Genomic DNA, 56213 nt, shown 5'->3' on the forward strand with positions numbered 1-56213 from the left:
ACGGTCTTTGGAGCCATGAACCAAGTATTTGCCTTTTTGGGGGTCCCTGAGCGTTCGGTAGTGTTCTCTGAGAATTCGGCAAGTGCGGTCGTGATCAGAGATGAGACGTTGATCGACTTATCGGCCCAGATCGCCCAAGTGCTGAATGCCGATCCAAATTTCCCGTTGTTTGTACAACAGTTTGGGCTTCCGCCCCAGGCCGCCCCGTTGGTGGCCAATCTTTTCGGAGCTGCGTACGGACAAGTGAGACAGGCCACGGTAGAAGACCTTTTGGTATTGCCCAGTCGTAATGTAATCGGTAGTATTAACCAAGATTCCTTCGCATTTCTACAATCACAAGGGTTATCGCCAGAACTGGCCGCCCAGTTTTCAGCAGAGGGGATTACGTACGCTTTGGATGATCAGTGGGTATTGATTCCTTCTGAGCAAACGGCCATTGCTGATGCTACGGTTGCTTTTAATACTACAATTGCGGCAGCAGCAGAACAATTTGATTTGGCTTTCTTTGATGCCAATACTTTTCTAAACACGGTAGCCACCACCGGAGTGCCCATTCAATCTGGAGATAACCCAGCTACGGTAACTGCCGATTTTGTTACTGGCGGCGCTTTTTCATTAGATGGGGTGCATCCATCCCCTAGGGGCTATGCAGTGGCAGCCAATCAGATGATCGGCATTATCAATGCCAAATATGGTTCAAATCTACCAGAGGTCAATCCTGTTGATTTTACGGGTCTGTATCTAAATTGATTGTGGGCAAGACTACTTTTTGACATTAAATTTTAACAATTTTATATATAAACAAGGGCATCTAAATGGATGCCCTTTTTATGACGAAAAATTTTTCAGTATAATGATGTAAAAGCATATCTTTGCAGCCGGAAAAAATAAGCTTTCCCTTTCTTATAGTAGAATACAAAACAAAGAAAAATAATGGCAAAGATTACAGGAAAAGTTGCCCAGATCATCGGACCGGTCATTGATGTTGAATTTGAATCCGGAACCGAAATCCCAAAGATTTACGATTCATTGGAAATCAATAGGGAAGATGGTACCACTTTGGTGCTTGAGGTACAATCGCATATCGGCGAGAATACCGTAAGAACCGTTTCGATGGATTCAACAGATGGTCTGAGCAGGGGCATTGATGTCGTTGCCACGGGCAATGCGATTCAAATGCCTATCGGGGAAGATGTATATGGGAGACTTTTTAATGTAGTTGGCGATGCCATTGACGGAATGGAAAACCTGCCCAAAACAGGTGATAATGGTCTTCCAATCCACCGTGAGGCTCCAAAATTTGAGGACTTATCGACCTCTACAGAGGTGCTTTATACGGGGATCAAGGTAATCGACCTTATCGAACCGTACGCCAAAGGGGGAAAGATTGGTTTGTTCGGTGGAGCCGGGGTAGGCAAAACAGTATTGATCCAAGAGTTGATCAACAACATTGCAAAAGGCCACGGTGGTCTATCGGTTTTTGCCGGTGTAGGTGAACGTACCCGTGAAGGCAATGACCTGCTTCGTGAGATGCTTGAGTCAGGGATCATCAAATATGGCGATGATTTTCTGCATTCAATGGAAGAAGGCGGTTGGGATTTGTCGAAAGTAGACAAAAAGGCCATGAAAGAGTCAAAGGCGACCTTCGTGTTCGGTCAGATGAACGAACCCCCGGGGGCACGGGCCCGTGTGGCTCTGTCTGGGTTGACAATTGCTGAATATTTCCGTGATGGTGCTGGTGATGGCCAAGGAAAAGACGTACTTTTCTTTATCGATAATATCTTCCGATTTACACAAGCGGGTTCTGAGGTGTCGGCCCTTTTGGGAAGAATGCCCTCAGCAGTGGGCTACCAACCGACTTTGGCCACAGAGATGGGTACGATGCAAGAGCGTATTACCTCTACGAAAAGAGGTTCGATTACATCGGTACAGGCGGTTTATGTGCCTGCAGATGACTTGACCGACCCTGCACCTGCGACCACGTTTGCCCACTTGGATGCCACTACGGTACTTTCGCGTAAAATTGCGGAGTTGGGCATTTATCCCGCGGTAGATCCATTAGATTCTACCTCTAGAATACTTACCCCTGAGATTTTGGGCAAAGACCATTATGCATGCGCGCAGCGTGTGAAAGAGTTGTTGCAACGCTATAAAGAACTACAAGACATTATTGCCATATTGGGTATGGAAGAATTATCTGAAGAAGATAAGTTGGCAGTCGGACGCGCACGTAGGGTTCAACGTTTCTTATCACAACCTTTCCATGTGGCAGAACAATTTACGGGTATTCCCGGGGTGTTGGTCGATATCAAAGATACCATCAAAGGCTTCAATATGATTATGGATGGTGAGTTGGATCATCTCCCAGAATCTGCCTTTAACCTGAAGGGAACCATCGAAGAGGCTATTGAAGCTGGTGAGAAAATGCTTGCGGAAGCGTAAATAAGTTTAGGGTTAAGAATGTAGAGTTCAGAGTTTATTGGAACTCGTCGCTTATCACTCATAACTCATAACTCATAACTTAAAAAGGATGTATTTAGAAATCGTATCCCCAGAAGCTACATTGTTTGCAGGTGAGGTCACCTCTGTATCAGTGCCCGGCGTCAATGGTGAGTTTCAAATGCTTGAGAACCACGCTCCAATTGTATCCCTTTTACAAGAAGGAAAAGTAAAGGTGAAGGGCAACATCATTATCGAAGAAGAGTTTCAGCACAAATTTACCAAGGGAGCAGACAGTGAAACGATTCTAGAGATTACCAGTGGTACTGTCGAAATGAAAGATAATAAGGTCATTGTATTGGCAGACTGAGGTAAACGCTATTTTAAGAAATTAAGGCCCAACTCGAAAGAGTTGGGCTTTTTTGTTCCTACCTGAATTCATAGATTTTTTTTGCGTATGGGATTTCTTGGATAAGAAATGGAATATTCAAGAATATCTTGCCCTTACTAACCCATCAAATCACAAAGTATGAAACTAGCGGCGAAAGAACAGATAGACTTAGAAGAGCTTAAAGGGAACCTTGAAAGAGCGTTCACAGACTATAAGGTAAGCTATCCACTATTCAGCAAAAAAATGCTGAGGGTCAGCAAAGGACTTTCTTGGGTAGGGGTGTTTCAAAAGAAGGATGTGGTCAAGATTTCAGGTGGACCCAATATTGGAAATGTCTGGCTGATTTTGGCCATCGCTATCGGCGCCGTTTTAGGAGTCATCGGTGCCCTATTGGTTGTGGGGATAGTTTGGTTCGCCAAAAAGAAGGAATTCACCAGAATGGAACAAGAAGTAGGCCATTATATCAAAGAAAAGTATGCATTGCAAGATAGTGCCGTCGCAAAGGCGTAAGCACAGTAATAACCGTAGATAAATCTTTAAAAACAAACATTATGAAAACTACAAGATCGACTATTTGTTTGATGACAGCATTTGTTTTCTGTCTCGGAACCTATGCCCAAACCTGCATGGGTTTTGGTAGCGTAATTAAGCAAAAATGGCAACAAAGCTACAATGTAAGCCATGCTATTGGGGGTATTGCCCTAACACTTATACCAGTTGTAGGCCAAGAACCACAAGCTACCAATGCCATTTCACAGGCCTCGGCCCAGTTTCACGATTTCGTGTTCAACCAAAATAGACAGTCGTGGGCTACCGTTGGTGCTAGAGAACTGCCCGTGCTGAAGACCAAGACCAAGCAAAATGGAACCTTGAGAAAAGCCGGTGTTGGTGGGGTACGTGTCTTTACAACCTCCGGAATGTTCTGGGATAGGGTAGAAATCGAAATCGAAAAGAAAGACGGCAGGGCACAAACAGACATTATTGTATGTACCTGGGATATGGCTTCAGGGGCCAAAAACAATTACGCAGAAAAAACCTTTCCGAATGGTCCGGGCAAAGGAAAACGAAAATTCAACATTCTAAACGTTCACGGTAAGTCAATTTCGATCAAACTCAGAAATAGATCGGCCGTCAATACCTTTAAATACAGTATTACCTCACAGGGCTTTCTGAATCACGAAAAACAACGGCAGAGGGGTCTGGCGAATCAATAAATGTCAAAGTCGCAAAAGGCTTGGCAACATTGCTAAATAGGATGTCACAGATGAAAAATTTACTTACAGTTATATTGGCTTTGGTGTCTTTTTATCCCATAATGGCACAGCCCAAAGTGTACAGCATTGAACCCGTGCCCAACGATAAGGTGGCCTATAGCGGTAATCTCTCTGAAGGGATGTTCTTAGACGACCTTTCTTGGGCCTGGAGCAGTGCAAATGCCTGCTTCCCTGAGACCCAAAAGCAAAAGTTTACCGGAAAACATCTTTTTTTCACGGGCATCATCCCGAAATATAGCGAGCTGACAGTGACGGTGATACCAAAAGATACCGAGGCAAATTTTAGTTTATATGCCTACGAAATTGGATCTGATAGTTCAGATTTGGCTCCAGATCTGCCCAGTTGTATTCGATGTGAGGCAGACCACAAACGGGAACGGAATTTTAAGGGAAGTGCCCCACAAGACCATACCCGTTTGGTAAAGGATCTGGTGGCCATCAATACCCCGTATAGGGTGGTCATTGGGGTTACCGGGGCCGATGGCTTGGGCGAGGGTGAGTTTACCTTGGTGGTCGAGACCAAATCCCGATAGATGAAAAATCGTTAAATAGTAAAAGAACAAGTGATGAAAAAAGCAGTTTTATACCCTATTGTATGCCTTTTGGTTGCTTGCGCCTCTGAAACCCAAAAAACCGGGCTAGAGATGATTGCCGACCACTATGGGGCCAAAACTTCATTTGCGAAGGGGTTCAACACCAATGCAGGGGTAACACGCACCAATTTTACCGTAAAAGTGTCTGATAGTAAAATGATCGATACCCTAAGGTCTGATTTGACCTCATCAAACATTGCCCTTATGCTTTATGAAAGTTTCGATGAAGATGAACGCGTGGCATTTGATGATATTTTTGTCGAGATTAGAAGAGATACCGTTTCTAAAGCTGATAAGTCAAGCTATGACCCTGAGAGGCTGAAAGTTGGTTTGGACCAAGCAGCGATTTTCACCAATTTTTCCGATAATTTCTTAGGTCAAAAATTTGGGGCAATTTCCGATAACATGGCGCCTGAATATCAAAATGCTGAGCTCGCTTCGAACCTATCCAATTATTGGAAGGGCCTTATTGCACAACATGGAAGGATATTAGGTTACAAAAGAATAGGATTTGGGGTGTATACAACCCCAAAAAATGAAAAATTGTTCTACTATTCAGGAATATTGAATTTTAGGGATGGATCCCAAAGGGGGTATAGTGTACAAACATCCCAAAACATTGATGACAATCATCTTATGGGGTTCAAATTTGATGAGTATTAGTCAGCTGTGGCCGACCCGCAATTTTAAATAATTAATTGGTGAGCAGTTATTTATGTGTTAAATTGAATGGTTTTCCCGGCAGACCAAATCTTCAATTTACTAACAATCAAGTAGTAATGGTAGGCAAAAGGTTCATCAATTGTAAGCATGCGACAATTCTATCTGTCTTTTTTTCAGTGCTTTTTTCGTTTGCCGTAGCTACTTTACAGGCCCAAGACAATTACGCCCAGCAGATTGGGCAGCTGCAACAGCAGATAGCACAATCACCGAATGATACATCGAAGGTTATACTCTACAATGAACTGAGCCTAATACATATGCTGCTCAACAATGAAGAAGAATTGCTCAGCACGGCAGAAAAGGGCTTGGCATTGGCGAGAAAGTTGGATTTTCCGAAAGGAGTCATAAAATTGAATTTACATAAGGCCATTGCCTTAGATATTATGGGCCAAGCAGATATTGCCCTGCCGTTGTACAACGAAGGCTTAAAAATGGCCATAGACCAACAGCAAAAAGACCAGGAAGCCATATACTATATCAATATTGGGGCATGTTATTACTTCATCGGTAATATGGATTTGGCCCTGAAGAATTATCTTTCGGCCTATGACATGAAAAAACATTTAGCGAATGAAGAGCTTGGTAGATTGCTCAATAACATTGCTATTATTTACCGTAACCAAGAAAATTATGTCAGGGCCGAAGAAATATACCTCAAATCGTACGCGCTCAAGCAAGAGGTTCAAGACAGTCTGGGCATGGCCACCAGTCTAATGAACCTAGGGTTGATGTATAATACAATGGAAGGAAAACAAGCCCTGGCAATTTCGAACCTAAAAGAAAGCCAAAGGTTGTGCAGGCTTTTGGGAGCTGAATATCATGTGGCCACTTGTGACGTAGCACTGGGGAAGATTTATTATGAGCTTGACAGTCTTGCCTTGGCTAAACAAAGATTGGAAAGAGCTTGGAACTTTTTTGAGGAAACCCCCAGTATAGACTATAAAATCTCGACTTTGGGGCTATTGGGAAATGTGGCCAGAAAAGAAAAAGATTACGAAAAAGCAGAAACGTATATTGAAGAAGGCCTGAACCAACTGATTGCATCTGATCAAAGAAAAGACCATGTAGAGTTTTTATACAGACTGAGCACTGTAAAAAATGAATTGGGAAAAAGCACAGAGGCCTATACTTTGCTGAGAGAAGCTTATGCCATAAATGATACCTTGAACGATAACATTCGCATACAGGCCATGGAAGAGATGCAGGCCAAGTTTGATGTTGAAGAAAAAGAGAATGAGTTGGAGATAAGTGAATTAAAGTTGGATAGGCGAACGAGGCAACGCAATATTTTTCTATTTGGCGCAGGGGGTCTTGCCCTGTTTGCCATGACCGTTTTCTTTTTTCTTCGACATCGAATCAGGGCCAATAAAAAAATTGCCGCCCAGAATGCGATGTTGCAAGAACAAAGAATTACCGAGTTGCAACAAAAAAATAAGCTCTTGACCCTAAATAGCATGATTGAAGGTCAAGAAGCCGAACGAATGCGTATTGCCAAAGACCTTCATGATAGTCTGGGGGGGCTGCTGAGTACGGTCAAGGCCCATTTTACCACCATTCAGAAAGAAATAAAGCAAGTAGAAAAAATCGATCTTACCGAGAAGACCAATGAACTGATCGATGAAGCATGTGCTGAAGTACGGCGTATATCGCACAATATGATTCCCCATGCCCTGACCCTTTCGGGCTTGCCCGTAGCATTGGAAGATAGGGCAGACGCTTTAAGAGCAGAGGGGTATCAGGTTGAATTGAATATTAAAGATTTTCCAAATGATATGCCAAAAACCAAACAGGCCATGTTGTTCCGGTTGGTTCAAGAGGTCATCGCGAACATTAGAAAACACGCGAAGGCCAAGAATATTCTAATACAAATTTTGGGAGACAAAAATGGGTTGAGCCTTATCATGGAAGATGATGGGGCAGGATTTGATTATGAAAAAGCGATACTTGCCGACGGGGTAGGCCTGAAGAGCATCAATAGCCGGGTTGAATTTTTGAACGGAACCATTGACTGGGATACGGCCTTTGGTGAAGGCACAACAATAACCATAAATATTCCTAGGGCATGATCAAAGTATTCATTGTAGACGACCACAAAATGGTCATACAAGGATTTAAGTTGTTGTTGCAAGACGAAACGAAAATCGAGATTGTAGGCCATGAATTTGATGCCGAAACCGCCCTTCAAAAGGTGTCAAAGCTACAGCCAGAGGTCATCTTACTGGATATCAACATGCCCGGTATGAACGGGATCGATGCTTGCAAAGAGTTCATAAAGTTGTTGCCCGAGGTAAAGATCATAGCCATAACCATGCACAAAGAGAGCAGTCTCATTAAAATGATGCTAGGTAATGGGGCCATGGGCTATGTATTAAAAAATGCTGGCAAAGATGAGTTGGTAGAGGCCATAGAGACCGTATACAAGGGTAAAATGTATTTGGATGACATTTCGAACGAAATTGTCATCAATACCCTATCCAATTCAAATAGCAAAAGCGAATACGATAGCTTATTTCCGAAACTTTCACGCAGGGAAAAAGAAGTGCTCAAACTTATTTTAGACGAATATACTACCCAAGAAATTGCCGATAAGTTGTTCATTGGTTTTGGTACTGTCGAAACCCACCGCCGTAATATGCTTATAAAAACAGGTACCCGAAATACCGCTGGGCTGGTTCGGGTGGCCTTAGAATATGAGCTGCACAAAAAATGATGCCGACCGATCATCCTCTTTTTGTTGTTTTGTCGAAATGAAAGATAAAAAGGTCATTGTATTGGCCGATTAGCATATTTTAAACTGAGAAAAAGCCCGCTCGGTAGAGCGGGTTTTTTTATTCCCACACTATTAAGTGCCACTCTTTTTCTTTCGATATATATCTTTTTAGAAGTGTAAAACCAATGGTATAATGGGCATTCAATGACCTGACATTTTTGGCATCGACCTCGGTGATGATTTTGTTGAAGGTCGGGCTCAAGAATTGCTTCATTTTTTGGTACAATTCCCTAAAAATCCCTTTCCCACGATACTCTTTGGCAATGCAGATTTGCCCCATTACAATATAATCACTTTCGCAGAAATTAGATTTGCTGATTTCATTGAACATCGGCTTCAGCACATTGATCTCATTACCAAATTTTGGATGCATCGACAAGGCATAGCCGACCACCCTATCACCGTCAACCGCAATGGTATGCGGGCTGACATCATTCATTTTTCTCAATAACCCAAAAGTATGTTCGACGGTCAAAAAACCTTCTTTTGACTTTTCTTCTTGAGTTAAATTTTCAGATAGGTTTTGTTGTTGTAAATCCAAAATCTGCAATAGTTCACTATCAAGAGAGGCTTGCTTAAAACGAACCATGTACGTGCTTTTCAATAAAGATAGTACATTTGAACCATGCCAAAGCTCCCCAAAAAATCGCTGCTAAAACTTGAGAGAAGACGAGAAGCAAATGCTTTGCGCACGCTTTCTTTGCACAGTGATGCGATTGATTTTTCGTCCAATGATTATTTGGGTTTTGCAAGGAATAAGAAAATCGAAAAGGCCGCACAAAGAATCATGGCGGGCCAAGACATTCTTAATGGGGCAACGGGGTCAAGACTGCTGACGGGCCATCATGCTTTACTCGAGCAGCTAGAAACATTTTTGGCCACTTACCATAATGCTGAAGACGCATTGGTCTTTAATTCGGGCTACGATGCCAATTTGGGTTTTTTCTCATCAGTACCGCAAAGGGGCGACCTAATTTTCTATGATGAATTGGCACATGCCAGCATTCGCGATGGTATTGCATTAGGCTTGGCCAAAAGCTACAAATTCAAGCACAATGACATAGAAGATCTGGCCCTTCATATCGGGCGAAGTCGTGATAAGGGCGGTAATCAAGATCAAGAAATATTTGTAGTGACCGAATCGGTCTTTTCCATGGACGGTGATTCTCCTGACCTAAAGGCGTTTGCAGCATACTGTGCCGAAGAAGGGCTACATCTAGTGGTCGATGAGGCCCATGCTACGGGCGTTTTGGGCAACGGCAAGGGACTGGCTTCAGAATTGGGTATCGAAGAACAGGTATTTGCACGACTGGTCACTTTTGGAAAGGCCCTGGGCTGTCATGGGGCCGCTATTTTAGGAAGCCCCTCTTTAAAGATATATCTGCTGAACTTTGCCCGTAGTCTCATTTACTCTACCGCCCTGCCCCCCCATACTGTTGCAACAGCGCTTTCATCGTATAAACATCTGGCTTCTGAGGAAGGAAAAAAAACGGTGGAGTCATTGCATGACCGAATTCATTTCTTCTTGCAGAAGAAAAGGGAATATGATCTTCAAGACGTATTTTTGCCCAGTGGTTCGGCCATTCATGTGGCCGTACTGAAAGGAAACAAAAGGGTAAAGCAATGTGCCGAACAGTTAAAGGAAAACGGCATTGATGTTCGCCCCATTTTGGCACCTACGGTGCCCGAAGGCCATGAACGTTTGCGGATATGCCTGCACGTTTTCAATACGAAAGAACAAATAACAAAAGTATTGCAGTTGATTACAAAATTTTACCATGGGTAAAGATTGGGTGGTTTTGGGAAGTTTTGAGTTTCTCGCCGATGTACAGGTCATCAAGGGCAGACTTGAATCGGAAGGCATAAAAACACGCTTAAAAGACCAGAATACGGTAAGTGTTGAACCCTTTGCCAGTACAGCTCTCGGGGGTATTAAGCTCTTGGTACATAGAAACGATGAAGAACAGGCAAGAACCATTTATGATGAGATACGAAATTATGCCATCGACAATGATGGAAATTTGATTACCTGCCCAATTTGTGGTGCGCAAAAAAGCGAGGTCTATTACGCCAGAAACACATTGCTTTATAAATTGTTCCCCTTTTTTGAGCCCAAAAAATACAAATGCAACAACTGTAACTTTCTTTTTAAGGCAAAAAAATGAAAATTTTTGTAACGGGAATATCCACCGAAGTAGGAAAAACCATTGCATCGGCGATATTGGTCGAGGCACTGCAAGCCGATTATTGGAAACCTGTTCAGGCAGGCGACCTGCACTATTCTGACAGCGATAAGGTCAAAGAAATGATTTCCAATCCGAAATCGGTCATCCATCCCAACAGCTATGCCCTGAACACGCCCATGAGTCCGCATGCGGCAGCAGAAATCGACGGAATCAAAATCGATTTGAGTGACATTTTAGAGCCCAAGACCGAAAACCATTTGGTCATCGAGGGCGCTGGGGGGTTGTTGGTGCCCTTGAACGACAAAGACACCATCTTTGATTTGGTGAAACCAGAGTACAAGGTCGTGGTGGTCTCACGGCACTACCTGGGCAGTATCAACCATTCGTTGCTCACGATCAACGCGCTGCGGCAAAAAGGATTTGAGGTCGGAATTATCTTTAGCGGAAATGAACATCCTACTACCGAAAGCATAATCCTTAAAAAAACCAACGCCGTCTTTTTAGGTCGTATCGAGGAAGAAAAAACTTTTGACAAAAAAACGATTAAAAAATATGCCGAGTTGTTCGCCCAAGAATTGCTGTCATTCTAAGCGTTCATAAATGAGTCCTTTATCGATGGTTTCAAGCAACCTATAATGGCGACATAAATAGAGGTTGATATAGAAATTTAGTTCAATGAACTGTTTATCAAAAACACGTTTTTTGTTTCTTGCGACTATGATGGAGGGCCGTATTTCTTCCATGATATAGCGCAACTCCCCAGCACTTGATTTTCGGGGGCTCTGCATATAGGGGAAAAGAGTTTCCCGAGTGATATTGCTAGGGTGGGTGGCCACTTTTGTTGGCGGGGTTACGCCCAATACCCAATATCCGATATGGTATTCGGCAAAAAAGATATTGTCTGTTTCCAGTCCTTCATCGACAATGTACTTCGGAATGTCGATTCCCTCACCATTGAAAAAAGAGCCTTTGTGTATTTTGTTCTGTATGATATTCGCATATTCCAAATAAGATTCCATAGGAACAAGCAGTGATATAATGAAAATGGCCGGTACGTGGTTAAATCTTTTGGCCCAAGTGATTTTTGAAAGGGCCATCCCAATCAAAATCAATAAAAATGGATACAATTGAATCAAATAATGGCCGTTCACTTTTCCCGTTTGCACAAAAGAAAAGGCAATGCCAAAAATGATGAGCATGAGCATCGCCACTTCTCTTTTTTTGATGTCGAGCAGTTGTTTTTTGTAGCCCCAGGCGCACAAAGCCATTAGCAGTATCAAAAAGGTAAATGCCTTGAGCACAGAGTCGATCTTTGTACTTGAATAGGCCATGGGTGCCCTAAAAACCGATTGCCACCAAAGCGTTGGTTCACCTGATAAAACATAGAGTAGCGCCGTAAGAAAAATAACCATGCACCCACCGGTCAAAAGAAGCGACCATTTGGGCAGTTGTTCTTTAATGGTATTGTCACGAAACGCTTCCCATACCAAGTAAACACCCAAGAAAAGCAACGGATAGGCCATATTGAGTTTTGACATGAACGAAAGCCCGAAGAGTGTTCCCGAGAGCAATACCCAGTACCAGTTGTTTTTGAACAAAAACAGATAAAGCCCCATCACAAAAAAGGCAATACAGATATGTTCTGACATGAATCCCTGAAGACTTCCAAAAAGACTTTGAAAGACCACAGCAAGTATGGCAACCCAAAAGGCTATCCTTTTTGTGACCATCTTACTTCCTATTTTATAAGTGAAAAAAGCGGTCAGGGCAACAAAAAAGGCACCGAGAAGGCGAATGGCCACAAAACTCTTTCCAAAAACATGGATAACGGCTGCAAAAACCAAAAAAATAATGGGTGGTTTAAGATCCCATAATTCGGTATAGGGCAAATGGCCATCGACCCATGATTGCCCCATGATAATAAATGTGCTCTCATCGCGATCTATGTAGTCACGAAAGAAAAAGGGAAAACGAACAAAAACCGAAATGCCCAACAACCAAAAAAAAATCACCTTTTCCTTGATTTTTGAATACTCAGGAATAAAAAAAAGAGCGACTTTTTTAAGCATTTTTTGTGTCAGGTTTTTTGGTATTAATCCCCATCTTTGCAAGATAGATAAATCAAAGGCTTTGTCTGTGCACACTACTACAAAAAGTTTGACCGAACGCGATCAAAATCACCTATGGCACCCTTTGACGCAACATAAGCTTCACCCAGAGATGTTGGGTATTGTCAAAGCAAAGGGCGCGTTGTTGTACGATGAGAGCGGAAAAGAATATATCGATGGTATTGCCTCATGGTACACAACAATGTACGGGCATTGCAATGAATATATTCTAAGCATGGTGGGGAGGCAGATGCAGCAATTGGATCAAGTGGTCTTCAGCGGATTTACCCACCTGCCAGCCATTGAACTGTCTGAAGCCCTAATCAACATATTGCCCGATAACCAACAAAAACTGTTTTTCTCTGATAATGGTTCGACCTCGGTCGAGGTAGCCGTTAAAATGGCTTTGCAATATCATTTCAATAAAGGGCACAAAAAGAACGTGTTACTTGCTTTTGAGGAGGGGTTTCACGGAGATACCTTTGGAGCCATGTCGGTCTCGGGACTTTCGGTCTATAACGGTCCGTTCGAGGACTTTTTCCTTGAGGTTAAACGCATTCCCGTACCCGAAGGGAAGAACATCGAGAAAATACTGCAAGAACTTGAGAATCTTTTAGGTGAAGACAACACGGCCGCTTTTGTATATGAACCTTTGGTGCAGGGCGCGGCTGCCATGAAGATGCACGATGCCCATGGATTGGACCAAATTCTGGCGTTGTTGAAAAAATATGGGGTATTGCTCATTGCTGATGAGGTGATGACGGGCTTTGGTAAAACGGGAACTTATTTTGCTTCTGACCAAATCGAGACCAAACCAGATATTATTTGTCTTTCAAAAGCGCTGACAGCTGGTTTGGTGCCCATGGGGCTTACCACCTGTACACAAGAGGTATATGATGCTTTTCTTGATGATGATATTGCAAAAGGTTTTTTTCATGGGCACACCTATTCGGCAAATCCGTTGGCTTGTACCGTGGCTTTGGCTGGCATTGAATTACTGCGATCGGAAAAAATTCAACGAAACATCACCAATATCATGAAATGGCACGGTGTTTTTGCAGAGGAAATAAAAGAGCACCCAAAAGTGAAAAACGTGAGGCGTTTGGGGGTTATTTTTGCCCTTGATCTAACTGTTGACATGCAGCGCTATGGCAATCTGCGTGACAAGTTATTCAACCATTTTATGAATGAAGGTGTGTTTTTAAGGCCTTTGGGCAATACCATTTATGTTCTGCCCCCTTATGTCATCACAAGGGAACAGATGGAAAAAGTGTATGCTTCCATCCGTTCGGCCATTGCCCTTTTTTAATTCTGACCATGTTGAAAGTCCCCATCTATATCACTGCGCTGTCGTCGATTTCTTCTTTGGGAAGTTCGTCGGCGGAACTATGGAAATCGTACCAAAACAAAAAGCATTTTCTTTCAAAGGCCGACATCGGCGAACAAGCGGTTTGGGTCTCTGAACTGCTCCCTGAGATAAGAGAAGAGATAAAAATTCTTCGTCATCAAAATGAGAAATACAAAAGCTTGGATGATTCCGTGCTGTTCGCCATATATACTTCTAGAAAGGCAATCGAAAATGCAGGTTGGGGCAAAGGATCGCGATTTGGCATAAACATTGGCTCATCACGTGGAGCGACCGCCCTTTTTGAACAATATCACAAAGAATTTCTCAATGATGGAAAAACGGCCACGTTGACATCTCCTACCACCACTTTGGGAAACATTTCGTCATGGGTTGCCCATGATTTGAAATCCCACGGCCCAGAAATCTCGCATTCCATAACCTGTTCTACCTCGTTGCATGCTGTCTTGAATGCCGTGGCTTGGCTTCAAAGCGGACTGGCCGATAAATTTTTGGTGGGCGGCAGTGAGGCATCACTGACGCCTTTCACTATTGCCCAAATGCAGGCGCTGAAGATCTATGCCATGGCTGATAATGAATACCCATGCAGGGCCCTTGATTTTGATAAAAGACAAAATACCATGGTCTTGGGCGAGGCAGCGGCAATGGCCTGTCTTGAAAAAAGCGCTTCAGATAAAGCTTTGGCCGCTATAGTGGGTATAGGCTATGCGACCGAACCTTTACAACATAATGTCTCCCTTTCGACCGAAGCACATTGTTTTCAAGATTCCATGAAAATGGCTTTGGGAGAATTGGCCCCAGAAGTAGTCGACGTGGTCATCATGCATGCCCCTGGCACCGTCAAGGGCGATGAGGCCGAGTTCAAAGCGGTTGAAAAGATATTTGGTGAAAACATTCCTGCGATCGTTTCCAACAAATGGAAAGTTGGGCATACTTTTGGTGCTTCCGGTATGTTGAGTCTTGAAATGGCATTGTTGATGATGCAGCACCAAAAATTTGTTCCGACCCCATTTTTTGAGCAAAAGCATCCTGAAAAAATAAAATATGCAATGGTCAATGCCGTCGGATTCGGGGGCAATGCGGTCAGTATTTTGTTAAAGGCGACAAATGTCATATAATGTTCGCAATGAATAGCCCTATAATTGCAATTTGGTAGATAAGAATTACATTTGAAGTATGAGCGATATAAAACATAATTGGACCAAAGAAGAAATTCTAGCTATTTACAACAAACCTTTAATGGAGCTGCTCTATGAAGCGGCCACGGTTCATCGAAAATACCATGACCCGAATACGGTTCAGGTCTCTACCTTGTTATCGATTAAAACCGGAGGGTGTTCTGAAGACTGTGGATATTGCCCACAAGCGGCCCGTTACCACACAGATATCGAGGGCAATGACTTGATGTCGGTACAACAGGTAAAGGCCCAGGCACTTCGTGCCAAGGCTTCGGGCAGTTCGCGGGTATGTATGGGTGCGGCATGGCGAAATGTAAAAGATGGCCCCGAATTTGACCAAGTACTTGAAATGGTTCGCACGATCAATAAGTTGGATATGGAGGTCTGCTGTACCTTGGGCATGGTTACCGAAAATCAGGCCAAACGTCTTTCCGAAGCAGGGTTGTACGCCTATAACCACAATCTTGATACTTCTGAAGAATATTACAAAGAGGTCATCTCGACCCGTGGTTATGAAGACCGTCTACAGACCATTGAAAACGTACGCAAGACCAATGTCACCGTTTGTAGTGGAGGCATCATTGGTATGGGCGAAGCAGTTGAGGATAGGGCCGGAATGTTGGTATCGCTTTCTACCCTAAATCCACAACCCGAATCAGTGCCCATAAATGCTTTGGTCGCGGTAGAGGGCACTCCGATGGAAGAACAGAAGCCTATTGAAATTTGGGAAATGATACGTATGGTGGCCACAACCCGAATCGTGATGCCCAAGACACAGGTACGGTTATCAGCAGGCCGAACCCAGATGAGCAGAGAGGGGCAGGCGCTGTGCTTCTTTGCAGGGGCCAACTCAATTTTTGCGGGAGATAAGCTGTTGACGACCCCAAATCCTGATGTCAATGAAGATATGGCCATGTTTGAAGTATTGGGGATTCACCCTCAGAAAGCATTTGATAAAGTGCCACAACGAGAAACGGTCGAAGCAATTGATTCGCAGTTCGAATCTCTTGGCGAGAAACCGAAATGGTCGCGTCCCGATCATAAAATAGAACGGAACGAGGTAGCAAAAGAAAAAGCCAAGCTGGTTCGCAACCAATAAGTTTAGCTAACATTTTCAAAACCTTTTTCTAACTTAGCCGTTTCAAAAAGCATACGTTTTGGAACTTGACCTTCAACAGATTCCCCGAGAAAAAACACTTACCAAAGAAGCATTCTTGAGGAAGTATTTTAGGCCTCAGAAACCTGTGGTCATCGAGAACTTCATTGAAGATTGGCCCGCGTATTCGAAATGGAATCTAGGGTACATGAAAAAGGTGGCGGGTGACAAAACGGTGCCATTGTACGATAACCGCCCCGTCAAACATGATGAAGGCTTCAATGAGCCTCATGCCAAAATGAAAATGGGCGATTACATCGACCTGTTAAGAAGTGAGCCCACCAAATACCGTATTTTTCTTTGGAACGTATTGAAAGAAGTGCCCGAGCTACAAAAAGATTTTTCATATCCTGATTTTGGGCTCCGTTTGATGAAAGGGCTTCCCATGTTGTTCTTTGGGGGGAGAGACAGCTACACGTTCATGCACTACGACATCGATTTGGCAAACATCTTCCACTTTCATTTTGAGGGAAAAAAAGAATGTATCCTCTTTCCCCAGTCTGAGACAAAATATCTTTATAAAATTCCCCATTCGTTGATTGTCAGGGAAGATATCGATTTTCATGACCCCAATTTGGAAAAATGGCCCGCACTGCAAAATGCCCGAGGTCATATAGCACATTTAGAGCATGGCCAAGTACTTTATATACCAGAGGGTTATTGGCATTACATGCGATATGTGACGCCGGGTTTTTCAATGAGTCTAAGGGCGATTGCCCGAAAGCCAAAAAATCTGGGCAGGGCACTTTACAATATTTTCTTCATGCGGCATTTTGACAATATGATGCGCAGGTTTAAGGGCCAAGCGTGGATTGATTGGAAGAATGATCAAGCGTTGATCAAGACCCATCGGGCGTTGGGTATTTCTTAGATGAGCTCCTTTATTTTGGCATAGACCAAATCACTTTCCCAACCTCTATAAAGCAAATAATCGGCCAATTTTCTTTTGCGTTTCTGCGGATGTGTTTCATCAATCTGGGAAAGACGTTTTTTTGACAGCTCATCCAACGTATTCAAATAGTCAGCTTCATCTATTTCTTTCAAGGCACTTTTGATATTGAACCTTGAAATTCGGCGCTCTTGTAATTCAGAAACAATACGTTTTTTGCCCCATTTTTTAATAGTGAACTTACCTCGTGCAAAACTTTTGGCAAAACGTTCTTCATTGAGGTAATTTTCTTTGATAAGATGGGCCATGATATGGTCAATGGCCTCGGGAATCATATGTATCTCCCTGAGTTTCTGAACCACCTCTTGGTGACAACGTTCTTGATAGGCACAAAAGCGTTCCATTTTTCTTTGTGCCTCTGGTACCGATATGTGTCTTTTTGTCCTAATGGAAGAAAGCATTACGGTTTCTCTGAAACCACGACCAATTTTTCATTTGAGGTGAGAAAAACAGAATGCCCCTGTTCTTGAACGGTTTCGGCCTCTCCAATTTCCAAAGAGTAAGAGCCATCGGGGAGCTCAAGTCGTATGGTCCAATCAGGATTTGTCTGTGATACCTCGAGTCGCAATCCTTCCGAATCATCTTTATAGAAAATGGAAATTTCATTGTCGGCAACACTTATATTTTCAAGCGAAGCATTGTTCCATGATGAGGGCATTTTTGGGCTGATGACCACTACTTTTTTGTGGGCCATGGGCCGTATCCCAAAAAACTGTTGCACGATGGGTATGGCAAAGGCGTAGATATTCCATGCTTGAACCATCATACCGTAATCGGGTGAGACTTCGTACATGCTTCCCGGGAGGGCATAGCTGAAACTTCGTGTCATTCGTTTAAGATAACCTAATGCCTCATCTGGGCGGCCATAGTTGTTTTCGGCCACGGCCTGCACACCTGTGGGCAGGGTCATTACCGCCCCGGTATAAGAGAACACCTTACTACCCTCAAATGAACCATCATCTTTGCCCGCAGATTCATCCCTGTCAATGCCCGTCACGAAAACGCCAAACGGATTTGTGAACTTTCTTGCCGTGTTCAAGGCGGTTATGGCTTTTGTAGAGTCGGCGATGCCCATTTCCATAGGAGTGTTGACCACCCAGTTGTGGTGCAGTACAAAAGGCTTCAACTCGTCAGAAGGGTTTTGTTGAATCTGTTTTTTGGTCGCTTCAAGCTCTTCGATGGCCCAAGGTTTGTTCAAGGTATCGGCCCTGATCACGGCATCTTCGATCAAATGGATGGCCTGCTTGTCAGTGCCCAAGAAATCAGCATAAGAATTGAACTCTTCTGACCAAAACTCGTTATTGATTTTTTCTTTTAGTCGCTGAGCTGTATCAGCGTAACCCAATGCCAAATCTTCCTTTCCCAATTCTGCTGCCATTTTTGAGGCATCATCAAAGGCCCTTTGCGTGTAGGCGGCCACATCGATCATCTCGCTATCAAGACCATGTATCTCCATCATACCGAAACCATCGGGAAACAAGTTTTTGTTGGTATCATTTTCGGCCAATAACCAGTCTAAACCCTTTTCGACGGTCGGAAAATATTTTTCAAGAAATTGTTTGTCGCCGTTCCATTTATATATTTCCCAAATAAGTGAGGCGAACTGTGGCGTTTCATTAATGTTACCTTCGTTGAAAACGGTACCGTTGGTCGACATTTCATGAATTATTTTTCCATTTCCGTTTAGGGCCATTGATACACTGTCAAGTAGTTTGATGGTGCTGTAAACAGGTTTGGTCTGACCCACGGTCATATACCCCCTGAGCGCATATTCGCTGTCAACACCAAACCACCATGGGTAATCGGGAATACCAGCCCCGATGCCCGTTCCGATTTCGGGAACGCTTCTGACCAACCAATCACAATTGTATTTTAGCCATTCGAACGTCTGTTGTAAGTCTTCATTGGGAATGGTCAATTTAGATTGACTTGACAAGTCTTGGTAACGCTTTTTTTTCTCTTCTGCCAGTTCATGGAAATTTTTTTGCACGGTAGCATAGTTGTGCAAGGCATCTACACGTGAAGTATAAGATCCCGCTATGGTAAAGTTCATGATCTTATCAGAATTGGGTTGAAGGGAAATCGAATAGGCCAATGCGTTTGATTGACTATTTTCATCTGCTCTTCTAGGGATGGATTGGTTCGAATCGGGCAATAAGTCAGCCCCAAAAACAGTGAACCATGTATTTGACCCATCTTTCACTATCCATTTGTTTTTCTCAAATTCACCTGAATCAGGGCCATCGAACATTTGGGTGCGTTCGCCCAACCATGTGGGCCTTAAATCAGTATGCCCAATGAACTCAAAGACTGCATCTTGGCTTTTTCCACTGCTATTTTTAATGACGAACTGGACGAATACCGCCTGCTTGCCATCGGGCACGAACTGCCAACGCTCAACAACTATCCCCCTATCTGGGAAGTCAAAGATGTGCTTGTTTGCAAAAGGATAGTTGGTGAACCCTGATGCTTTGTTCAAGGTCAGCGTATCGTTGTCGATGGTAAGTTTGGCATCGAAACCGTCCATCAACTTGATAGGGTGGTTCCAGATACCGCCCATCTCTCCCTTTATGTGCCACCCTAGGGTGGGGAAGCTACCATCTTGGTGGCCGACCATATAAACGCGGTCACCGGCGGTCACGTAGGGTGATTCGAGATATTCTTCCTTCCCTGTAATGGATGGGGAATCTTTAAGAACTTCTGAAAGTGTCTGTTGGGTTTCTGTTGAGCAGCCAAAAAGAAGGGCAGCAAAAAGACAATGGTAGATAGTTTTCATAGTCGAAGTTGAACAGGTCGTTTTCCCAAAAATACCATATTGTGCTGAAATGTATGAAACAAAAAAAGCGGCGTCGCTCAATGCGACGCCGCTTTTTTATCTTATGGTCTTGCCATCTTTGTCCTTAAAACGATATTCAAGGTATGTATAGGCATCCCTGGGCTGTATCTTGACCCATTTTTTGTGCTCTAAAAACCATTTCGAGCGTATCGAGGGAAAACCTTTTGTCAAAAAGGCCGCAATGAAAGGGTGCAGGTTCAGTACAAGCCCCTTGTTCTTGTGCGGTCCATTCAGAATCCTCTCTAGATCGGTGTTGATTTTGTCGATCAAAACAATGGGGGCTTCAACCTCTTTGCCATTGACACTGGGTTTTTCCTCACTTGTTTTGATGTTCATTTCAGGTCTTACCCTTTGCCGGGTAATCTGCACCAGCCCGAATTTGCTGGGAGGAAGGATTTTGTGTTTTGCACGGTCATCTTTCATTACTTCCCTTAGGTGGTCATAGAGTTTTCTTCTATGCTCGCCCTTGGTCATATCAATGAAGTCGATAACGATAATACCGCCCATATCGCGAAGCCGCAATTGTCTTGCAATTTCACTGGCCGCCAGTAAGTTTACCTCTAAAGCAGTATCTTCTTGGTTCTTTGCCTTGTTCGATCGATTGCCGCTGTTGACATCGATAACATGTAAGGCCTCAGTGTGTTCGATGACCAAATAGGCCCCTTTGCTCATTGAGACCGTTTGGCCAAAAGAGGTCTTGATCTGCCGTTCGATCCCGAATCGTTCATAAATGGGGGCCGAACCACTATAATGCTTTACAATGGAAACTTTTGGGGGGGCGATTTCATGCAAATAATCCTTGATTTGATCATAAAGCTCTTCATCATCTACATGGATACCGGTAAAACTGTCATTAAAAACATCCCTTAAAATAGAGGATGCCCTATTGAGTTCGACCAATACCTTTGATGGATGCGGTGCCTTGTAGATCTTCTTGCAGAGTGCCGACCATTTGGTCAGCAGATTCTGTAGGTCTTTATCTAGTTCTGCAACTTTTTTGCCTTCTGCAACGGTTCTTATGATGACGCCAAACCCTTTTGGCTTGATACTTTTTACCAAACGTATCAATCTATCTTTTTCTTGTTTGCTCGCTATTTTCTGCGAGACCGATACCCTATCTGAAAAAGGCACCATGACCAAATAACGGCCTGCCAAAGACAGTTCAGAGCTGATTCTGGGGCCTTTGGTCGAGATGGGCTCTTTTACGATTTGTACCAAAATAGATTGGTTGGCTTTTATCACATCATTGATACCGCCATTTTTATCAATGTCTTTTTCAAATGGAAAGTTTTTTAGGGAATAATCTCTAAGTTTCCCCGTACGAACTTGTTTGATGAATTTCAACAGTGAAGATAGTTGGGGGCCAAGATCATGGTAATGCAAGAACGCATCTTTTTCATACCCGACATCTACAAAAGCGGCGTTGAGCCCCGTGACGGGTTTTCTGATTTTGGCCAAAAAGATATCTCCGACAGAGAAATTGTTGTCGTCTTCATCTTTGTGCAATTCAATGAGCTTTCCATCTTTTAACAAGGCAAAATCGACTGCATCAGGACTAGATCTTACGATTAATTCTGTATTCACCTGAATCGATTTTTACCCATACTGCAATTATTTTGTGCAGTACAAGTGATTAAACATTATTCTGAAACCGGTTTTAGACCGGTTGAAATCCTTGTTGTGAATCTCTTATGTCAAAGAACGTATGGGTTTAAAATGAAAAAGTAGTCTTGCAACTACTTTTTCTTATGTCGGTTGGCTCTCCTTCTCTTTTTTCTTTTATGGGTCGCCACCTTATGTCTTTTTCTTTTCTTACCACTAGGCATAGGGTTCTCCTTTTAGGTTAGTAACTTTTATTTCACCTGTACGTTGCTTTTTACTCCCTCTACAAATACCTTGGCAGGCTTGAATGCAGGAATATTGTGCGCGGGAATCTTTATCGTGGTATTTTTAGAGATGTTTCTTCCGGTCTTTTCAGCTCTCGTCTTGATGATAAAGCTTCCGAAACCTCTCAGATAAACATTATCACCATTCTCCAAGGATGATTTTACCTCCTCCATAAAAGATTCAACAGTCGCTTGTACATCACCTTTTTCCATTCCCAGCTTCTCTGAGATCCTAGATACAATATCCGCTTTCGTCATTTTGATAAATAAATTTTTCGATTTTTTAGGCTTGCAAATATATGAATTAATATCAATCTATGGGGTAAGCCCTTAAATTTTAAGTATATAAACTGCTACTTTTGCAGATTAGTATTTTTGAGGATGGATTTTTCTGCGAAAATATTGGCCTGGTACCATGAAAACAAGCGTGAATTGCCATGGCGGAAAACCAATGACCCCTACAATATCTGGCTTTCCGAAGTGATGTTGCAACAGACTCGTGTGGCACAGGGTTTGCCCTATTACGAAAAGTTCATAAGAGCATTTCCGACGGTACATGACTTGGCCGCTGCCAGTGAAGAGAGGGTCTTGAAGCTTTGGCAAGGGCTAGGTTATTATTCTAGGGCAAGGAACATGCATGCAACCGCCAAGATAATTGTCGATGAACGGGGAGGAAGCTTCCCAGATACCCATAAAGACTTGTTGAAGCTGAAGGGCGTTGGCGACTACACGGCCAGTGCCATAGCCTCAATTTGTTTTAATGAACCCCAGCCGGTGGTCGATGGCAATGTCTATAGGGTTTTGGCACGTTATTTCGGCGTTGATGTTGCTATTAATGCCCCAAAGGGGGCAAGATATTTCAAGGCACTTGCCAGAGAGGTGATGAGCATCGATAATATTCGAGATTACAACCAGGGTATCATGGAGTTTGGTGCCATTCAGTGTTCGCCTAGAAATCCTCGTTGTGGTTCATGCCCACTAAGTGACAGCTGTGTCGCACTTGCTGACAAAAGAATCGATGAATTGCCCATCAAACTCAAAAAACAAAAGATAAAGAATCGCTATTTTAACTATTTGGTTCTTTTTGACAAAGCCGGAAACACACTTTTAGAACAACGAAAGGGCAAAGGAATATGGCAGAACCTTTATCAATTTCCACTAATTGAATCAGAAGGCGAACTTGACAAAGAACTGCTTTTGGCGAAGGTCATATCCCAAAAAAAGTTCAAGGAGATAAAATCATTGGATCCAATTAACGAAGAGCCGATCGTGCACAAATTGTCTCACCAACACCTATACACCAGGTTTTGGAAGTTAAAACTTTCACATACACTGAACGATGGAATATCATGGAAGAACATTATCGATTTTCCCGTTCCCGTTTTGTTGGCCGACTTCATCAAAACGTTTAAATTTTAGTACTTTTGACCATAATATAGAACTATGAGCGGAACATTGAACAAAGTAATGCTGATCGGGCATTTGGGCGATGAGGTTAAGATACACTACTTTGAGGGCGGGGGTTGCGTTGCCAGATTTCCTTTGGCCACCAATGAAACCTATACCAACAGGCAAACCGGTGAAAAAGTGACCAATACCGACTGGCACAATATCGTGGTCAGAAACAAAGCCGCAGAGATTTGTGAAAAATACCTAAGTAAGGGTGATAAGGTCTATGTCGAGGGAAGACTCAAAAATAGACAATGGCAAGGCGAAGATGGCAATACCAGATACACTACAGAGGTACATGTACATGATTTTACCTTTTTGTCGACCAAAAAGGAAAGTATGGAAAATGCCTCGTCTGTTCAACAAACCCAAACAGCAGCCAAACCGGCCCAAACCGAGCCAACACAACCGATTGCTGCCAATGAGCAGGAACCTGAAGACGATCTGCCCTTTTAGACAAGATTTTTATTTTTGACTTTTGGACCCAGAGCCCTATTGTTTATTCTTACCGTTGTTTTCTTTTACTGTCACCTTTGTGGTCAATGTAGTGGTGCTTGTACTGCTTTTGGCCTGTTCTGCCCTTATTTCTGGTGCTGAGGTGGCCCTGTTCGGACTTTCGCAGACCAACCTCAATGAAATTGAAGAAAAAGACACTTCCAGGGGACGGCTCATCATTAAACTACTTGAGAAACCAAAAAAATTGTTGGCCACTATACTGATTGCCAATAATGCCATCAATATTGGCATTGTATTGTTGTTCAGCGTTATCGGCGACACGCTGTTTGCCAGTATTGACCAGACTTTGTTCGGCTTTATTTCGGTAAGGTTTGTTTTAGAGGTAATCTTGGCCACTTTTTTGATCTTGATGTTTGGCGAGATCTTACCAAAAATATATGCGAACAGAAACCGCATGCGGTTTTCCCATTTTATGGCGTTGCCCTTAAACATGTTTGATAGATTGTTCTATCCATTGAGTATGCCTATGCGCTCGGCGACCATTTATCTACAAGAGAAGCTGGGCAGGCAAAAATCCAATTTTGGGGTTGATCATCTCTCACAGGCCCTGGAACTTACTTCAGAGGGCGATACCACCAAAGAAGAACAGAAGATTTTAGAGGGCATAGTTTCTTTCGGAAATACCGATACCAAACAGGTAATGCGTCCTCGTATCGATATCTTCGCCCTGAACGAGGAGATGAAATTTTCTGAAGTGCTGGAAGAGATAAAAAAGAACGGTTATTCAAGAATTCCGGTGTTTTCAGAGAATATGGACAATGTTTTGGGCGTTCTCTATGTAAAGGATCTTTTGCCTTACATCGACCGTAAATCGTTCAATTGGATAACCCTTATTCGTGAACCCTATTTTGTGCCAGAGAACAAGAAACTTGACGATCTGTTGTTGGAGTTTCAAGAACAGAAAAAGCATTTGGCCATTGTGGTCGATGAATATGGCGGTACTTCAGGCATTGTCACCCTCGAAGATATTATCGAGGAAATAGTCGGTGATATCAGTGATGAGTTTGATGATGAGGACTTGATCTTTTCAAAACTCGATGAGCGCAACTATGTTTTTGAGGGAAAGACCACCTTGAAAGATTTCTATAGGGTGGTCAAGATTGAAGATGAAACCATTTTTGAGGAAAATAAGGGAGAATCAGAAACAATTGCCGGTTTTGTGTTGGAAATTGCAGGGAGCTTCCCCAAGCGTGGTGAGAAGGTACAGTTTGAGGACTATCAATTTGTGGTCGAGAGCCTCGACAAAAAACGGTTAAAACAGATAAAGGTAACATTGCCCCATGAAGTATAGAACCGTTGTTTTCTTTTTTGGAGCGCTATGCTGCCTTGGCTGTGGAGGCGAAGATGTCTTGCCCAAACCCAAGGCCATGTTGCGGCTGCAATTTCCAGACCAGGAATATCGTGATTTGCATGACGGCTGCGAGTACACTTTTCAGGTCAACACTATTGCCGAACCAAAAAAGGATGAGAATTGTTCAATGGCACTGAATTATCCTATGATGAAGGCATCTGTCTTCATTACGTATAAAAAAGTAGACAATGATTTAACGACCTTGCTGCGTGACGCCCAGAAACTTTCATTCGAGCATGCGGTAAAGGCCGACAATATTATTGATCAGCCTTTTGTTAATGGAGAAGACCGTGTATATGGCATGTTTTATGAGGTAACGGGCAATGCCGCCTCGCAGTCGCAGTTCTATGCCACCGATAGCTTAGATCATTTTGTCACGGGGTCATTGTACTTTTATGCAAAACCCAACTATGATTCCATCTATCCCGCAGCTATTTATCTTCAAAAAGATATTCGAAGAATTTTGGAAACTTTACAGTGGAAAAATAAAAGACCTATCAAGTAAAGAACCCCGATAGGTCTATATAGATTTTCTAGAAAGAACATGTTCCATTAAAAGCTAATCTACCAAAAGATCCTTCGCTCTTTTAATGCTCGAATCGATTTGTTCTTTCATGGCAAGAAGTTTGGCCTCTTCTTCATTTAACCAATCTTGTTTTTGTTGTGTAAGCGACTTCTCTTGGTGCATTTCGTCAGTATCAAACCGATTGCTGAAACTTTCCATCCAATCCGTCATTGCCTTGTTTGCCGATTTCAAATCGTTAATCGCGGTAGTGTATGTTGCGGTAGAAGTTGCATTTTGGGCCCTCGATTCGAGTTGGTCAATTAGACGAGCCGTTTTCCCCGTCAATTTATCATGCATTTTCATTACCCTCTGCATTTGGGAAAGTTCTTTTTCTTGAGCCTGAACGTAGATTAAGGGCATAACCAATAGAAATAAGGTGATTATCTTTTTCATTTTTAATGGTTTATAAAATGATTTTATTGCAAGATAACACAGCTGCCCCAAAAAAGTCCCAATTATCGACTAATAGGAAATTTTTGAGTTTAATGGTCAATTATACAAGAAGGGGACTATTTATTCAATAGCTTCTCGGCTTTTTCAATACTTGAGTTGATCTGTTCGCGCAATGCCTTGACCTTTTCTTCTTCTTCATCAAGCCACTGTTGTTTTTGCGGGGTCAATTCCTTTCCGTTCAGTATCTCATCAGAATCAAACCGGTCACCAAAATTTCGCATCCAGTCCATCATTGATTGGTGTGCCCCTTGAAGGTCTTTCATGGCCAATTCATATTGTTGGCCCGTTTCTGTGGTATCGATCTTGGTCTTGAGTTCTGCGACCAATTTGCCCAGCTTTCCCATCTTGGGCATCACTTCATCGTGAATGGCCATGACCTTTTTCATTTGGGCCATATCTTCAGAGGCCTCTTTTTTCTCTTTACAGGATGTTGTGGATAGAACCACCAATGTGAATAGAACTGCTATTTTTCTCATAACATCAAAAATAAAAAAGGCATTCCGAAAAAGGAATGCCCAATCCATTTTTTAATCAAGATTTATTCAAAATCGGCCTCTGAAATACCTTTGTTGATTACAGCTTCAAGAAGCTTTACTTCAATTTCCTGCGGCCCCATGCTCTGGGTTTTCACACTCGGGAATTTGATACCATCGACTTCTTGATATTCCTTTAAAGACGATGATTGGTTCTGGGTCTGTCCGTTCATGCTTATCACAGAGGCTTCTTTGACTTTTAGCCCGGTTTCCACATCATAAAAGAAAGAAGCATTGATGATATTGCCCGAAACGTCGATTTTATAGGCATCTTTTCCATCGATTTTTTCTATTCCGGCCAATTTGGCCGAACCACTGGCCAAGAATGCTTGTTCAGGAAAAACACCCATCACGCTCAACATGTCTTTTTTCATGTCATCTGGCAACGGCATTTTGTTTGGCCCTTGTTTCATATAAAGCTCATCACCTTTGGCAACAACCCCCATCATGGGCGATTCGTTCATATAGGTGGTCTGGGCAAACTTGTCTGCTGTACGCTTTTCTTCCACCTTGATTTTGCTTCCCATAACCTCACCTTCGTAAACAAGCTTTAGGGATTCGATGCCATTTACCCGATCAACCCCTCCGATAGCTTCAAAATACTTTTTGATGACATCTTCAGCAGCCATGCCCTCTGGTATTCCAGCACCATAGTCAGGTTTTTCTGCCTTTTCGGCATACTTGTCGTAATATAGCACGGGGAGCTTCTTGCCATTGAATTCGACTTTCTCAAGATTTTCAATGACCTCACTGCCTTTACCGGTTACCACCACCCTTGAATTGCTCGAGGAAAAATGTTTCTGTGCCGCTTTTTGTACTTGGTCAATGGTGACCGCGTTCAACCTCTCGAGGTAAGTTTTATAGAAATCTTTTGGCAGATCTTCAATTTCTATGTTAAGGGCATAATTGGCAATGGTTTGTGGTTTTTCAAGCGCCATGACAAAATTACCAGTGTATTTGGCCTTGGCATCAGCCAATTCTTGCTCGCTGACAGGGCTTTTGATTATTCTGTCTACTTCTTTCAAGATTTCTACCACAGAACTGTCAGTGACCATGTTTCTAACACTGGCCGATGCCCTGAAAGTTGTTGGGCCGTATTTATCGTTGCCGATTCCTGAATAAGATCCGTATGTATAACCTTTATCTTCCCTCAAATTGAGAAAAAGTCTGGCTTGGGCACCACCGCCCAAAATTCTGTTGGCCAACAAAGCGTGTAAGTAGTCGTCATCTTTCATTTTTAGATCGACAAGGTTCTGTACAGAAATCTCAGACTGTACCGCATTGGGCATGTCGACAAAGTTGATCTGTGTGTATTGCGCCTGTTTAGGTTCAGAATAGGCTATTGAGGGCGGTACGGCTTTGGTCCACGGTGTGAAATGCTCGGTGACCAAATCTTTTACCTCATCAAATTTCACATCTCCTATAATGACCAGATAAGCATTGGCGGGCACGAAATAGTTACGGTAAAACTGTTGTACATCGGCCAAGGTCACATTGTTGACCGTCTCTTCGGTAATGAACTCACCTTTGGGGTGGTTCTTGCCGTAGGCCAGGGCGCTTTCAACCCTTCCGGCAACTGCCGAGACATCTTTTTCTTGGGTTTTAAGGCCAGTGATAAGTTTGTCCTTTTCTTTATTGAATTCTTCTTGTGTGAAATTTGGATTGATGGCGGCGTCGGCCGTCAATTCCAATATCCGAGGAAAGTACTTTGACAACGAACTGGCAAAAGCACTTTGCGAGCCAAAACTGATGAATGCCCCCAAAAAATCAACCTCCTCATTGAAGTCATCTTTGGAGATGTTTTTTGAACCGTTGCCTAAAAGACTTCCTGTCAACGACGATACCCCTGCCTTTTCCCCTTCAAGAATCGGCGAATTGTCTATGGTCAACTGTATCGAAACCCTTGGTAGTTTATGGTTTTCAACGACCATGACCTTAAGGCCATTATCTAAATCAAAAGTATTGGGTTCTTGAAGATTGATTTCGGGCGCGGGGCCGGGTTTGGGTTGTTGGGTTCTATCAATTTGGGCCTGTGAAACGCTAACAACCAGCAATGATATTGCGAATAAAACTATATTTTTCATCTTAATTGGCTTCTTTTTGTTCAGGTAGATACTCCAATTCAACACGTTGGTTCTTGTTCAGGTATTTGTTGGCGACCTCTTTGATTTCTTCTCGCGTAATCGAACGGTATATATCGATTTCGGTATTGATGAGGTCGGTGTCATCATAAAGCATGTAATACCTCGCCAATGAATTTGCAATACCTGAAATACTACTGTTGGCGTTCACAAAATTGTTCTCGAACTTGTTCTGGAGCTTTTGATAATCCCTTTCAGAAATTAGTTCAGCCTTCACTTTTTCTATTTCCACATCGATTTCGGTTTTCAAGGTCTCAAGACTCGTTTCTCCTACGGGAAGGGCGCCTACGATATACGATCCGTAATCTTCTTGCGAACCATTGAAGGCAAAGACCTGAAGAGCCATTTTCTTCTCATCGACCAATTTTTTGTAGAGCTTTGAGCTTTTGCCACTGCTTAAATACGTAGAGATCATATCGAGTACATAGGCATCACGTTCGGTCTGCGCAGGTGTGCGATAACCCATCAAAATGGCCGGAATCTGAATGTTTGGGTCGTGATATTTGGCCTGTACGGTCTCTGTTATGGAATCTTCTACAAACGTTTTTCTTTCGATGTCCCCACCCTTGGGAATAGGTCCGAAATAATCTTCGACCATTTTCTTGGTCTCGGCAATGTCAATGTCGCCTGCCACCACCAGTACGGCATTATTGGGCACATAATAGATTTGGTTGAATTTTTTGAAATCATCCAAAGAGGCACTGGCCAGATGTTCAAGAGAGCCTATGGTCTGCCAACGATAGGGGTGCTTTTTGAAAAGATGTATGAACATTTGTTCGCGCCATCTACCATAGGGGGCATTATCATAACGCGACCTACGCTCTTCTTGGACCACTTCTTTCTGGGTATCGACCCCGATTTGATTGATGATCGGATGCATCAATCTTTCTGACTCTAGCCAAAGCCCTAATTCAAGGTTGTTCGATGGAAATACCTCATAATAATAGGTTCTGTCTTGCGTGGTATTGGCATTATTGTTGCCTCCGTTCGAAGAGACGATCTTGAACCATTCGCCGCGTTCGATGTTTTTGGTGCCCTCGAACAACAAATGTTCAAAAAAGTGGGCAAAGCCTGTTTTTTCGGGATCTTCGTCTTTCGCACCTACATGGTACATAACCGAGGTTGTGACCACTGGGGCCGAGTTGTCTTGATGCAAGATGACATGAAGACCGTTATCGAGAGCATACTCTTCAAATTCCACTTCCTGTGCAAAAATGAAACCTGATGATAAGAGCATAAAAAAGATAAAAAGTACTTGTTTTTTCATTTTTTGAAGTATTACGATATAGCTCACATGAGAGTGTCTTTTCTACTCTTTGGCATATGGCACTAATATATTATGTTTTGGATTCTCGAGAAGGAAAAGTAGGCCGGCTTTAACAGGATTTTATGGAAAAAATGGTTAAATTGATAATCCAACCAAATATCGTTTGATATGAAGAACTTGACTCTTCCCATTCGGTTCGGAATTGTGACCAGCGCATGCCTTATCGCCTATTTTTTGGTTCTCTCCCTTTTTGATAGACACACCAATGTCTTTTTCAGTCTTTTTAATGGCATCATCACCGGATTCGGAATCTACGAGACCTTGAAGATTACCAAGCTTAGAATGGGAAAAGACTTTAATTATGGAACAGGATTTACTGCTGGCATCACAACAGGGATCGTCGCGACCATACTGTTTACCATTTTCTTTGCGGTATATGCAACAGAATTGAACACTGAATTTCTCGGTCAGCTATCAGAAGTCTGGGCGAAGGATTATAAAAATTTTGAAGGTATCGTTTTCTTTACCGTTGCCATTATGGGCATTGCCACCACCCTTGTTTTGACCCTTTCTTTTATGCAGTTGTTCAAGTCATCGAACAATCCGAAAAAGAAAGTGCCTTAATCTTTTAAAAACCCTTGCCAATTATAGATTTAGCAGTATATTTGCACCCGCCATTATGAAAAGTGGCACTGTAAATATTAAAATCACAACGAGATGTACGCAATTGTAGAGATGGCAGGGCAGCAATTTAAGGTTGCGAAAGACCAGAAAGTGTACGTGCACCGTTTGCAGACCGAAGAAGGCAAAAAAGTAACCTTCGATAAGGTATTGCTGTTAGATGACGGTAGTAACGTTACCATTGGCGCCCCGGCTATAGAAGGTGCAGCAGTTGAGGCCAAAGTGGTCAAGCACCTGAAAGGCGATAAGGTCATCGTCTTTAAGAAGAAAAGAAGAAAAGGGTACCGCAAGAAGAACGGGCATAGACAATACTTGACCGAGATTGTTGTTGAAGGCATTGTTGCCAAAGGTGCCAAGAAAGCTGCTCCGGCAAAAGCCAAAGCAGAGAAACAACCCACTGCCAAGAAAGAAACTGCCAAAGCGGAAGCGCCAAAGGCGAAGGCAACGCCAAAGAAAGAAGCCAAGCCAAAAGTTGCTGAAGATTTGGGCAAAAAGACAGTGGCCGAATTGAAGGAAATGGCAAAGGCCAAAGAAATTAGTGGTTATTCATCGATGAAGAAGGCTGAGCTTATTGAAGCTTTGAGCAAATAAAAATCAAAAAGAAAATATCATGGCACATAAGAAAGGTGTAGGTAGTTCTAAAAACGGTAGGGAGTCAGAATCGAAACGCTTGGGCGTTAAGATTTTTGGTGGACAGGCCGCAGTTGCTGGAAATATTATCGTTAGGCAAAGGGGCACTAAACACAACCCCGGTGAAAATGTGTACGCTGGTAAAGACCATTCATTGCATGCCAAAATAGACGGTATTGTACGTTTTGAAAAGAAAGCAGGAGGTAAATCGTATGTTTCTGTAGATCCTTTCGAGGCATAGTATATCGTAAGGTCAAAAAATCTAAGGAACCCCGACACATTTGAAGTCGGGGTTTTTACTTTTTAGCCCACCATCTTCCAGCCCCACCATATTGGGCGAGGTGATTTTCTCGTTGTTCTTGTGCTTATTTTTGAAGCAGGCACCTTATTTTCCCGTTTCAGATCGGTTTTGGTTGATTTTGTTGTCTTCATGATTCGTTCGTTTTTTTATATGACGTATGAAAACTGTGTTGGTGACCAAAAATCTGTTAAAGTTTATATTTTATATAAATGCTCAACGGAATGATCTTTTATTGCCCCGAATAATATCTTCAACACTCTAAAAAATAGCGACAGCGTTTGTAATAAGGGAGATTATGTTTAAGCTAGAGTAATTTTTCTGCGATTTCTTGCCAATTATCAACCCTTTCATAGCCGTTCTGATGAATGTTGTGGGGCGAGGTAAACAGTAAGGCCCTTCCATCAAAATGCTCTAGATTATAGGCTCGGTCATCGATGAGAAGATCTCCGCGCAAAACAAATTTGTCTCCACAGAGAATTCGTCTTCTCCAATGGATAAACGGAAAGTATTCGTCTAGCCAATCACTCTTTTCCTTTAGGGAATGTGGAAATTGCATAGCGGCTGAGGCAATATACACCTCGTGTTTTTTGTAAAGCTCCCGTAGCACCTCTTGGCTATCTTTAATGGGTTTCAAATCTCTAAAGAAACCAATGGCGCGCGCATGGTCCCGAACAGATTTTTGATGCGCTTCCGGAACCACCTGCCAGACTTCCCTGCCCTGACATTGTTCAGCGGTCAGATCTTTATCGAAATCCTCATTGTAGAGCTCGATATGTCTTAGATAGGTGTCGGCAAGTACCTCATCCATGTCAATAAATAGTGTCATCGATAAAATTTTTGCTAATTAGGGAAAAAGCTTTTTGGTAAAAAAGGAAAAAATCAAAATTATTTTTTTCATAATGTAAAAGCCCTTGCAACAATGCAAGGGCTTTATATCTGAAAGTACTATGCTTTGTTTAGAATCTAGTACCTGTAGTATTCAGGTTTATAGGGTCCTTCTACCTTAACACCGATATAGGTTGCTTGATCTTCTTTTAACTCGGTCAGTTCTGCGCCAAGGCGGGCCAAATGCAGTTTGGCCACCTTTTCATCAAGGTGCTTGGGCAATGTATAGACCTTGTTCTCATACTTGTCACCGTTGTTCCATAATTCAATTTGGGCCAAGGTCTGGTTGGTGAACGAATTACTCATGACAAAACTGGGGTGGCCCGTGGCACAACCAAGGTTTACCAATCGGCCCTCAGCCAAAATTATGATATCTTTTCCATCAATGGTGTATTTGTCTACCTGTGGCTTGATCTCATCTTTGGTGTGCCCATATGCACCATTGAGCCAGGCCATATCGATTTCATTGTCAAAATGCCCAATGTTACAGACGATGGCTTTGTCTTTTAATGCACGAAAATGTTCTTCACGAATGATATCCTTATTGCCTGTTGCGGTAATGACCACATCTGCATTTTGCACTACGGTTTCCAACTTTTTTACTTCGTAACCATCCATACAGGCCTGTAAGGCACAGATGGGGTCAATTTCAGTAACCGTCACAATGGCACCGGCACCCCGAAATGAAGCCGCCGTTCCTTTGCCCACATCGCCATAGCCGGCGACAACGACACGCTTACCGGCCAGCATGGTATCGGTGGCACGGCGAATGGCATCAACGGCACTTTCTTTACAGCCGTATTTATTGTCGAACTTTGATTTGGTGACGGAATCGTTCACGTTAATGGCAGGCATGGGCAACGTGCCTTTTTTCATACGCTCGTACAACCTGTGAACACCCGTAGTGGTCTCTTCCGATAATCCCTTGATACCGGCTGCCAATTCTGGATACCTGTCAAATACCATATTGGTCAGATCGCCCCCATCGTCCAAAATCATGTTTAGCGGCTCTCTTTCTTCCCCGAAGAACAGGGTCTGCTCAATGCACCAATCAAATTCTTCTTCTGTCATACCTTTCCATGCATATACCGGAATCCCGGCAGCAGCAATGGCCGCGGCAGCATGATCTTGGGTCGAGAAAATATTGCACGAGCTCCAGGTGACCTCTGCGCCCAGTTCGATCAAGGTTTCTATCAGAACGGCGGTCTGTATGGTCATATGAAGGCATCCTGCTATGCGGGTACCCTTTAGTGGCTGTTGGTCTTTGTACTCCTCCCGAAGAGACATAAGCCCCGGCATTTCGGCCTCGGCGAGCTCGATTTCTTTTCGACCCCAATCCGCAAGCGAAATATCTTTTACTTTATAGGCCACATAGGGAATTGTCTTTGTGCTCATTATCTATTTAATTTTACTTTCGTAGCTTCGTTTTTACTAGGTCGCAAAGGTACAAATAAATTAACTCTTTAAAGTGCCCCTTTACAAAACGATAACAGAATCGAACAATACCAAAATTTATATATGGAAGGTCACAGAATCGGAAGCTGATCTTTCAAAAGAAGTGGTGTTGACCGCACATTGCCAAGACCGTGTAGTTGCGATGAAGTCTGAAATGCACCGAAGGGCCTTTTTGAGTATTAGGCATTTGATGGCGTTGTCGAGCTATGAAGACAAGGATCTCTATTATGATGAGATGGGAAAACCTCATTTAAGGGACGGAAACCATATTTCTATCACCCACTCACACGAGTTTACGGCGATTATTGTCAGTAAATCGCAAAAAGTGGGGGTAGATATTGAGAAACAACGAGATAAAATCTTGAAGATTGCCCATAAATTTACTCCCATTGAAGAGTATAGAACCTTGGCCAATACTGGGGCCATTATACGAAAGCTGACCATTGTTTGGGGCGCTAAAGAATCACTGTACAAGATTTATGCCCAAAACGGGCTCAGCTTTTTGCGTCATATCGATGTTCATGATTTCTCTTTTCAAGAGGGAAGTACCACCGCCGAAATACTGTATAAGGGCGAATTGTCACAGTACGCGGTCAAGTTCTTGGAATTTGAGGGCTTCACCTGCGTTTATGCGCTTAAAAAAGAGGAGGACTGAAAGAAATTTGATTTCTTTGCCCAGTCAAAGAAAAGTTTCTTTATGGATATTTCAGTCGAATTGACCCTTACCCCACTACATGACAATTTTGAACCGCCCATTATCGATTTTATCAAAAGATTGAGGGATTCTGGCCTGAAAATTTTAGAAAACCCGCTAAGCACCCAGATATATGGCAATTATGATGAGGTCATGCGCTTATTGACCGATGAAATAAAAGAAGCATTTGAAAATACGGAACATGTTTTGTTATACATGAAGATCGTAAAGTCAGACCGTAGCGGTTATGAGCCCCATTTTTGATTTTTTTCTAGGCCCGTATGAAGAGCGGGCGGTCTCGTTGATCATTCTAGAGGCCACTGCCTTCTTTTTTGGCATTGCCAGTGTGGTCTATGCCAAGCGGGAAGATATTATGGTCTATCCAACCGGTTTGGTCGCCACTGCCATTACCACCTACGTATTTTTTGTAGACCGTCTTTTCGGTGATATGATGATGAATTTCTATTTTTCGATTATGAGTATCTATGGGTGGTGGAACTGGGCACGCCGAAAAAGCACTAGAGAGTACGTAGTTCATATTTCAAGAACCAATGCAAGGGAAAAATTAATTGGTTTAGTGTTGTTTCTACTGACCATGTTGGTCACTTATGGCGTGTACAGGGCATTTGGTGCAGCTATCGAAACCTCGAACTACGTTGATATTTTTACTTCTGGCATCTTTTTTACCGCAATGTGGTACATGGCCAATAAAAAGTTGGAAAATTGGACTCTTTGGATTTTAGGAGATCTAATAACCGTACCTTTGTACGCATATAGGGGGTGGGGCATGTTTTCATTGCAATACCTCATCTTCACCATATTGGCCATACAGGGATATCTCGCATGGAAGAAAAGTTTGCACAACGACCTTCAGACCTTATCAAAGTAGTGCTCTACGGCCCTGAATCGACCGGTAAGACCACGTTGGCCGAACAATTGGCAGATCATTATGATACGGTATGGGTGCCAGAGTATGCTCGTGAATATCTTCAGGAGAAATGGGATAGGGAGCAAAAAACATGTGAACCAAAAGATTTGTTGCCCATTGCAGAAGGCCAAATGGCAATTGAAAATGATTTGGCAAAAAAAGCCAATAAGATACTGATATGTGACACCGATCTTCTAGAGACGAAGGTCTATTCTGAAGCCTATTATCTTGGCCATTGCGATCCGATTTTAGAAAAATATGCCTTGGCCAATAGTTATGAACTTTATCTATTGACCTATATCGATACCCCTTGGGTCAAAGACGATCTTAGGGACAAGCCTGATGAAAGAAAGCGAATGTTCCAATACTTTAAAGATACGCTGGTCAAGCATGACCGCAATTTTGCTATCTTAAAGGGGGATAAAAAAACACGACTCTCAACCGCGATTAACCATATCGATAAACTATTGTAAACCATGGTGCAATTTTCAGAAAGAGACCTGCAACAGCTTAAAGAAAAAGGCATTTCAGAAGAAATGGTCTTAAAGCAGATCGAGACTTTCAAAGAAGGAATTCCCTTTGTTACCCTTGAAAAAGCTGCAGTTGTTGACGATGGTATCGAAAGATTTACAGATGCCGAACATAAAAAATTGATTGATTACTTTGAAGGGCATCGCAAGAACCTGAAACTGAAAAAATTTGTGCCAGCGTCAGGTGCGGCTTCTAGAATGTTCAAGGCACTGTTCAATTTTTTGGGTGCCCATGACCCCAAAAAGGAAACATTGTCAGAATACTTGAATAGAACCGGTGATGAAGCTGTGGAAAAGTTTGCCGACGGAATGGAGAAATTTCCTTTTTATGAGAAGATCGGCAATCGCATCAAAGGAAAATATCGTTCTGACGGAGAGAAAGTCTATTATTTCATTGATGAGATGCTCTCACCGAACGGACTCAATTACGGTTTTTACCCAAAGGGACTGTTGCCTTTTCATAAATATGGTAAAGATACTACCACCCCGTTTGAAGAACATTTGAAGGAAGCCGCACTGTATACAAAGACCAAAGGCAATGCAAATCTACATTTTACCATCTCAGAGCAACATGACGATATGTTCAGGGCCGAAGAAAATGAAGCTTCAGAAAGAGTTTCGATTGCAACCGATACCCGTTTCAAGGTCACCTATTCAAACCAAAAAGCTTCGACCGATACCATTGCTGTTGATATGACCGATGAGCCTTTTAGAAACAATGACGGTACCTTATTGTTTCGACCTGGGGGCCATGGGGCCTTGATTGAAAACCTGAATGACCAAGAAGCCGATATCATATTTATCAAGAACATTGACAATGTAGTCGTAGATAGAAACCTCGAAGAAGTCGCAAACAGTAAAAAGATGCTTGCAGGTGTTTTGTTGCAGGTACAGGCCAGAGCATTTTCGTTTGCTAAAAAATTAGAACAAGATACCGTGTCGATTGACACGATGAACGAGGCCAAAGCATTTTTGGAAAATCAACTGAACGTACATTTTCCTGAGAGCTATAGAGGGTTGAGCATAGATGATCAAAGGGCTGTTCTTACTGATAAATTGGATAGGCCCATTCGTGTGTGCGGTATGGTCAAAAATGAAGGCGAACCTGGCGGTGGTCCTTTTTGGGTCACGGATAAAAATGGCAATATCTCACTTCAGATCATTGAATCGGCCCAGGTTGATGTTGACAATGAACGTCAAATGTCAATATTCAAGAACTCTACCCATTTCAATCCGGTCGATTTGGTCTGTGGGGTAAAGAACTACAAGGGTGAAAAATTCAACCTGCTCAATTATATTGATGCCAAACAAGGGTTTATCACTGAAAAAACCCAAGAAGGGAAAGCACTAAAGGCCTTGGAACTACCGGGTTTATGGAATGGGGCCATGGCTTATTGGAACACTATTTTCGTCGAAGTGCCTTTGGTGACCTTTAATCCGGTAAAAACGGTCAATGATCTTTTAAAACAGACGCATCAAGTATAATCTACTGGGTTTGCCCGAACAGATTAGAGCCTTCTTTTTTGAGGGCTCTTTTTTTATGTGACCTTTTTGAAATAAGTGTGTCATACAAATTGAAGAACCGAACCAAATGAAAGATTTGTTGAGATCAGCACTGTTGGCAGCATCATTGATAGTGGCCCTGTTAGTGGCCAAAAATGTACAGGGCAATACAAAAAAAGGGTACGAACCAGTGACCAAAGAAAAAATTGAAAACACAACAAAGGAAGATCAGGTTGGGTAAAAAATAGAAGATAACGATCCGATGTGGCCTTTTGGCACGCGGATTATGGTTGGTTGATTTGGTTGGAGGGCCGTATCAGTATTTGTACGGCCCTTTTTTGAAAAGCTGCCCAAAAAATATATGAAAATGCTCGAAATAATATATATGATATTCCTGATCCTGAGTGTTGTGGCTTTTGTTTTGGCCATTTATGTGACGTTTCCCTATCTGACGAAAGAAAGGAGAAATCAGGGCAAAAAGCATAAAGAAGATACTAGACACTATGGGTAATGCTATGCAAACACTGACCATGCATTGTCCGATGACCGCCAACTCCATGGGGCTTGCTTGCCAAAAAAATTGGCAAGTCTCCCCCGGTTAAGGGTCTCGTTTAAGTTGGTTAGGTCACAAAGGCTGCTTCGGCAGCCTTTTTCTATGAAAATTAATGTGTGAGTTGTACATTTGCACCATCTCAAAGGGGTGCGAACTTCTGATATAATCAGGATAAGCTGAGATTATACCCAATGAACCTGGGCGGGTAATGCTGCCAAGGGAGGCGAAATTTCGCCATTTGGTATTTCCAAATCGCTTTGTTTTTCAATCAGTATTGGATTGATTGCAAGCAAAATCAATGTTAAACCAGAATAATGACCCCTTTTATTCGTAAAATTTTTACGGATGAAAACATCTTTATTCACAATTTTGGCCCTTTCAGGGCTTACATGTGGGCTCAAAGCCCAAGAAAAGAAACAAGACACAACTGAAGGTAAACAGATCATACTTGATGAAGTGCTTGTTCAAGCTGTCAGGGTAACGAAAGAATCACCGGTTACTTTTTCGAATCTTGATAAAGAGGAAATCGCACCACGAAACCTTGGTCAAGATATTCCGATTTTGATGAATTACCTGCCTGCCGTAGTAACGACTTCTGATGCAGGAGCGGGTGTGGGCTATACAGGTATCAGGGTGCGGGGCAGCGATGCTACCCGGGTGAATATCACCATTAATGGTATTCCTTACAACGATGCCGAATCACAGGGTACCTTCTGGGTAAATATGCCCGATTTTGCCTCCTCGACCGAAAGCCTTCAATTACAGCGTGGCGTGGGAACATCGACCAATGGTGCAGCTGCTTTTGGGGCAAGCCTCAATTTGCTGACCGATCGATTTTCAGAGGAAGCCTACGGAAGGGTCTCTTCTTCGTATGGAAGTTTCAATACCATGCGAAACAATGTCAAGTTCAGTACGGGACTGCTCAACGAACACATTGAACTTTCAGGAAGACTCTCGAGAATTACCTCTGACGGTTATATCGACAGAGCTTCTTCAGAACTGGATTCCTATTTTTTACAAGGAACGTACAAAGATGACAATACGTTGGTAAAGGCTTTGTTGTTCGGGGGCCATGAGATTACCTATCAGGCCTGGAATGGCATCACAAGAGAACAGCTTCAAGAAAATCGCACCTATAATCCATCGGGTGAGTACACTGATGAGAATGGTAATACGCGCTTTTATGAAAATGAGGTCGATAATTATAAACAAGACCATTTTCAGCTACATTGGAATGAGCAACTGGGCAATAATTGGAGCACCAATATTGCCTTGCACTACACTAGGGGCCGTGGTTTTTTTGAGCAATTTAGGGAAGATGATGATTTTGCGACCTATGGTTTTGAACCGTTGACGGTAGATGGTGAAGAAGTCAATACTACTGACCTAATTCGAAGAAGATGGCTCGACAATGATTTTTATGGCACCGTTTTTTCGGCCGTCCATGAAAATGAAAAACTGAACCTTATTTTAGGCGGAGGTTACAATAGCTACAAAGGCGACCATTTTGGAGAGGTTATTTGGGCACGTTTTGCCAGCAACAGTGAATACCGAGATCGCTATTATGACGATACCTCAACGAAGACCGATTTTAATCTCTATTCAAAGGCCATTTATAAATTGAACCAAAAATGGAGCCTCTTCGGTGACCTTCAGTACAGAACGGTGGGCTATGAGGCCAATGGCGAGGATACCGGTTTGGTCGATGATACATTTAACTTCTTCAATCCGAAAGCAGGGGTGACCTTTGATTTGAACCGAAACCACAACTTTTATTTTTCTTATGCCAGGGCCAATCGAGAGCCGAACCGGAATGATTATGAGAACGGCAATCCGCGACCTGAGAAACTAAACGATTTTGAATTGGGGTGGCGTTACGTTTCTACATCGGTACAGTTGAATACCAATGTGTACTACATGCGCTACAAAGATCAACTGGTGCTGACAGGTGAACTGAACGATGTGGGCGCACCGCTTCGCGCAAATGTGGGCGACAGTTACCGTTTGGGGCTTGAAATTGATGCCAGTATTGCCTTGGGCACCAAATGGCAAATACGACCCAATATTGCCCTGAGCAGTAACAAAAATGTAGATTTTGTCTTTCAACGTGACGGGGTGCTGCAGAACTTGGGCAATACGAACATTGCCTATTCACCTAATGTGGTTGCGGGCAATATGCTAATCTTTACCCCGAACGAACGTTTTCAGGTCTCTTTGCTCTCAAAATATGTGGGCGAACAGTATATGGGCAATATCGACTCAGAGGCTTCTGTATTGGAAGCCTACTCACAGACCGATTTGAACCTGCAGTACACTATTGAGACCAATTCGTTCATCAAAAGTATTGTGCTGTCAGGGTTGGTTAACAACCTTTTTGATGAAGATATAGTTTCAAACGGCTTCTTTTTCACTTTTGATGATGATTCTTCAGGAAGTGTGACCACTATTGAAGGTGCGGGTTTTTATCCACAGGCAGGCATCAATTTTTTATTGGGGGCCACCCTCAATTTTTAAGCATATCTTTGGGTAAAGTCCAATAGTGAATATACCGTATCCTTTTTTTGACAAAAGCCCCATTCTTTGGGGCTTTATCGGTTGTGGGGCCGTGACCGAAGTAAAAAGTGGTCCGGCCTTTCAAATGACCGATGGTTTCGAAGTATCAATGGTCATGCGACGCAGTATTGAAAAAGCAAAAGATTATGCGAATAGGCATAATGTTCCGAAGTACACCAACGACCCAAAAGAATTGATCGAAAGTTCTCTTGTCGATGCGGTCTATATAGCCACCCCACCTGATACCCACAGATTATATGCCCTAAAAGTGGCAGATCTGGGAAAGCCTTGCTGCATTGAAAAACCAATGGCACCTACCTATGAAGATAGCCTTTCTATTCAAAAGGCTTTTCAAGAAAAAAAACTGCCGTTGTTCATTGCCCATTACCGTCGCTCGTTGCCTCGCTTTAACAGGATCAAGCAATGGCTTGATGAAGACCGTATCGGTTCGGTTCGACATATTAGGTGGCATTTGAGCAAACCACCGAACGAGATTGATTTGAGTGGCCGATACAATTGGCGTACCGACCCCGAGACCGCTCGTGGCGGTTATTTTGATGATTTGGCAAGCCATGGCCTTGACCTGTTTTCCTATTTCTTCGGAAAAGTAAAAGAGGCAAAAGGGTTTGCACAGAACCAAATGGGGCTTTACAATGCTTATGATGCCATTGTGGGAAACTGGGTCTATGAAAATGGAATGACCGGCGAGGGAAGTTGGAATTTTGGCACTGCCCATCGAGAAGATAAAGTTGAAATCTATGGATCTGCAGGCAAGATTATTTTTTCGGTTTTTGGCGAAGAACCCTTACAGCTGATCACTAAAAATGCAGAAGAGACATTGTTTGTTGAAAATCCAAAGCACATTCAACAGTTTCATGTCGAAAACATCAAAAACCATTTAGTGGGCAAGGGGGTCCACCCCTCTTTGGGTGAAGACGGACTGCACACCAGTTGGGTGATGGACAGTATTCTTGGAAAAATTTGAGTGTTAATTTGATATGGTCACGGTATTGCCACTTTGTACGGCCCTATAGAAAAGCAGATCAAAATAGCGTTCGCCATCATCAGGGCGGTTCAATAATTGCCCCGTGAACAGGCTGTATTCAAAATCTTCGCATGAGCAGGTAACATTCTGCCCGTTCAAAGACATGGTAGAGCATGAATTGGGCGCATGGTTCGGGCAGCTGGCCTCAAAGGCAAAAAAAACATCGATACTGGTCTTCATCACGAAGACACCCCTTAGGCCTACCCCATTGTTGCCCACATAAACAGGATTTCCGATAGTATTGAGGCCATTATAGAGTGGTAGATTGAGGTTTAGGTCAAACCTGAAATTGGTTTCCTGTAAAAAAGGATTGCGGTCTGCACTGTCTTTACTACAACCCAAAAAAAGTGTCAAAATAAACAGGTGGGGCAAGTATTTCATAAAGGGCAAAATGGTTTTGTAAATGTAAAAATGCTCAAAAAATATGTATCTTTGCGTTAAATCCTCGCAAAAACCGTGCAAGCATGGGAAAAGCAGAGGATTTTTTCTATTTAAAAAATGTGGCCTTTCAAACAGTTCAAAACCCATGTTCGAAGGGCATCAAATTATGGTGATATGAGCAATGTATCTTATTACACAGCTGAAGGACTGAAAAAGCTTAGGGAAGAACTAGATCATTTAAGGGATGTCGAAAGGCCAAAAGCCTCACAGGCCATCGCCGAAGCACGAGATAAGGGCGATTTGTCTGAAAATGCCGAATATGATGCTGCCAAGGAAGCACAGGGATTGTTGGAAATGAAAATCTCAAAATTGGAAGAGACCGTAGCCAATGCAAGATTGATCGATGAGTCACAACTCGATACCTCAAAGGTTTTGGTGCTATCAACGGTAAAGTTGAAGAACCAGGGCAATGGACAAGAAATGAAGTACACCTTGGTGGCCGAAAGTGAGGCAGATTTGAAGTCAGGAAAAATTTCTGTCACATCACCCATTGGTAAGGGCCTCTTGGGGAAATCGGTTGGCGATATAGCCGAGATAACAGTGCCAAACGGTACTTTGAAATTTGAAATTTTGGAGATTGCCAGAGATTGACATCACTGCAAAAGTGTTATCTTTAATCTTGCTGCCGGAAGCAGGATTTTTTATTTCAACCAACACCAAATGGCCAGTATTTTCACCAAGATCATCCAAGGAGAGATTCCATGCTATAAAATTGCTGAAGACGATCATTTTTTTGCGTTTTTAGACATTGAACCAAATTCAAAAGGGCATACGCTTTGTGTTCCGAAGAAAGAGGTTGACAAAATATTTGATCTTGACGAAGACACCTATATGGGTTTAATGGCCTTTTCGCGAAAGGTCGCAAAGGGCATTGAAAAGACAGTGCCCTGTGAACGAGTGGGCATGACGGTCATCGGTTTGGAAGTGCCGCACGTGCATGTGCATCTAATTCCGCTGCACAGTATGAAGAATGCTACCTTTCAGCACAAGGTCAGTATGACCAATGAAGAGTTTGAGGAAATCGCCAAAAAAATAAGGGAAGCGATCAAATAATCCCCTCCAAATATAGATAAACGCCTGTGCCCACCAGTACGATAAGCAATAACAACAGTACATAAAACAGGGTGGTAAAGCGTATCGATGGCCTATCGGGTTCGACCAGTTTGTTGTAGTATTCAAAAACCCGCTCGATGTCGGGGGTCCAATTAACGGGGTAAATGAGCGAATAACACTTTTTACACTTGATTTCACTGGTTACTTCACCGGTAATTCTCTGAAAAAAAGGGTTGTGTTTGTGCTTTTGATAAAAAGTAAGTTTTAGCTCTTGGTTGAAACATTCGGGGCAGTTGTTCGAGATTTCGGCATCCTTAATGACTATTTGCTTTTCTTTGGCCATAATCAATGACTTGCTTTTAATGAAATCTGCATGATTGTTCCCTCTTTACTTGACGAAAGTACTTTAATTTTTCCGTTGTGGTATTCTTCGATGATTCTTTTTACCAATGAGAGACCCAGTCCCCAGCCTCTTTTTTTTGTGGTCACGCCAGGGTTGAAGATGTTTTGAAAATCGCCCTTGGGAATGCCATGGCCAGTATCGGAGACCAAAATGTTCACATGGTTTCCGTTTTTTTCGACCTGTATTGAAATATTGCCCTTACCCTTCATGGCATCGATTCCGTTTTTGACAAGATTTTCAATGCTCCAGTTGAACAATGGCATATTAAGGGGTACCTGCAAATGCTCTATGTTTGAGCTGAACGAGAAGTGAATGAGTTTAGAACTACGTCTTTTGAGATATTGATAGGCTTTTTCAGTCTCTGAAACAATGTCGTGCATTTTTAGTTCGGGAGTCGAACCGATTTTCGAAAAACGTTCAGTAATGGTCTGGAGGCGAGAAATATCTTTTTCAATTTCCCTTGTCACTTCAGGATTGATGTTTTCTGTTTTCAAAAGTTCATTCCAACCCAAAAGCGAGGTGAGGGGCGTACCGATTTGGTGGGCGGTCTCTTTGGCCATACCGGCCCAAAGTTTGTTCTGTTCCGAAGCTTTGTTTGTCTTGAAAAAGAAGAAGATGACCGCTCCGAAGAGAAAAATGATCAAGAGCAGGGCAATGGGGTAGTATTTAAGTTTTTTGAGCACCTCAGAATTTCCATAATAGAGGGTAGCGAGTTCTTCACCACGGTCCTCAATGGTTATGGGGGTGTTCTCATTGGCGAATTGCCGCATTTTTTTCTTGATGTGGGCACTATCGGCTGTCAGCTCTTCGGGCATGTTGTTGGTTCTAATAGAACCATCTTTGTTCTGCAAGATCATTGGGGTTGAGGTATTGTTGCCCAATACTTTAAGGGTCAGATTGCCCAGTTCTTGATCTTCTGCTGCCTGAAGCAGTTCAGATTGGGCAGTTGCCCAGATTTCCATTTTAAGGCGTTCCTCTTCCTTGAATTTTCTGAAGAAACTATTGGTATTCCACAAAATAAGGCTGACGATGACAAAGGCTGACATCAGAAGAAAGATATATGGTGTCCGTTTTCTGGGGTTAAACTTCATGCCAGGCCGTTTGCAATTTAAAGATAACGCAAAAAGGTATAAAATGTTGAAAACCCATTATATTCAACGCGCAGGTTTCTGGGCCATTTGTGTATTTTTGGTACGAATTAAAAAAGAGACATGGAGATTCAGGGAAGAATAAAACTTATCGACGAGACCAAAGAATATGGTAACAACGGTTTTCGAAAAAGAGAAGTGGTGATTACCACCGAAGAACAATATCCGCAGCACATACTAATTGAATTCGTTCAAGACAAGACCAGCCTGTTAGATGCTTTTCAAGTAGGTCAAATGGTCAAAATCAGCATCAATCTACGCGGGCGTGAATGGGTAAATCCGCAGGGCGAGACCAAATATTTCAATTCTATTCAGGGGTGGCGTATAGAGAGCCTTGAAGCAGGGCAAGATTCAGAGAATATACCGCCGGTACCACCGATGGAGGCTTTTGAACCCGTTGAAGACCTAAAAGAGGAAGAGCCCGATGACCTTCCCTTTTAGGCAATGCACCTGACCAATTTTATAGAAAAGGTTTTTAGAAGGTATTTGCCTTCACCCTTTACCATTGCAATAGTATTAAGTGTGCTGACCATTGTGTTGGCACTTTTTTTTACGGAGCCAGAGGCAGGTGAGAACCACCTGTTCGCAATATTGTCGTATTGGGAAGCGGGCATTTGGAACAATGGCCTTTTGGTCTTTGCCTATCAAATGATGCTCATCTTGGTCTTGGGGCATGTGCTGGTCTTGAGCAAACCGATGGAAGGGCTTATCATGCGAATCACGAAATATGTGAACAACACCTCGAATGCTGCTTTGTTGGTCGCTTTGCCGACCATGCTCGTTTCGTTCTTCAATTGGGGGCTTGGCTTGATTTTTGGCGCCATTTTGGCCAGAAAAGTTGGTGAGCATGCACAGGCCAAGGGTATTCCCATAAATTACCCTCTGATAGGGGCCTCGGGCTATGTTGGGCTAATGGTCTGGCATGGGGGTATCAGTGGTTCGGCGCCCATCAAGGTAGCCGAATCGGGGCATTTGAAAGATTTGATGCACGGTGCTTCAACAGCAAGTATTATCGGATCACTGCCCGATTCGATTTCTACAGGGCTCACGGTTTTCAGTATTTCAAATCTGGTGATTTTTGGTACGGTCGCCACGGCCATTTCTTTGCTTGTCTTTTTCATGGGGAAAAAAATTCCACCAACGACAATAAATCTAGAAACCTACCAATTCAAGCACGAAAAAAAGGAGAAATTGGCAGGGGCAGAAAAATTGGATTATTCCAAAATTTTCTCAACAGCGTTCGCATTGTTGGTTTTGGGTGTTTTTCTGTTGCAATATCTGCCCGCGATGCAAACGCTGAACATCACCCCGAACATGCTCAACTTTTTTATGTTCGGAATGGCGCTTTTGCTTCATGGAAGCTTTAAAAGCTTTTTGAACGCAGTTGAAGAGGCCATTGGCGATGTGGCCGGTATTTTAATACAGTTTCCGCTTTATTTTGGTATTATGGGCATAATGGCCCAAAGCGGTATGATCGGCCAAATCTCAGACTTTTTTGTGTCTATAAGCAATGATGTGACCTTGCCGCTTTTTACATTTTTGAGTGCTGGCCTAGTCAATATTTTTGTGCCCAGCGGTGGGGGCCAATGGGCCGTACAGGGCCCCTTGGTGCTTGAATCGGCTTCGCAGTTGGGCGTGCCCTTGCCAAAAGCCATCATGGCCTTGGCCTATGGCGATCAATTGACGAATATGCTGCAACCGTTTTGGGCGTTGCCGCTTTTGGGTATCACAAAGCTGAAGGCTAAGGAGATTTTGCCGTACACCCTTATTTTTATGTTCTTCGGAGGTGTTATATATATAGTGGGGTTACTCGTTTTCTGAATCTATTTCAGTAACTTTAGAATAAAGAGTATTGCTATGAACAATCAGGAAAGGGAACTCCCTATTGCTTTTCTTGGTCAAGAATTAGAGTTTCCGCCTCTTGACAAGGCCAGCGAAGAAGGTTTATTGGCCATTGGAGGGGATCTATCGGTAGAAAGGTTATTGTTGGCCTACCGCAGCGGTATTTTTCCTTGGTTCAATGATGACACATTGATTCTGTGGTGGTCGCCCGACCCACGAATGGTACTGTTTCCACAGAAGATAAGGGTTTCAAAAAGTATGCAGAAAATCATGTCAAATGGGCGGTTCAGGCTCACTAAGAACACTGATTTTGAAGCGGTCATTGACCATTGTGCAAGTGTGGGGAGAAAAGACCATCCGGGTACTTGGATCACCTCCAATATGAAGAAAGCTTACCTTGAACTATATAGAAAAGGGCATGTTCATTCGTACGAGGTTTGGCAAGAAGATAAGCTGGTCGGCGGCCTATATGGGGTAGATTTGGGCCATGTCTTTTGTGGTGAGAGCATGTTCAGTCTGGTGTCGAACGCCTCAAAGTTTGCCCTGATACGATTGGCTGATGAATTGGCACAAAAAAATTATACGATGATCGATTGCCAGGTACCTACCCCACATCTCAAGAGCATGGGTGCAGAAGAGATTTCCCGTAAAGTATTTGTTGATCTGCTAAAGCGAAAAGTTTAAAGTGGTCAAGAAGAACAGTACATTTTCAGTTTCTGCCGTAAAATCTTCGAAACGGTATTCGGTGCCCACTTGAAGTTTGGTCTCTTTGTTCAACAACCACCCAAGGTTCAAGGTCAACCGCTGGTCGTATTGTGGTTGTTGAGATTTTGCAAGGCTCAATAGGGTTTCTAGGTTTCCGACAAGGTATGGCTCGCCGATATCGATTCGTTCGCCCAACAGCGGAAAGTCGATGGAAAACCGATAGCGGAAACGATGGGTGGTCAACACATCAGTGATACGCTGTTCTGTGCGAAAACGGTGCCCATAGCGAACGACAAATTTCTTTTGGGTGATATTATATTGCTGGGTGAAACGTAATTCGTTTGGGCCATCGTCAAAGTTTTCCCTAAAACGGTACATGATTCCAAAAGCCATACTTTGGTTATCCCTTATTTTTAGGTTTGAGAAATGGGAAAGGTCGAGTTGACGCACCTGAAGCCGTGACTCTTCATCTTCATAAAAATAGTTGCGGTTCTGTACACTGAAATTATGGGAGTAAAATGGGGTTACATCATAGTTTAGGGCCACTTGTGGTTGAAAATAACCAGTAAAGTTCTCTTGGGCTTGTGTTAGAAGGCAACCCAAAAAAAGGAACGGCCAAAATAGCCTAGTACAGAACATGGTCATATTTCTGAGGGGATGACTTTCGCAATTTTACAAAGGTTCCGTTTGAATCAAAGAGCAATTCGTATTCTTGAAAACCTTTCCCGTTTTTACTTGAAATGATAAGCTCATAGTTCATGTAGGGCACGAGTAGGTTTTGAAAGGCCTCCTTAAGTGTCTGCCCATCGTCCCCGTTTTGCCGTGTATATTGTTGCTGTATCTTTTTTATGCGCGGACGGTCAAATTTTTGTTCTAGATAGGTTTCGATTTTCTTCCAGCTATCTTCTGGAATATCGACTTTCTTGATGAGAAATTCGACATCTTCCAGCACCCCGATAGAGTCAAATTCGACACTGAAGAAAAGGCGGTCTTTTTTGAATTTGGTCTCATAGGAAATCTTTTCGCCGTCAAACTCTCTATAGAATCGAATTCTTTTGGCATCCTCGAGATAGGAAGAAATCGTTTTGAGCGCAACTTTTGGAAACGCTGACTCTTTGATTCTGGTTTCACGCTCTCTTTTTTCTTGGGAAAGCAAAATCCCTGAAAAGAATAAGAAAATCAAGCAAACAAACAGCTTACACTTCATTGTATCGAAAACAACTGGTTTCGTGGTCATTCACCATTCCCGTGGCTTGCATGTGGGCATAGACCACGGTACTGCCGACAAATTTGAAGCCACGTTTTTTTAGGTCTTTGCTAATGACATCTGATAATTCGGTCTTGGCCGGAGCATTGCGATAGTCATCAAAACTGTTTTTGATGGGTACGCCATTGACGAAGCCCCAGATATATTCACTAAAGCTTCCAAACTCTTTTTGCACTTCCATAAAGGCTTGGGCATTGGTCACCGTGGCATATACCTTCAGCTTGTTTCTGATGATGCCCGCATCTTGTAAGAGTGCATCGATCTTTGTTTGGGGATAATGGGCAATCTTTTTGTAATCAAAATTATCGAAGGCCTTTTTAAAGTTCTTGCGCTTTCTTAGAACGGTTATCCAACTGAGGCCTGCTTGAAAGGTCTCCAAGACCAAGAATTCAAAAAGTGTGGCATCGTCTTTGACGGGTACGCCCCATTCTTCATCGTGATAGGCCTCGTACAAGGGGTCGCCCTCACACCAACCGCATCTGTTTTTATCCATACAAAAAATCAAAAATTCTGCACAAGATACAGATAAAGGGGCATACCCAAAGTAATGTTGAAGGGGAAAGTGATGGCCAGGGCCATTGGAATATAAAGACTGGGATTTGCTTTCGGGGCCGCCAATCGCATTGCGGCGGGTACTGCAATATAGGAAGCACTCGCCGCCAAAATGGCAAACAAGAACCTATTGCCGATGCTTTCGGTGATGAATTGGCTGAACCATGCCACAAAGCACCCATTGATGATAGGAACAATGATGGAGAAAATTAGGGCAAACCACCCTTTTTTGAGAAAATCATTGAGCTTTCTACCGCTCGTAATGCCCATGTCCAGTAAAAAAACGGCCAAGAAACCTTTAAAAATATCTGTGGTAAAGGGTTTGATGCCCTCTGCCTGCTGATCATTGGCCAAGAAGCCGATCACCAAGCTTCCAAGAATCAAAAGCACGCTACCGTTGGTCAGCGAATGGTGCAATATTTTTTTAAAGTCGGTCTTTTCTTTTTTGTTCTTTTTGAAGATGGACATCAGAATGACCCCAATGATGATCGAGGGTGCTTCCATAAGTGCCATTACGGCCACCATATGGCCCCCGAAATCGATCTGTTCGATTTCAAGAAAGGAGATTGCGGTCACGAAAGTGACCGCACTTACCGATCCGTATGCCGCGGCAATGGCCCCCGAGTTTTCAACACTGAACTTTCTTCTGAGTACGAAGTAGGCATATACGGGTACAGAAACCGCCAAAAAGATACCGAACAGCAGTGACCATAATATTTCCATGTTGAGTTCACTGTGCGAGAGTTCCAAACCGCCTTTGAAGCCAATGGAAAAAAGCAGGTAAAGCGAAATGAATTTTGATGAGTTTGAAGGAATTTCGAGATCACTCTTCAATTGTACGGCAAGTATTCCCAAAAAGAAAAATAACAATGCCGGATTCGTGAGATTGTCGATGAGAAGGTGAAGATCCATTCAACTTATAGATTTAGGATTGAACTATTTTTGGCACCACTCAAAAGATGGGGTTATGTTCACGTTGTTGTTTCGTTTGATCAAAAACGCGGCAAAGGTGGAACTAATATTTTATATATTTTTATTTATATTTATAATGTTAAACATTAATATTGTTTATGAATTTTACACTTCATCAGTTAAAGGTCTTTCTTAAAATATGTGATAAACAGAGTATTACCAAGGCTTCTGAAGAATTGCACCTCACCCAGCCCGCCGTGTCGATACAGCTAAGAAATTTTCAAGATCAATTTCCAATTCCCTTGACCGAAGTGGTCGGTAGAAAACTTTATGTAACCGATTTTGGCAGAGAGATCGCCGAGGTCGCCAATCGTATCTTGAACGAAGTCGATGCCATCAATTATAAGATGCTTTCGTACGGGGGTGAACTGGCCGGCCGGCTCAGAATATCGGTGGTTTCTACCGGTAAGTATGTGATGCCCTATTTTTTATCGGCTTTTATGAGAGAAAATCCAAGGGTCGACCTGGTCATGGATGTGACCAACAAGTCGAGGGTGGTCGAGAGCATTGAACAAAATGAGGTCGATTTTGCACTGGTGTCGGTATTGCCCGACCACCTAGAACTGAATACGGTCGATTTGATGTCAAACGTACTCTATCTAGTGGGCAATCCACAGTATTTTGAAGAAGTGAAAATAAATACGAAAACAGCCCAAATGAACATACCCTTGATTTTTAGGGAAGAGGGATCGGCGACACGGGCCGCCATGGAAGGCTATATAAAGAGCAGGGAAATTGAAATTGGCAAAAAAATAGAATTGACCTCGAACGAGGCCGTAAAACAGGCCGTACTGGCCGGTTTGGGCTGTTCGATCATGCCGTTGATCGGTATCAAGAACGAACTCAAAAATGGGAACCTCATTACCTACCCGACAAAGGGATTGCCCATAACGACGAGGTGGAATATGATTTGGCCCAAGGCAAAAAAACATTCCCCTGTGGCCTTGGCCTTTCTTGACTTTCTCAGAGAAGAAAAATCTACGATCATTCAAGAAGATTTCAAATGGTTGGAAGCCTACCGGTAAGGTATTGTCAATCTGCTGAACCACCATCTTTCTTGAATCGAATCGCAATGGTGCTATCGATTTGAAGCAGTTCACCGTTACTTTGTGCCGACACCACCATTTCGGTCACCTTTTTTTTGGCCGCTCTTAAATCTTCGATTCTTTCTTTTGAATCAACCCTAGCGGTCGGGTCGTTTTGTTCTAGGTTTAACTGACGTATGGTATGAAACTTGATCTTATCGTTAAGAAATGACAATAGTACATCTGCGGCCTCAGTCGGTGTAAAGAGACCTTTGATAAGATGAATTTCATCGGCATTGGCATCTGCGTTTCCAACTTTCTTTTCTTCCTTGGGTTTCGAAAAATGGAGCCAATCAGGAAAGCGCATATCTGGTTTTTATACTTTTCGGGTTTCGGCCTGAAGTTCTTGGGTCTGCTCGGCATTCATATATACGATCGGCATTGCATAGACCAATGGTGCCGTTGAAGTGAAAACTTGTTTTATTCTTTGGTCTATGGTCTTAAAAAGCAATGCCTTGGTGGTGCCCATTACCAAGGTTCTCTCATGGCTTTCAGTTTCTCCACTTTTCAACCTCTTGAACAGTAATTTGTCAGAAATCATGGCATCGAGCATCAACCTTTCTTCAATGAGAACATCAACGATATCCAAAGCTTGGCTCTTACTTTCACATATGATATGGACCAATACCATTCTTAAAAATTAAAGCGCCGACCTTATTATTGACGATTTTATGAACATGAAGCGGGTCGGCGCTTCTCATAGAGAACAAAGATTATTATCTCGCTATTGATTGACGCTTACTTTTTGTTGAAATGATCAGTTCGCCGTTTTCAATAGCGCCATTGAGATCGGCATTTAGTTCACGATATACGTTAAAGAACTTGCCACCATCTGCCGGTGAAAGGGTTACCTTAACATAACTGCCCCGATTGTCAATGGCTTTTACAATGGTTTTTCTATTTTCAAGACTTTTCATATTGGCAATGCCACCTCTCTTTATGATGAAGTTTTTTCTTGGCACATCGATATATTTATAGTCGCTCGAAACAGGTGACGAAATGATTAGCTCATCACCTATCTTGACCAAGTCTTGATAATCTTGTGCTTTTGAGGGCAACACAAATACCAATGTTGCAAAGGCCAGTAAAAAAAGTTTTTGTTTCATAGTATCTTAACTTTATTGATTATTAATTGTTGTTACTATTTTCTGCTTCCAAGAATTCTCCCCCACTGGTATCAACAGCTTTCAAAACAGCTCTTAAGGTAGGGGTGTACCCGAAGAAATTCTTTCCGTCTTCACGTCTGATGATGATCTGGGTACTTCCGTCAGGCATGATATCCATTTGATCGATCACTACTACATTGCCGTGAAAGTTGAGTGTGGCCCCTAGGCTAGACCTACTATTTAAAGAATTATGTAATAAGACTACCTCAGAATACGGTAACTTTGCAATGAGCTCGTTATCGGTGTCTCCACGACTTTCTTGAAAGTGTTCAAAACCCATTTCGTAGGTCTGGGTCTGGGCATCTAATCCCGTTATTATTAGAACACAAAAAAATAAGGTGTGTAAAAATCTTTTCATAGGCTTAAAAATTTAGTATCTAAAAATAACAGCTATTCAGAATATAATTAGTATTACTTTCGTTAAAAGTAAGTTAAACTATTAAAATATGATAGTAATGCTATTATATTTGTCATCAAATTTACTGTGAACATGGAAAGACTATTGCAAACCGTCAAAATTGCCATTAATGAAAAAGTATTTGTCAAAGATCCAGAATCATCAAATTTAGGCAAAAGAATCATTGAGCAAAGTATCTTGATGATTGATGAAATGGGCTTTGAAGCTTTTACTTTCAAGAAATTGGGCAATGAGATTGGGTCTAATGAAAGCTCTATCTACCGTTATTTTGAAAACAAGCACAAACTATTGGTATATCTGACTTCTTGGTACTGGGGTTGGGTAGAATACCAATTGGTGTTCTCGACCAACAGTATTTCCAACGCCGATGAAAAACTAAAAAGGGCCATTGAGATCATTTCAAAACCTGTTGAAGAAGACTCACATTTTTCACATATCAACGAAGTGGTATTGAACCGTATCGTCATCAACGAATCTTCAAAATCGTTTTTGACCAAAGAGGTAGATATAGAGAACAAAGAGGGCTACTTTGTGATTTACAAGCGAATGGTGACCCGTATAAGTGAGATGATACAAGCCGTCAATGGTGATTACCTCTATTCAAAAAGCTTGGCGAGCACTATTCTAGAGGGGGTGCAGCACCAAAATTTCTTAAAAGACCATTTTCAAAGTTTGACCAACTGCAATGCCAATGATAATCCAGCTCAGTTTTTTATCGACTTGGCATTCAAAACTTTAAAATCTCAATAACATGGCTCAAAACATTATGACCGCATGGCAAAGGCTCATGGGTCTTCTAAAACTTGACAAGAAAGATATTCTTCAGGTTTTTTACTACGCTATTTTTGCCGGTTTGGTGAATTTGTCACTTCCATTGGGCATACAAGCCATCATAAACCTGATACAAGGGGCCCAAGTCAGTACCTCTTGGATGGTATTGGTTATCTTGGTGACTTTGGGCGTGGCTTTTGTCGGTCTTTTACAGTTGATGCAGATTCGAATTATTGAAAATGTTCAGCAGAAGATTTTTACGCGGTCATCTTTTGAATTTGCCTATCGTTTTCCAAAGATTAAAATGAGCCAATTGAGCAACTACTACCCGCCAGAGCTTGCCAATAGGTTTTTTGATACGTTGACCATTCAAAAAAGTCTTTCAAAGATCTTGATAGACTTTCCAGCAGCCTTGTTGCAGATCATATTTGGGTTACTGCTACTTTCTTTTTACCACCCATTCTTCATCATTTATGGCATCTTATTATTGCTTTTGATCTATGTGGTGTTCAAATTCACGGCCACCAAAGGTCTTGAGACGAGCCTTCAAGAATCAAAACATAAATATCGAGTGGCCCATTGGATCCAAGAGATTGCCCGCTCTATTGTGAGCTTCAAGCTGTCGGGTAAAACCTCACATGCCATTGATAAAAATGACGGCCTTGTAGTTGATTATTTAGATGCCCGCGAAGGCCATTTTAAGATTTTGGTGCTCCAGTTCATACAAATGATAGGGTTTAAAGTACTGGTCACTGCAGGGCTATTGCTCATTGGAGGGTTGCTTGTCTTGAACCAAGAAATGAACATCGGTCAATTCGTAGCCGCCGAGATCATTATACTTCTCGTCATAAGCTCGGTCGAGAAATTAATTTTGGGCCTTGAAACTTTTTATGACCTGTTGACCTCTCTTGAAAAGTTGGGTCAGGTGGTGGATAAAAAATTGGAGTCACCTAGCGGAGAAAAACCCTTCAAGCAAAACGAAGGCTTTTATATCGAATTGGCAAAAGTCACTTACCATGTTCCAGATAGGAAGAAGAGAATAATCGATGAGGTATCATTGAATATCTCACCATCGTGCACCATTTTGTTAAATGGGCCAAGCGGCTCGGGCAAATCTACCCTTTTGCGATTGATCGCTGGGATTTTAGAGCCCGATTCTGGCGATATTTTCGTGAACGATGTTTCGCTGAAAGGTGTCAATCTAAACTATTATAGGTCACATATTGGGCAGTCTCTTGCCGAAGAATCGCCTTTTGAAGGAAGTATTCTCAACAACATCACCTTCGGTGACAAGAACATTTCAAAAGAAGAGGTGTATTGGGCCTTGGAGAAAACCAAGCTCACCCAATTTGTAAAAGAGCAGCCTAAAGGGTTAAATACCATATTATATCCAGAGGGCAGGCAGATACCCTACACCATTTCAAAAAAGATTGTATTGGCCAGAAGTATTGTCAGACGGCCGAAAATCTTGATTTTGAAAGATCCGCTTGACCAGTTTACCGAAGGTGAGGCCATTGAAATTATGGATTTTCTAAGTGACCCCAAGAATGGATGGGCACTCATCGTAGTCAGTGAAAATGAGAAATGGATTGAACGATGTGGTAGGATCATTACTATGGATAGTGGAAGATTAATCAAAGAAATACCTGGAGGCAATGCTTAATATTACCGATAACAAGTTGAACCAGAAAGTCGATTTGATGCAGTACAAAGCTGCACAGAAGGTCTTTCCCAGAAGATACTATAAATACTTCAACCGATTTTTGCTCACTTTTGCGATAATCTGCCTCATTGTACTGTTTTTGCCGTGGACCCAGAATGTTATCGGAGAAGGCTATCTAACGACTTTGACGCCCGATCAGCGACCGCAGACCATTCAGTCTCCCATACCTGGTAGAATAGAAAAATGGTATGTGCGAGAGGGTGATTTTGTGCAGAAGGGCGATACCATCTTACACATTTCTGAAATCAAGAATGAGTACTTCGACCCAAATTTGGTAGAACGTACAGGGCAACAGATCAGGGCCAAAGAGATGGCGGTCACTTCTTATCAAGAAAAGGTAAAGGCCTTGAACACACAAATCACTGCCTTGACCAATGAGCGATCTCTAAAACTTGAGCAGGCCAGAAACAAATTGATACAGTCGAAATTGAAGGTGCAGAGCGATAGTATTGACCTTGAAGCGGCCAATACCAATATTATCATAGCGCAGCGTCAGTACGATCGGGTGGTACAATTAGAATCAGAAGGGCTGAAAGCGGTCACCGATGTAGAAGAAAAACGATTGAAGCTACAAGAAGCGCAGGCCAAATTGATTTCGCAAGAGAACAAGTTGTTGGCCAGTAAGAACGATGTTATCAATGCCCGGGTCGAAATAAACCGAATAGAGGCAGAGTACACCGACAAGATTTCAAAAGCCAGAAGCGATATGTTTACGGCGCAATCAAACCAATTCGATTCAGAGGCCCAGGTCACGAAGCTTGAGAATGAATACACGAACT

At 42.6% G+C, this 56213-nt stretch carries 63 protein-coding genes (2 of these 63 cut by a window edge); 40 read left to right on the top strand and 23 right to left on the bottom strand.

The annotated features are described in order from the left end of the window. The 9 genes from L0P89_RS08995 to L0P89_RS09035 form a co-directional block, all read left to right on the top strand. On the top strand, positions 1-750 hold the 3' portion of the coding sequence (locus tag L0P89_RS08995; RefSeq protein WP_235264767.1) for a G-D-S-L family lipolytic protein. 909 nt of this gene lie to the left of the window's left edge; only the last 750 of its 1659 coding nucleotides appear in the window; its start codon lies off the left edge, out of view; the stop codon is at positions 748-750. 183 nt (positions 751-933) lie between these two features. Further along, the gene (gene atpD, locus L0P89_RS09000) at positions 934-2442 is read left to right on the top strand and encodes a F0F1 ATP synthase subunit beta (RefSeq protein ID WP_235264768.1); all 1509 of its coding nucleotides are present in this window, start codon (positions 934-936) and stop codon (positions 2440-2442) included. A gap of 88 nt (positions 2443-2530) precedes the next feature. Then, complete coding sequence (locus L0P89_RS09005; protein ID WP_235264769.1) at positions 2531-2809, top strand: F0F1 ATP synthase subunit epsilon; 279 nt, start codon at positions 2531-2533, stop codon at positions 2807-2809. A 159-nt stretch (positions 2810-2968) separates the two neighbouring features. Then, entirely contained in the window at positions 2969-3340 is a 372-nt protein-coding gene (locus tag L0P89_RS09010) for a hypothetical protein (protein ID WP_235264770.1), read from the top strand. A gap of 41 nt (positions 3341-3381) precedes the next feature. Then, positions 3382-4044, top strand: a complete 663-nt coding sequence (locus tag L0P89_RS09015; protein WP_235264771.1) for a hypothetical protein — start codon at positions 3382-3384, stop codon at positions 4042-4044. Positions 4045-4094: 50 nt separating this feature from the next. After that, complete coding sequence (locus L0P89_RS09020) at positions 4095-4637, top strand: hypothetical protein (protein ID WP_235264772.1); 543 nt, start codon at positions 4095-4097, stop codon at positions 4635-4637. Positions 4638-4670: 33 nt separating this feature from the next. Then, the gene (locus L0P89_RS09025) at positions 4671-5360 is read left to right on the top strand and encodes a hypothetical protein (protein ID WP_235264773.1); all 690 of its coding nucleotides are present in this window, start codon (positions 4671-4673) and stop codon (positions 5358-5360) included. A gap of 116 nt (positions 5361-5476) precedes the next feature. Next, on the top strand, positions 5477-7486 hold the full coding sequence (locus L0P89_RS09030; RefSeq protein ID WP_235264774.1) for a sensor histidine kinase: 2010 nt from the start codon (positions 5477-5479) through the stop codon (positions 7484-7486). Continuing rightward, a complete protein-coding gene (locus L0P89_RS09035; protein WP_235264775.1) occupies positions 7483-8130 on the top strand; it encodes a response regulator in 648 nt (215 codons plus the stop codon). Before L0P89_RS09030 ends, L0P89_RS09035 begins: the two co-directional genes overlap by 4 nt. A gap of 118 nt (positions 8131-8248) precedes the next feature. Here L0P89_RS09035 and L0P89_RS09040 read toward each other — a convergent pair whose 3' ends face one another. Then, the gene (locus L0P89_RS09040) at positions 8249-8779 is read right to left on the bottom strand and encodes a GNAT family N-acetyltransferase (protein ID WP_235264776.1); all 531 of its coding nucleotides are present in this window, start codon (positions 8777-8779) and stop codon (positions 8249-8251) included. Positions 8780-8815: 36 nt separating this feature from the next. Here L0P89_RS09040 and L0P89_RS09045 point away from each other — a divergent pair, with 36 nt between their 5' ends. The 3 genes from L0P89_RS09045 to bioD are packed head-to-tail and all read left to right on the top strand — an operon-like array spanning position 8816 to position 10966. Beyond that, positions 8816-9976 (top strand): aminotransferase class I/II-fold pyridoxal phosphate-dependent enzyme, encoded by a 1161-nt coding sequence (locus L0P89_RS09045; protein WP_235264777.1) that lies wholly within the window; start codon positions 8816-8818, stop codon positions 9974-9976. Continuing rightward, on the top strand, positions 9969-10355 hold the full coding sequence (locus L0P89_RS09050) for a DUF2007 domain-containing protein (RefSeq protein ID WP_235264778.1): 387 nt from the start codon (positions 9969-9971) through the stop codon (positions 10353-10355). Before L0P89_RS09045 ends, L0P89_RS09050 begins: the two co-directional genes overlap by 8 nt. Further along, positions 10352-10966: a dethiobiotin synthase gene (gene bioD, locus L0P89_RS09055; RefSeq protein WP_235264779.1), complete on the top strand. Its 615-nt coding sequence runs from the start codon at positions 10352-10354 to the stop codon at positions 10964-10966. The genes L0P89_RS09050 and bioD overlap by 4 nt, the downstream gene beginning before the upstream one ends. Here the strand turns inward: bioD and L0P89_RS09060 are convergent. Further along, positions 10958-12445, bottom strand: coding sequence for an ArnT family glycosyltransferase (locus tag L0P89_RS09060; protein WP_235264780.1), 1488 nt, complete (start codon positions 12443-12445; stop codon positions 10958-10960). The two genes, bioD and L0P89_RS09060, sit on opposite strands and share 9 nt — an antisense overlap. Before the next feature lie 67 nt (positions 12446-12512). Here L0P89_RS09060 and bioA point away from each other — a divergent pair, with 67 nt between their 5' ends. From bioA to L0P89_RS09080, 4 genes are read left to right on the top strand one after another with little or no spacing between them, the layout of a single operon-like run. Beyond that, positions 12513-13793, top strand: a complete 1281-nt coding sequence (gene bioA / locus L0P89_RS09065; protein ID WP_235264781.1) for an adenosylmethionine--8-amino-7-oxononanoate transaminase — start codon at positions 12513-12515, stop codon at positions 13791-13793. A gap of 8 nt (positions 13794-13801) precedes the next feature. Continuing rightward, positions 13802-14968 (top strand): beta-ketoacyl synthase N-terminal-like domain-containing protein, encoded by a 1167-nt coding sequence (locus tag L0P89_RS09070; RefSeq protein WP_409557544.1) that lies wholly within the window; start codon positions 13802-13804, stop codon positions 14966-14968. A 58-nt stretch (positions 14969-15026) separates the two neighbouring features. Next, a complete protein-coding gene (bioB, locus tag L0P89_RS09075; RefSeq protein WP_235264782.1) occupies positions 15027-16127 on the top strand; it encodes a biotin synthase BioB in 1101 nt (366 codons plus the stop codon). A 58-nt stretch (positions 16128-16185) separates the two neighbouring features. After that, positions 16186-17055, top strand: coding sequence for a cupin-like domain-containing protein (locus L0P89_RS09080; RefSeq protein ID WP_235264783.1), 870 nt, complete (start codon positions 16186-16188; stop codon positions 17053-17055). On the opposite strand, the gene L0P89_RS09085 is transcribed toward L0P89_RS09080, so the two are convergent. The 4 genes from L0P89_RS09085 to L0P89_RS09100 all read right to left on the bottom strand — a co-directional run bounded on the left by L0P89_RS09085 (position 17052) and on the right by L0P89_RS09100 (position 22113). Continuing rightward, a complete protein-coding gene (locus tag L0P89_RS09085) occupies positions 17052-17477 on the bottom strand; it encodes a regulatory protein RecX (RefSeq protein WP_235264784.1) in 426 nt (141 codons plus the stop codon). The genes L0P89_RS09080 and L0P89_RS09085 overlap by 4 nt on opposite strands. A gap of 56 nt (positions 17478-17533) precedes the next feature. Next, positions 17534-19909 carry a glycogen debranching protein gene (locus L0P89_RS09090; RefSeq protein WP_235264785.1) on the bottom strand — a complete coding sequence of 792 codons (2376 nt, stop codon included), beginning with the start codon at positions 19907-19909 and terminating at the stop codon, positions 17534-17536. A gap of 96 nt (positions 19910-20005) precedes the next feature. Beyond that, the gene (locus L0P89_RS09095; protein ID WP_235264786.1) at positions 20006-21553 is read right to left on the bottom strand and encodes a ribonuclease E/G; all 1548 of its coding nucleotides are present in this window, start codon (positions 21551-21553) and stop codon (positions 20006-20008) included. A 269-nt stretch (positions 21554-21822) separates the two neighbouring features. After that, the gene (locus L0P89_RS09100; RefSeq protein ID WP_045801496.1) at positions 21823-22113 is read right to left on the bottom strand and encodes an HU family DNA-binding protein; all 291 of its coding nucleotides are present in this window, start codon (positions 22111-22113) and stop codon (positions 21823-21825) included. 123 nt (positions 22114-22236) lie between these two features. Here L0P89_RS09100 and mutY point away from each other — a divergent pair, with 123 nt between their 5' ends. Genes mutY through gldD form a run of 4 tightly spaced genes read left to right on the top strand, consistent with a single transcriptional unit; the run spans position 22237 to position 25676 of the window. Further along, the gene (gene mutY, locus L0P89_RS09105; RefSeq protein ID WP_235264787.1) at positions 22237-23274 is read left to right on the top strand and encodes an A/G-specific adenine glycosylase; all 1038 of its coding nucleotides are present in this window, start codon (positions 22237-22239) and stop codon (positions 23272-23274) included. Positions 23275-23298: 24 nt separating this feature from the next. Beyond that, positions 23299-23760, top strand: a complete 462-nt coding sequence (locus L0P89_RS09110; protein ID WP_235264788.1) for a single-stranded DNA-binding protein — start codon at positions 23299-23301, stop codon at positions 23758-23760. Between the two features lie 22 nt (positions 23761-23782). Continuing rightward, entirely contained in the window at positions 23783-25111 is a 1329-nt protein-coding gene (locus tag L0P89_RS09115) for a gliding motility-associated protein GldE (RefSeq protein WP_409557545.1), read from the top strand. Next, on the top strand, positions 25101-25676 hold the full coding sequence (gldD, locus tag L0P89_RS09120) for a gliding motility lipoprotein GldD (RefSeq protein ID WP_235264790.1): 576 nt from the start codon (positions 25101-25103) through the stop codon (positions 25674-25676). Before L0P89_RS09115 ends, gldD begins: the two co-directional genes overlap by 11 nt. 54 nt (positions 25677-25730) lie before the next feature. On the opposite strand, the gene L0P89_RS09125 is transcribed toward gldD, so the two are convergent. The 4 genes from L0P89_RS09125 to L0P89_RS09140 all read right to left on the bottom strand — a co-directional run bounded on the left by L0P89_RS09125 (position 25731) and on the right by L0P89_RS09140 (position 30130). Continuing rightward, complete coding sequence (locus L0P89_RS09125; protein WP_235264791.1) at positions 25731-26129, bottom strand: hypothetical protein; 399 nt, start codon at positions 26127-26129, stop codon at positions 25731-25733. 116 nt (positions 26130-26245) lie between these two features. Continuing rightward, positions 26246-26665: a hypothetical protein gene (locus L0P89_RS09130; RefSeq protein ID WP_235264792.1), complete on the bottom strand. Its 420-nt coding sequence runs from the start codon at positions 26663-26665 to the stop codon at positions 26246-26248. Between the two features lie 62 nt (positions 26666-26727). Then, positions 26728-28806: a pitrilysin family protein gene (locus tag L0P89_RS09135; RefSeq protein ID WP_235264793.1), complete on the bottom strand. Its 2079-nt coding sequence runs from the start codon at positions 28804-28806 to the stop codon at positions 26728-26730. 1 nt (position 28807) lies between these two features. Continuing rightward, positions 28808-30130 (bottom strand): pitrilysin family protein, encoded by a 1323-nt coding sequence (locus L0P89_RS09140; protein ID WP_235264794.1) that lies wholly within the window; start codon positions 30128-30130, stop codon positions 28808-28810. Between the two features lie 168 nt (positions 30131-30298). On the opposite strand from L0P89_RS09140, the gene L0P89_RS09145 reads away from it, so the two are divergent. The 3 genes from L0P89_RS09145 (at position 30299) to rpmA (ending at position 31682) form a co-directional block, all read left to right on the top strand. Further along, positions 30299-30754: a DUF4199 domain-containing protein gene (locus tag L0P89_RS09145; RefSeq protein WP_235264795.1), complete on the top strand. Its 456-nt coding sequence runs from the start codon at positions 30299-30301 to the stop codon at positions 30752-30754. Between the two features lie 93 nt (positions 30755-30847). After that, positions 30848-31402, top strand: a complete 555-nt coding sequence (rplU, locus tag L0P89_RS09150; protein WP_235264796.1) for a 50S ribosomal protein L21 — start codon at positions 30848-30850, stop codon at positions 31400-31402. 19 nt (positions 31403-31421) lie between these two features. After that, the gene (rpmA, locus tag L0P89_RS09155; RefSeq protein WP_235264797.1) at positions 31422-31682 is read left to right on the top strand and encodes a 50S ribosomal protein L27; all 261 of its coding nucleotides are present in this window, start codon (positions 31422-31424) and stop codon (positions 31680-31682) included. A 364-nt stretch (positions 31683-32046) separates the two neighbouring features. On the opposite strand, the gene L0P89_RS09160 is transcribed toward rpmA, so the two are convergent. Then, entirely contained in the window at positions 32047-32568 is a 522-nt protein-coding gene (locus tag L0P89_RS09160; RefSeq protein ID WP_235264798.1) for a 5' nucleotidase, NT5C type, read from the bottom strand. 137 nt (positions 32569-32705) lie between these two features. After that, positions 32706-34022, bottom strand: a complete 1317-nt coding sequence (ahcY, locus tag L0P89_RS09165; protein ID WP_235264799.1) for an adenosylhomocysteinase — start codon at positions 34020-34022, stop codon at positions 32706-32708. 73 nt (positions 34023-34095) lie between these two features. Here ahcY and L0P89_RS09170 point away from each other — a divergent pair, with 73 nt between their 5' ends. From L0P89_RS09170 to L0P89_RS09205, 8 genes are all read left to right on the top strand, one after another. Continuing rightward, positions 34096-34737 carry a 4'-phosphopantetheinyl transferase family protein gene (locus L0P89_RS09170; RefSeq protein ID WP_235264800.1) on the top strand — a complete coding sequence of 214 codons (642 nt, stop codon included), beginning with the start codon at positions 34096-34098 and terminating at the stop codon, positions 34735-34737. A gap of 42 nt (positions 34738-34779) precedes the next feature. Beyond that, on the top strand, positions 34780-35040 hold the full coding sequence (locus tag L0P89_RS09175; RefSeq protein ID WP_235264801.1) for a thiamine-binding protein: 261 nt from the start codon (positions 34780-34782) through the stop codon (positions 35038-35040). Then, positions 35024-35665 carry a nicotinamide riboside transporter PnuC gene (gene pnuC / locus L0P89_RS09180; RefSeq protein WP_235264802.1) on the top strand — a complete coding sequence of 214 codons (642 nt, stop codon included), beginning with the start codon at positions 35024-35026 and terminating at the stop codon, positions 35663-35665. The genes L0P89_RS09175 and pnuC overlap by 17 nt, the downstream gene beginning before the upstream one ends. Further along, positions 35620-36177 (top strand): AAA family ATPase, encoded by a 558-nt coding sequence (locus tag L0P89_RS09185; protein ID WP_235264803.1) that lies wholly within the window; start codon positions 35620-35622, stop codon positions 36175-36177. The genes pnuC and L0P89_RS09185 overlap by 46 nt, the downstream gene beginning before the upstream one ends. A gap of 3 nt (positions 36178-36180) precedes the next feature. Further along, positions 36181-37719, top strand: coding sequence for a DUF4301 family protein (locus tag L0P89_RS09190; RefSeq protein WP_235264804.1), 1539 nt, complete (start codon positions 36181-36183; stop codon positions 37717-37719). 106 nt (positions 37720-37825) lie between these two features. Continuing rightward, entirely contained in the window at positions 37826-37978 is a 153-nt protein-coding gene (locus L0P89_RS09195; protein ID WP_235264805.1) for a hypothetical protein, read from the top strand. A gap of 657 nt (positions 37979-38635) precedes the next feature. Beyond that, the gene (locus L0P89_RS09200; RefSeq protein ID WP_235264806.1) at positions 38636-40804 is read left to right on the top strand and encodes a TonB-dependent receptor; all 2169 of its coding nucleotides are present in this window, start codon (positions 38636-38638) and stop codon (positions 40802-40804) included. A gap of 25 nt (positions 40805-40829) precedes the next feature. Then, the gene (locus L0P89_RS09205; protein WP_235264807.1) at positions 40830-41828 is read left to right on the top strand and encodes a Gfo/Idh/MocA family protein; all 999 of its coding nucleotides are present in this window, start codon (positions 40830-40832) and stop codon (positions 41826-41828) included. A 3-nt stretch (positions 41829-41831) separates the two neighbouring features. Here the strand turns inward: L0P89_RS09205 and L0P89_RS09210 are convergent, their stop codons facing one another. Continuing rightward, a complete protein-coding gene (locus L0P89_RS09210) occupies positions 41832-42269 on the bottom strand; it encodes a hypothetical protein (protein ID WP_235264808.1) in 438 nt (145 codons plus the stop codon). A 174-nt stretch (positions 42270-42443) separates the two neighbouring features. On the opposite strand from L0P89_RS09210, the gene greA reads away from it, so the two are divergent. Continuing rightward, positions 42444-42920: a transcription elongation factor GreA gene (greA, locus tag L0P89_RS09215; RefSeq protein WP_235264809.1), complete on the top strand. Its 477-nt coding sequence runs from the start codon at positions 42444-42446 to the stop codon at positions 42918-42920. Between the two features lie 69 nt (positions 42921-42989). Continuing rightward, the gene (locus L0P89_RS09220) at positions 42990-43382 is read left to right on the top strand and encodes an HIT family protein (protein ID WP_235264810.1); all 393 of its coding nucleotides are present in this window, start codon (positions 42990-42992) and stop codon (positions 43380-43382) included. On the opposite strand, the gene L0P89_RS09225 is transcribed toward L0P89_RS09220, so the two are convergent. Then, the gene (locus L0P89_RS09225) at positions 43375-43725 is read right to left on the bottom strand and encodes a hypothetical protein (protein WP_235264811.1); all 351 of its coding nucleotides are present in this window, start codon (positions 43723-43725) and stop codon (positions 43375-43377) included. The two genes, L0P89_RS09220 and L0P89_RS09225, sit on opposite strands and share 8 nt — an antisense overlap. Positions 43726-43727: 2 nt before the next feature. Then, positions 43728-44876: a sensor histidine kinase gene (locus L0P89_RS09230; RefSeq protein ID WP_235264812.1), complete on the bottom strand. Its 1149-nt coding sequence runs from the start codon at positions 44874-44876 to the stop codon at positions 43728-43730. A 120-nt stretch (positions 44877-44996) separates the two neighbouring features. On the opposite strand from L0P89_RS09230, the gene L0P89_RS09235 reads away from it, so the two are divergent. The 3 genes from L0P89_RS09235 to aat are packed head-to-tail and all read left to right on the top strand — an operon-like array spanning position 44997 to position 47459. Continuing rightward, entirely contained in the window at positions 44997-45374 is a 378-nt protein-coding gene (locus L0P89_RS09235; protein ID WP_235264813.1) for a DUF3127 domain-containing protein, read from the top strand. A 3-nt stretch (positions 45375-45377) separates the two neighbouring features. Further along, positions 45378-46754 carry a short-chain fatty acid transporter gene (locus tag L0P89_RS09240; protein ID WP_235264814.1) on the top strand — a complete coding sequence of 459 codons (1377 nt, stop codon included), beginning with the start codon at positions 45378-45380 and terminating at the stop codon, positions 46752-46754. A 36-nt stretch (positions 46755-46790) separates the two neighbouring features. Next, positions 46791-47459, top strand: a complete 669-nt coding sequence (aat, locus tag L0P89_RS09245) for a leucyl/phenylalanyl-tRNA--protein transferase (RefSeq protein ID WP_235264815.1) — start codon at positions 46791-46793, stop codon at positions 47457-47459. On the opposite strand, the gene L0P89_RS09250 is transcribed toward aat, so the two are convergent. The 4 genes from L0P89_RS09250 to L0P89_RS09265 are packed head-to-tail and all read right to left on the bottom strand — an operon-like array spanning position 47442 to position 50211. Continuing rightward, entirely contained in the window at positions 47442-48119 is a 678-nt protein-coding gene (locus L0P89_RS09250) for a DUF2490 domain-containing protein (RefSeq protein WP_235264816.1), read from the bottom strand. The two genes, aat and L0P89_RS09250, sit on opposite strands and share 18 nt — an antisense overlap. Continuing rightward, complete coding sequence (locus L0P89_RS09255) at positions 48106-48687, bottom strand: hypothetical protein (protein ID WP_235264817.1); 582 nt, start codon at positions 48685-48687, stop codon at positions 48106-48108. The genes L0P89_RS09250 and L0P89_RS09255 overlap by 14 nt, the downstream gene beginning before the upstream one ends. Continuing rightward, complete coding sequence (locus tag L0P89_RS09260) at positions 48677-49240, bottom strand: DNA-3-methyladenine glycosylase I (protein ID WP_235264818.1); 564 nt, start codon at positions 49238-49240, stop codon at positions 48677-48679. Before L0P89_RS09260 ends, L0P89_RS09255 begins: the two co-directional genes overlap by 11 nt. Positions 49241-49248: 8 nt before the next feature. Then, the gene (locus tag L0P89_RS09265) at positions 49249-50211 is read right to left on the bottom strand and encodes a sodium-dependent bicarbonate transport family permease (protein WP_235264819.1); all 963 of its coding nucleotides are present in this window, start codon (positions 50209-50211) and stop codon (positions 49249-49251) included. A gap of 158 nt (positions 50212-50369) precedes the next feature. Here L0P89_RS09265 and L0P89_RS09270 point away from each other — a divergent pair, with 158 nt between their 5' ends. Continuing rightward, positions 50370-51296 carry a LysR substrate-binding domain-containing protein gene (locus tag L0P89_RS09270; RefSeq protein WP_235264820.1) on the top strand — a complete coding sequence of 309 codons (927 nt, stop codon included), beginning with the start codon at positions 50370-50372 and terminating at the stop codon, positions 51294-51296. A 7-nt stretch (positions 51297-51303) separates the two neighbouring features. Here L0P89_RS09270 and L0P89_RS09275 read toward each other — a convergent pair whose 3' ends face one another. From L0P89_RS09275 to L0P89_RS09290, 4 genes are all read right to left on the bottom strand, one after another. Beyond that, on the bottom strand, positions 51304-51663 hold the full coding sequence (locus L0P89_RS09275; RefSeq protein WP_235264821.1) for a hypothetical protein: 360 nt from the start codon (positions 51661-51663) through the stop codon (positions 51304-51306). Positions 51664-51672: 9 nt separating this feature from the next. Continuing rightward, the gene (gene cutA / locus L0P89_RS09280) at positions 51673-51987 is read right to left on the bottom strand and encodes a divalent cation tolerance protein CutA (protein ID WP_235264822.1); all 315 of its coding nucleotides are present in this window, start codon (positions 51985-51987) and stop codon (positions 51673-51675) included. Between the two features lie 85 nt (positions 51988-52072). Further along, the gene (locus L0P89_RS09285) at positions 52073-52462 is read right to left on the bottom strand and encodes a hypothetical protein (RefSeq protein ID WP_235264823.1); all 390 of its coding nucleotides are present in this window, start codon (positions 52460-52462) and stop codon (positions 52073-52075) included. Positions 52463-52484: 22 nt separating this feature from the next. Beyond that, entirely contained in the window at positions 52485-52880 is a 396-nt protein-coding gene (locus tag L0P89_RS09290; RefSeq protein WP_235264824.1) for a hypothetical protein, read from the bottom strand. A 132-nt stretch (positions 52881-53012) separates the two neighbouring features. Between L0P89_RS09290 and L0P89_RS09295 the strand changes: the two genes are divergently transcribed. The 3 genes in view from L0P89_RS09295 to L0P89_RS09305 are tightly spaced (at most 1 nt apart) and all read left to right on the top strand, a layout consistent with a single transcriptional unit that may run on beyond the window. After that, complete coding sequence (locus tag L0P89_RS09295; protein ID WP_235264825.1) at positions 53013-53690, top strand: TetR/AcrR family transcriptional regulator; 678 nt, start codon at positions 53013-53015, stop codon at positions 53688-53690. A 1-nt stretch (position 53691) separates the two neighbouring features. Then, on the top strand, positions 53692-55374 hold the full coding sequence (locus L0P89_RS09300) for a peptidase domain-containing ABC transporter (protein ID WP_235264826.1): 1683 nt from the start codon (positions 53692-53694) through the stop codon (positions 55372-55374). Continuing rightward, on the top strand, positions 55367-56213 hold the 5' portion of the coding sequence (locus L0P89_RS09305) for an HlyD family secretion protein (protein WP_235264827.1). The gene runs 509 nt beyond the window's last position; the window shows 847 of its 1356 coding nt (coding positions 1-847); its start codon is at positions 55367-55369; the stop codon falls past the right edge of the window. The genes L0P89_RS09300 and L0P89_RS09305 overlap by 8 nt, the downstream gene beginning before the upstream one ends.

The sequence above is a fragment of the Muricauda sp. SCSIO 65647 genome, assembly GCF_021534965.1.
Classification (GTDB): domain Bacteria; phylum Bacteroidota; class Bacteroidia; order Flavobacteriales; family Flavobacteriaceae; genus Flagellimonas_A.

What these genes read in the sequence shown, in the direction of transcription:
- L0P89_RS09185 (WP_235264803.1), top strand. Translation starts at nt 35,620, where the DNA reads ATGGAAGAAAAGTTTGCACAACGACCTTCAGACCTTATCAAAGTAGTG.
- L0P89_RS09285 (WP_235264823.1), bottom strand. Translation starts at nt 52,462, where the DNA reads ATGAAACAAAAACTTTTTTTACTGGCCTTTGCAACATTGGTATTTGTG.
- rplU (WP_235264796.1), top strand. Translation starts at nt 30,848, where the DNA reads ATGTACGCAATTGTAGAGATGGCAGGGCAGCAATTTAAGGTTGCGAAA.
- L0P89_RS09265 (WP_235264819.1), bottom strand. Translation starts at nt 50,211, where the DNA reads ATGGATCTTCACCTTCTCATCGACAATCTCACGAATCCGGCATTGTTA.
- L0P89_RS09295 (WP_235264825.1), top strand. Translation starts at nt 53,013, where the DNA reads ATGGAAAGACTATTGCAAACCGTCAAAATTGCCATTAATGAAAAAGTA.
- L0P89_RS09090 (WP_235264785.1), bottom strand. Translation starts at nt 19,909, where the DNA reads ATGAAAACTATCTACCATTGTCTTTTTGCTGCCCTTCTTTTTGGCTGC.
- L0P89_RS09250 (WP_235264816.1), bottom strand. Translation starts at nt 48,119, where the DNA reads ATGTTCTGTACTAGGCTATTTTGGCCGTTCCTTTTTTTGGGTTGCCTT.
- L0P89_RS09040 (WP_235264776.1), bottom strand. Translation starts at nt 8,779, where the DNA reads ATGGTTCGTTTTAAGCAAGCCTCTCTTGATAGTGAACTATTGCAGATT.
- L0P89_RS09210 (WP_235264808.1), bottom strand. Translation starts at nt 42,269, where the DNA reads ATGAAATACTTGCCCCACCTGTTTATTTTGACACTTTTTTTGGGTTGT.
- gldD (WP_235264790.1), top strand. Translation starts at nt 25,101, where the DNA reads ATGAAGTATAGAACCGTTGTTTTCTTTTTTGGAGCGCTATGCTGCCTT.
- L0P89_RS09255 (WP_235264817.1), bottom strand. Translation starts at nt 48,687, where the DNA reads ATGAAGTGTAAGCTGTTTGTTTGCTTGATTTTCTTATTCTTTTCAGGG.
- L0P89_RS09190 (WP_235264804.1), top strand. Translation starts at nt 36,181, where the DNA reads ATGGTGCAATTTTCAGAAAGAGACCTGCAACAGCTTAAAGAAAAAGGC.
- L0P89_RS09235 (WP_235264813.1), top strand. Translation starts at nt 44,997, where the DNA reads ATGGAGATTCAGGGAAGAATAAAACTTATCGACGAGACCAAAGAATAT.
- L0P89_RS09135 (WP_235264793.1), bottom strand. Translation starts at nt 28,806, where the DNA reads ATGAAAAATATAGTTTTATTCGCAATATCATTGCTGGTTGTTAGCGTT.
- L0P89_RS09130 (WP_235264792.1), bottom strand. Translation starts at nt 26,665, where the DNA reads ATGAGAAAAATAGCAGTTCTATTCACATTGGTGGTTCTATCCACAACA.
- atpD (WP_235264768.1), top strand. Translation starts at nt 934, where the DNA reads ATGGCAAAGATTACAGGAAAAGTTGCCCAGATCATCGGACCGGTCATT.
- L0P89_RS09145 (WP_235264795.1), top strand. Translation starts at nt 30,299, where the DNA reads ATGAAGAACTTGACTCTTCCCATTCGGTTCGGAATTGTGACCAGCGCA.
- ahcY (WP_235264799.1), bottom strand. Translation starts at nt 34,022, where the DNA reads ATGAGCACAAAGACAATTCCCTATGTGGCCTATAAAGTAAAAGATATT.
- aat (WP_235264815.1), top strand. Translation starts at nt 46,791, where the DNA reads ATGAACAATCAGGAAAGGGAACTCCCTATTGCTTTTCTTGGTCAAGAA.
- L0P89_RS09110 (WP_235264788.1), top strand. Translation starts at nt 23,299, where the DNA reads ATGAGCGGAACATTGAACAAAGTAATGCTGATCGGGCATTTGGGCGAT.
- L0P89_RS09070 (WP_409557544.1), top strand. Translation starts at nt 13,802, where the DNA reads ATGTTGAAAGTCCCCATCTATATCACTGCGCTGTCGTCGATTTCTTCT.
- pnuC (WP_235264802.1), top strand. Translation starts at nt 35,024, where the DNA reads ATGAGCCCCATTTTTGATTTTTTTCTAGGCCCGTATGAAGAGCGGGCG.
- L0P89_RS09175 (WP_235264801.1), top strand. Translation starts at nt 34,780, where the DNA reads ATGGATATTTCAGTCGAATTGACCCTTACCCCACTACATGACAATTTT.
- L0P89_RS09220 (WP_235264810.1), top strand. Translation starts at nt 42,990, where the DNA reads ATGGCCAGTATTTTCACCAAGATCATCCAAGGAGAGATTCCATGCTAT.
- L0P89_RS09020 (WP_235264772.1), top strand. Translation starts at nt 4,095, where the DNA reads ATGAAAAATTTACTTACAGTTATATTGGCTTTGGTGTCTTTTTATCCC.
- L0P89_RS09240 (WP_235264814.1), top strand. Translation starts at nt 45,378, where the DNA reads ATGCACCTGACCAATTTTATAGAAAAGGTTTTTAGAAGGTATTTGCCT.
- greA (WP_235264809.1), top strand. Translation starts at nt 42,444, where the DNA reads ATGAGCAATGTATCTTATTACACAGCTGAAGGACTGAAAAAGCTTAGG.
- L0P89_RS09010 (WP_235264770.1), top strand. Translation starts at nt 2,969, where the DNA reads ATGAAACTAGCGGCGAAAGAACAGATAGACTTAGAAGAGCTTAAAGGG.
- L0P89_RS09260 (WP_235264818.1), bottom strand. Translation starts at nt 49,240, where the DNA reads ATGGATAAAAACAGATGCGGTTGGTGTGAGGGCGACCCCTTGTACGAG.
- L0P89_RS09140 (WP_235264794.1), bottom strand. Translation starts at nt 30,130, where the DNA reads ATGAAAAAACAAGTACTTTTTATCTTTTTTATGCTCTTATCATCAGGT.
- L0P89_RS09225 (WP_235264811.1), bottom strand. Translation starts at nt 43,725, where the DNA reads ATGGCCAAAGAAAAGCAAATAGTCATTAAGGATGCCGAAATCTCGAAC.
- L0P89_RS09160 (WP_235264798.1), bottom strand. Translation starts at nt 32,568, where the DNA reads ATGACACTATTTATTGACATGGATGAGGTACTTGCCGACACCTATCTA.
- mutY (WP_235264787.1), top strand. Translation starts at nt 22,237, where the DNA reads ATGGATTTTTCTGCGAAAATATTGGCCTGGTACCATGAAAACAAGCGT.
- L0P89_RS09290 (WP_235264824.1), bottom strand. Translation starts at nt 52,880, where the DNA reads ATGAAAAGATTTTTACACACCTTATTTTTTTGTGTTCTAATAATAACG.
- L0P89_RS09050 (WP_235264778.1), top strand. Translation starts at nt 9,969, where the DNA reads ATGGGTAAAGATTGGGTGGTTTTGGGAAGTTTTGAGTTTCTCGCCGAT.
- bioD (WP_235264779.1), top strand. Translation starts at nt 10,352, where the DNA reads ATGAAAATTTTTGTAACGGGAATATCCACCGAAGTAGGAAAAACCATT.
- L0P89_RS09270 (WP_235264820.1), top strand. Translation starts at nt 50,370, where the DNA reads ATGAATTTTACACTTCATCAGTTAAAGGTCTTTCTTAAAATATGTGAT.
- L0P89_RS09025 (WP_235264773.1), top strand. Translation starts at nt 4,671, where the DNA reads ATGAAAAAAGCAGTTTTATACCCTATTGTATGCCTTTTGGTTGCTTGC.
- L0P89_RS09125 (WP_235264791.1), bottom strand. Translation starts at nt 26,129, where the DNA reads ATGAAAAAGATAATCACCTTATTTCTATTGGTTATGCCCTTAATCTAC.
- L0P89_RS09230 (WP_235264812.1), bottom strand. Translation starts at nt 44,876, where the DNA reads ATGAAGTTTAACCCCAGAAAACGGACACCATATATCTTTCTTCTGATG.
- L0P89_RS09085 (WP_235264784.1), bottom strand. Translation starts at nt 17,477, where the DNA reads ATGGAACGCTTTTGTGCCTATCAAGAACGTTGTCACCAAGAGGTGGTT.
- L0P89_RS09060 (WP_235264780.1), bottom strand. Translation starts at nt 12,445, where the DNA reads ATGCTTAAAAAAGTCGCTCTTTTTTTTATTCCTGAGTATTCAAAAATC.
- L0P89_RS09045 (WP_235264777.1), top strand. Translation starts at nt 8,816, where the DNA reads ATGCCAAAGCTCCCCAAAAAATCGCTGCTAAAACTTGAGAGAAGACGA.
- rpmA (WP_235264797.1), top strand. Translation starts at nt 31,422, where the DNA reads ATGGCACATAAGAAAGGTGTAGGTAGTTCTAAAAACGGTAGGGAGTCA.
- cutA (WP_235264822.1), bottom strand. Translation starts at nt 51,987, where the DNA reads ATGGTATTGGTCCATATCATATGTGAAAGTAAGAGCCAAGCTTTGGAT.
- L0P89_RS09035 (WP_235264775.1), top strand. Translation starts at nt 7,483, where the DNA reads ATGATCAAAGTATTCATTGTAGACGACCACAAAATGGTCATACAAGGA.
- bioB (WP_235264782.1), top strand. Translation starts at nt 15,027, where the DNA reads ATGAGCGATATAAAACATAATTGGACCAAAGAAGAAATTCTAGCTATT.
- L0P89_RS09030 (WP_235264774.1), top strand. Translation starts at nt 5,477, where the DNA reads ATGGTAGGCAAAAGGTTCATCAATTGTAAGCATGCGACAATTCTATCT.
- L0P89_RS09275 (WP_235264821.1), bottom strand. Translation starts at nt 51,663, where the DNA reads ATGCGCTTTCCTGATTGGCTCCATTTTTCGAAACCCAAGGAAGAAAAG.
- L0P89_RS09200 (WP_235264806.1), top strand. Translation starts at nt 38,636, where the DNA reads ATGAAAACATCTTTATTCACAATTTTGGCCCTTTCAGGGCTTACATGT.
- L0P89_RS09005 (WP_235264769.1), top strand. Translation starts at nt 2,531, where the DNA reads ATGTATTTAGAAATCGTATCCCCAGAAGCTACATTGTTTGCAGGTGAG.
- L0P89_RS09100 (WP_045801496.1), bottom strand. Translation starts at nt 22,113, where the DNA reads ATGACGAAAGCGGATATTGTATCTAGGATCTCAGAGAAGCTGGGAATG.
- L0P89_RS09015 (WP_235264771.1), top strand. Translation starts at nt 3,382, where the DNA reads ATGAAAACTACAAGATCGACTATTTGTTTGATGACAGCATTTGTTTTC.
- L0P89_RS09195 (WP_235264805.1), top strand. Translation starts at nt 37,826, where the DNA reads ATGAAAGATTTGTTGAGATCAGCACTGTTGGCAGCATCATTGATAGTG.
- L0P89_RS09300 (WP_235264826.1), top strand. Translation starts at nt 53,692, where the DNA reads ATGGCTCAAAACATTATGACCGCATGGCAAAGGCTCATGGGTCTTCTA.